Raw genomic sequence first — 57,671 nt, 5'->3', positions numbered from 1 at the left:
TTTTACACGTGCGTTGCTGGCACTTTCGCTTATCTCATCGTCATCGGTGTTTGCTAATGGTTCTGAACAAGCTGAACTTAAAAAGCATACCTTCGGTGGAAAAATCGCAACGGGTAGCGTTGAGTTATATGATTTACCTGATGAAGATTATACAAATGTGTACTCTTACTATAACTATAAATTTGATCAAAACTTTTCACTCGAAGTTGGTTTAAATTTTGGTATGGATGCCAGCGATTGGGAATGCGACGATTTTGATGATGGCTTTACTTGTCGCGACCGCAATGACTCAATGTTTAACATCATTGGCGCCGATGAATTAGAGGTAACTAACTTTGTGATTGCAGGTAAAGCACAATTACCTTTGTCGCAGCGCAATAGTCTTTACGCTAAAGTTGGCGCTAACTTCTATGACTATGAAATTTCACGTAATGATCGTACGTTTATCGATGATTCGGGCACAGGTGTTTACCTTGAAGGTGGTTGGCAGTACGTGTGGGACTTTGGTTTAGGAATGGACGCAGGCGTACAGTATTTTGATATGGGCGATTTAGATTCTGTATCGTTTGCTGTAGGTGTTAGTTATCAGTTTTAATTACTAGTGTTAATTAGTTAACTCTATTTAGGGTTAAAAATTAAATAGGCCGGCGTTTTGCCGGCCTATTATTTAACGGCTTGTGTGCTTTATTAATGCTTTGAGTTTTGCTGGTTTTACAGGCTTACTCAAGTAGTGAATGTTTTGCTCTTTAGTGCTGCGTTTTAGCTCATCATCTCTTACCGCAGTGATTAATACAGCAGGAATACTTTCTTGCCACTGCTCGCGTAATTGCGCAATTAAACTAACGCCATCCATTTCATGACTGAGTTGATAGTCCATTAGAATTAAATCTGGCTTAGCTTGGTTTTTTGCGTAATTTAATACATCGCCCACTTTATTGAAGGCAAAATAACGGCATCCCCATTTGCTCATTAACGTGCCCATCGCATCTAAGTTCTCTTGCTCATCATCAACGATTAATACGTTAAGGGTTTGTTTATTATCAAGCTTAACCTTGTTGGTTGATTTTTCTTGTACCAGTTTGCTGTCGCCATAGGGCACTTCAAGCGCAAAGCAACTGCCTTTGTTTGGTGTTGATTTAAGCTCTAGCGTTAACGACATTAAATCGGCCATACGTTTTACTACGCCTAAACCAAGCCCTAACCCTTTATTGTCGTTACTTTGTACACGGTAGAAGTCGTTAAAGACTTTTGCTTGTTCTACTTCGCTGATACCGGGGCCTGTATCCCATACTTCAATACGCAGGCTGTGTTTTCGCTTTCGACAAGCCACTAATACTTTACCGCTTTCGGTATATTTCACGGCATTTGATACTAGATTCTGAATAATTCGGCGCAGATAAGTGGTGTCGGCATGCACTACAGCATCATTGCTGCGCACTTTGAAATCGAGCCCTTTTTCCTTGCTGAGAATAACGTATTCATTACTCAGTGGCGCTAAAATATCATTAATCGGAAAGTGACGAGGTGTCGGCGTCATTGCGCCTTGTTCTAACTTAGCAATTTCTAATAACCCCGACATTAAATGCACGGTTGAATCAAGGCTATCGCCAAGTTTTTCCATGGTACTGAGGTTGCTGTTAGAAAGTTCCGTTTGGTCAACAGCCGCCAGATAAAGCCTTGCGGCATTGAGTGGCTGTAAAATATCGTGCGACGCGAGCGCTAAAAAGCGGGTTTTACTGTCATTAGCTTTTTCGGCTTCTAGCTTGGCTTGGTTAAGTTGTTTTTCGGTTTCGATTCGTTTTTCAATTTGCGCTTCTAAATCTTCATTGATTGAACGGATTTCTAGGGTACGTGCTTCAATGCGATTCTCTAAATCAATATTCACTTCTTCAAGCGCATTTTGCGTTTCAATGTGTGTGGTAATATCTGAGAAACAGGTAACAAAACCACCATCAGGCAGTGGGTTACCTATCATTTCAATTACTTGGCCGTTGCGTCTGCGGCGAATAAAGTGGTGTGAGCTGCCGTTACGTAAGTGTTGCACACGTTTTTGTACTTGTGCGTCAATTTCGCCCGGTCCGCATTCACCTTTACTCACATTGTGGCGGATCACTTCTTCAATAGGCTGGCCTACTTCTAAGAAGCCTTCGGGGTATTCAAATAGTTCCGTGTAGCGTCTATTCCACGCTACTAACTTAAGGTTTCTGTCTACAACTGAAATGCCATGGCTTAAGTTTTCGAGCGAGGTAAACAGTAAGTTTTGATTAAATTGAATGGCTTGTGTGGTTTCATCGAAAAAGTTAACCACTTCTTCAAACGCCATTTGCTTACCAGAAATTACCGCACCAATTAATACGCGTGCAGACGATGCGCCGAGTACACCGGTAAGAGCTCTTTCACAAAAGTCGACAAAGTCAGTTGTCGGTGTATCGTTATCGTCGGCAAAATCGTGTCGCATGGTATAGCGCACAATTAATTGCTTAGAGCGCTGAATACCTAAAAAGGTTTGTAGCAGTACTTTAAGGTCGTACACCGTGGCGTTAATTTGTTTACTGTGATGTTTAGCAAGCTTTAGCTGCTCTTTTGGCTTCACAAACGCAGCTGCCTGTATTCTATCAACTAAACGCTCGTTGGCACCCAGTGAAAACGCGATATAACACACAACATTGGCAATTAGCGCAATAAACGTACCTTGGGTGATTACACTTTGTTGCATTGCGGTGTTAGTGGTTACGGCACCTTCAAATAGCGGCAGCATTAAAAACAGTAGCCAGCAGGCAAACCCCGCTAGTAAGCCCGCATAAACGCCGTAGGCATGGCCTTTACGCCAATAAAGACCACCGACAACCGCAGGGATTAATTGAGTCACCAACGAAAATGCCACTAGGCCCATACTCGCTAAAGCAGCTTGGTTGCCAAACAATTGTTGATAAAGGTATGAAAGCCCTAAAATAACTGCAATGGTAATACGTCGCGTTAATAAAATTCGGCGTTTATAGCTGGTGGTGATCAGGTTACGTTTAAATTTACGACGTAGCATTAACGGTAGCACAACATCGTTTGAGATCATGGTACTCAGTGTAAGCGTGGCAACTACAATCATGGCGATTGCCGCTGACAGACCGCCAATAAATACAAACGTTGATAATAAGGTGCTTTGTTGAGCAAGGGGCAGTGCTAATACAAAGCTGTCGGCTGCAACATTACCACCAATTTGTGGGTGCATTGCCGCGGTTGCAATTGGAATAATAATGCCCGCCGTAAGCAATAAATACAGTGGAAACGCCCAGCGTGCGGTTTTTAAATGGCTAATATCTTGGTTATCGACAACGGTTACATGGAATTGGCGCGGCAAACAAATAACTGCAGCGGCTGCCATTAATGATTGTGCGACAAAGTTAAAGCTAAAAAAGTCTTCTTTTTGCCATTGGCCAAAAGCGATTTGGGTAACAAAGTAATCCCACATGCCATCTTGGTAATGCGTAAAAACATAATAAGACAGGCCCGCTACCGCACCGAGCGCAAGCAGTTTAACCGCAGATTCAAAGGCGACTGCCAACATTAAACCTGAGCGATATTCGGTTACATCTACTTTACGTGTACCAAAGTAAATGGCGAAAATTGCCATAATCAAGGTGCCCATTAAGGCCATCATACTGCCAGATATTTCGCTGTCGCTTTGCAGCAATACAAAGCTGGTGCTTAGTGCTTTTAGTTGCAGTGCGATGTAAGGAATCGTTGCAAGCAATGCAATAAAGGTCACTAAAATTGCTGTGAGCTGACGTTTTCCGTAGCGGGCAGAAATAAAGTCAGCAATTGTCGTGATATTTTGTTTTTTACTAACCAATATCATCTTGCGCAAAAAACCGTGACCTAAAATAAACAGCAGTGCAGGGCCCAATAGAATGGGCAGGTAACTCCAACCTGAATTAGCGGCTGTGCCTACAGCGCCATAAAAGGTCCAAGAGGTGCAGTAAATACCTAAGGCAAATGAGTAAACAAAGGGGTGGTGACTAATTTTCTTGGCCAGAGGTGTGGTTTTATCACCCCAATTAGCAAGCCAAAATAGAATGCCAACATAGGCCAAAGCGACGAAAATTAGCGCAATTGTCATGGTTACTCTTGTTATTCTTCTTAATTGATACGCTAATTTATCACTTTTTAATGAAACTGTGCATCTCAATCACAATTACTCCAACAGCTTGAATTTACAGGCCGAGTGTCATTATGAGTGGCGATGTTCGACTAATGTCTTAACCTTAGGGAAAAATAGAGTGTTACGTTTACGTAAACGTAATATCTGTGTGCTTTAAAGCCTTATTTTTACTCGCTTTCGTTTAAATTACAGTCAGCTTTTACCTTTAGTAGGTAGTTAAGTTAATAAATTGTTACGACTAAGGTCGCACTTTAATCTTTTATGTGCGTTGCTAGAGTCAATGATGACGATTAATTAACGTGCAACTTTGCATGACTAGGGGATATAAAAATGGCTTTTAAAGATAATGATCAAGCCAAAGCATATTGGAGTGAAAACCTTTCGCTAGTAATAAAGCTACTAGCCGTTTGGTTTGTAGTTTCGTTTGGCTGCGGCATTTTATTTGTCGATGCGCTTAACGAAATCCGTTTCTTTGGTTTTAAATTAGGTTTCTGGTTCTCTCAGCAGGGCGCCATTTACACCTTTGTTGCCCTGATTTTTGTTTACGTATACAAGATGGCTGCGTTAGACAAAAAGTACGGCGTTGACGAGTAAGGAGAATAATAATGGACGTTCAAACGCTAACTTTTATTATCGTAGGTGCAAGCTTTGCAATGTATATCGCCATTGCAATTTGGGCGCGTGCGGGATCAACTAAAGAATTCTATGTTGCTGGTGGTGGTGTACCGCCTGTTGCAAATGGTATGGCTACAGCAGCTGACTGGATGAGTGCTGCGTCATTTATCTCTATGGCGGGTATTATTTCGTTCGTAGGTTACGATGGTGGTGTTTACCTAATGGGTTGGACCGGTGGTTATGTTCTACTTGCCCTTTGTTTAGCACCCTATTTACGTAAGTTTGGTAAGTTCACTGTGCCAGATTTCATTGGTGACCGTTATTACTCGCAAACAGCGCGTACGGTAGCGGTTATCTGTGCAATCTTTATCTGCTTTACTTATATTGCAGGCCAAATGCGCGGTGTAGGTGTTGTATTCTCTCGCTTCTTAGAAGTTGATATCGAAACCGGTGTTTACATTGGTATGGTAATCGTATTCTTCTATGCAGTATTAGGTGGTATGAAAGGTATCACTTATACGCAAGTAGCTCAGTACTGTGTACTGGTTTTTGCATACCTAGTACCAGCTATCTTTATCTCATTGATGATGACAGGTCACGTACTACCACAAACAGGTTTTGGTGCAACATTAACTGATGGCTCAGGAATGTATGTACTTGATAAACTCGATGGACTCAGTGCCGAACTCGGGTTTGCCCAATACACCGAAGGGTCTAAATCGATGATCGATGTATTCGCAATTACTGCTGCACTAATGGTAGGTACTGCGGGTCTTCCTCACGTAATCGTTCGCTTCTTCACTGTGCCTCGCGTAAAAGACACGCGTATTTCAGCGGCTTGGACATTAGTATTTATCGCAATTGTTTACACTACAGCTCCTGCGGTTGCATCGTTCGCCCGTGTAAACCTTATCGATACTATTAATGGTAAAGACGGCAGTGGTACAGAGTACGCAGAGGCACCAGCGTGGGTTAAAAACTGGGAGCGTACTGGCCTAATTACATTCAATGATAAGAATGGCGACGGCAAAATGCAGTACTCTGCAGGTAAAATTGAAGATCCTAGCAGTGCTAATGAAGTTAAGATTGATCGCGACATCATGGTACTAGCGAACCCAGAAATTGCTGACTTACCGGCATGGGTAATTGCATTAGTAGCAGCGGGTGGTATTGCAGCGGCATTATCAACAACAGCAGGTCTGTTATTGGTTATTTCAACTTCGGTATCGCACGATTTACTTAAACGTACCTTTAAGCCAAACATTAGCGATAAACAAGAGTTAATGGCAGCACGTCTTGCTGCGATGGTGGCGATTGCGGTGTCTGCTTACTTTGGTATTAATCCGCCAGGGTTTGTGGCCTCGGTGGTGGCATTTGCCTTTGGCTTAGCGGCGGCGAGTTTCTTCCCAGCAATTATTATGGGTATTTTCTCTAAGCGTATGAATAAAGAAGGTGCGATTGCCGGTATGGTTTGTGGTATTGGTTTTACTGCGGCGTACATTATTTACTTCAAGTTCGTAAGCCCTGACCTTAACTCTGCTGAGCACTGGTTATTTGGTATCTCACCTGAAGGTATCGGTATGATTGGTATGCTAGTTAACTTTGCTGTTGCAATTGCGGTTCAGAAAGTTACCAGCGAAACACCAGAAGAAGTACAGCAAATGGTTGAAGATATTCGTAACCCGAAAGGGTCAAGTGTAGCGCATGCTCACTAAAGTTTGAGCTAAATCAAAAATCAAACTCAATGCCCGACTATAGTCGGGCTTTTTTTTGTTTATTGCTCTGCTAGAGTCAAATGACAGAGGTGAGTTGCCTTAAGGGATGATAAAGCGCACCTTTTTAAGGCTGTACACAGTTAAGGAGAGTAACCATGGCATTAGAGCTTAATGAAGTAGCACGTTTTGTTAAAGCGCAAGCACCGTTTAGTGATCTTGAATCCAGTGCCACTGAGTACTTTATTAAAAGCCTTGAAGCGGTTTATTTAACACCAGAAAATCAAAACCAATGGCTAAACTCAAATGCACCCTGCTTATTTTTAATTCGCTCTGGCTTGTACGATATTTTAGATAGCAGTGGTGAAGTGGTTGCGCGCTTATCTGAAGGCGATTATTTTGGCTACCCATCGCTATTAACAGGCGAGCCAATTAGTAATCGATTAGAAGTGCAAAACGAAGGCATTGTATATCTGCTTAGCCAAACTCATTGGGATTATCTGCGCGAACACTATAAAGCATTTGCCCAGCACTTTGTGCGTGCCCATGCTAACCGCCTACTCAGTGTGAATTATAAAAAGCGCAGCGATGATTGGTCGAGCAAACGCATAAGTGAAATTATGAAGCAAGGTGCCGTTACAGCAGGCCCTGAAACTAAAATTAGCGATGCCGCCAAAACCATGAGTCAATTTGGTGTTTCATCGCTTATGATCACTGAAAATAACAAGCTGGTGGGAGTGATTACCGACCGCGATTTACGTAACCGCGTGCTCGCAGAAGGACGTAGCCCGAACGATGTGGTTGCAACTATTATGACCACAAAGCCAAAGCATGTATTTGAGCACAACCGTGTATTTTCTGCATTTCATTTAATGCTAAAACAAAATATTCATCATTTACCTGTGCTTGATGAATCACATCAACCCTTAGGTATGATCACCGCAACCGATTTATTGCGCCAGCAAAAATCTGACCCAGTGCAACTGATTGGCCGTATTTATAAAGCTGAGAGTGTTGCTGATATTAAGCGCTACGCATTGGAAGTGCCTGAGTTATTGCGAGGATTTTCAGACAGAGTAGAAGATACTAGCTTAATTGGTAAATTACTCAGCGGTATCACCGATGCCATGACAACGCGTTTAATTCAATTATTTCAAACGCAAAATGGTGCAGCGCCAACGCCGTTTAGTTGGATCTGTTTTGGCTCGCAAGCACGTGAAGAGCAAACATTGCATTCAGATCAAGATAACGGTTTGTTGCTGCCAGACAACCTGTCGCAAACGGAGCTAGATTACTTTAAAGCGTTAGGCGAGTTTGTTTGTGACAACCTAATTGCGTGCGGAATTAAAGAATGCCCAGGTGGTATTATGGCAAGTCGTGATGCGTGCCGTATGGGGCTTTCTGCATGGTTAAACCAATTTGGCTCTTGGATTAAAAGCCCATCGCCGCAGGCTATTTTAAACTGCAAAATCTTTTTTGATATTCGTTTTGTTGATGGCTCTGAAAGTTTGTTCGAAGCATTTAGCAAAGGCATATTAGCGATCACTAAAAATCAGATATTTTTTGCCTCAATGGCAACGGATATTAATACTAACTCGGTGCCGATCGGTTTATTTAATCAGTTTAAATTAGAAAAAGATAAGCAAAAACATACGTATATTGATTTAAAAAAGCGGGGTGTGGCAATTATTAACGATATTGTTCGTCTTTATGCGCTGCATCATAATGTTACTGCTGCTAATACCTTAGAGCGCTTAAGTGCGTTGTCTAAACAACAGCAAGTGAGTAAAAAAGATATCTATGATTTAAAAGATTGTTGGCGCTACCTTACACAGCTGCGTTTAAATGTGCAGTTACAGCAAAAAGGGTTACCGGCAAATTGTATCGACCCAGAAGATTTAACCTCACTTGAACGCCACCAATTAAAAGAGGCGTTTTATTTAATTAAACAAGCACAGCAAGCGGCCGCCTTTAAGTTTGCTAGAGGTAGTTTGTGATGGGAATACTTGAATCAATTAAGCGCTTTTTTGTGTTGCCCGAAAAAGACAATGACATATTGAAAAGTAACTGTTTTAAGGTGGACTATTTAGTTATTGATTTAGAGTTAACTGGGCTTAATGCAAAACAAGATGAAATTGTTTCGATTGCGTGGGTGCCAATTAGTCATCAACGCATTCAAATAGGTCAATGTCAGCACTTTATTAATAATCAGGTGAGTAATTTAAATCAAAGCCCTGTGTATCACGGCATTGATAATACAACGCTTGCGGCAGGTGTACCGTTAAATGAGGCACTTAAAGCGTTAAATGAACTACTGGACGATAAAATATTAATATTTCATAACCAACAGCTTGATTGGGGATTTTTACGTATCGCGTTTAACAAAGCGGGTTTATTGCATAAGCCTTTAGCAATACTCGATACTATGAATATCGAACATAAACGCCTTGCTCGCCAAGGGCATGTAATTGCGCAAGATAGCTTAACCTTAAGCAGTTGTCGCGAGCGCTATCGTTTGCCCGAATACAGTTGTCATAATGCACTTACCGACGCCATGGCCACCGCTGAGTTGTTTTTAGCGCAAGCAAATCAAATTAGCCGTGGTAAACCACTATTAGTTAAACACTTAATGTAAAAAAGGAAGTGGTAATCACTTCCCCTGAAAGATAGTTACACGCGCTTAAAAGCTAGCTGTAAAACTTAAACTTAATTGGCGAGGTTGACCAAGGGTTTTATTATTGGTGCGCGCACCACGTGCGTCATACACTTTATCCGTTAGGTTTTTCGCTGATAGTTGAATATCGTAATTTTCCCACTGATAACCAATACGCGCATTTATTAACGTACGCGCGTCATTTTGCGGCACATAGTTTTCGCCCCACAGGTTTTTCATTTCATTACTGTTTTGATACATGGTATCGGCTAACGCGCTGTCTTGGTAGTTTGCATCAGCAGATAGGTATAAACCAAAATCAGTGTGGTAACTTGCAGCTAAATTTGCAGTCCATTCAGGTGAATCCGCAAATGGCTGACCTTTTAAATCAAGGGTCGGTTCACCTGGAATAGCAACTAAAAACTCTTCAAACTCGGTTTTAGCACGGCCAAAACCTGCAGTTAGCGTTAAGTTATTAGTTGGGTAGTAGAATAGTTCAAACTCAAACCCTTGCACCGTCGACTTACCGGCATTCGTGGTTTCTCTGTCGTATTGGTTACCCGACAGTTGCACGCTAACCTGTTGATCTTGCCAATCTAGATAGAACACGTTGGCATTTGTCACTAAGGTGCCGTCTAGCCAAGTTGAGCGCAGTGAAAGCTCGTAGTTATCGGTAAACTCAGGGTCGTAGGTAAAGAGTGTTGCCCGTGCTGAGTTGGTACCGACACCACCTGAGCGGTAACCTTGTTGGTAGGTAAAGCTGGTGGTGATGTTATTGGTTAGGTGGTAACTCGCGCCTAACTTCGGCAGGACTTCGTTAAATGTTTTAGACGTCAGAGGCTCGTTTTGTGACGCTTGACTTGCCATGTTTAGCAGTTTTGCATTGATACCAGCTACAAGTTGGGCAAACATCGGGTTTGCCGCATAATCGCTTGGGTTTGGTAACAAGTGCGCATTGCCAATACCATAAGCTTGCTCAGTCGCATTGGCTTGTTTTTCTTGGTCCCAGCGAATGCCAGCAAACACGTCAAATTGGTCATTGATACTGTAAGTAAAATCAACAAAAACAGCAGTGTTGGTGATTTCACGATATAAATTTGAATAAGTATCTAGCAGTACAGGGTCAACAGGTGCGTACAGCGCTAATACTTGTTCGGCAACAGCCTGTGGTAAACCTAACCCGCCATTTTCTGGCGCAGCGACCAGCAACGTTGGCACGCCAAGTTGATTAAAGCTGGCACTACGATTACCAATCGCTTTATCTTTTACTTCTAAATTTGAATAATACGCGCCAATAATCCCTTTTAAATTATCGTATTCAAATGTCAGTTTTAGCTCTTGCGTTAATGTTTCGTCAGAGCGTTTATCGTGCAGCTGTGCAATCGGTAATGGCGATGCATCACCATCCCATTCGTAACCATACTGCATATCTGAATAAGTTGTGATTGCGGTTGCCGACCAAATATCGTTAATGTAGTAATCTAGATTTAATACCACTAAGTCTGAATCGGTAAATTCCCATGTTGGGTCATTAAAGTTTACTTTTCGGTAATCGTTATCGTAACTTGGGTGTGCGTCTGCCCATACAACGCCCATTTCCGTTTCAGATTTGCTGAAACTTAAAATCGCTGAAAAATCTTCAATCGGTTCAAACAAAAGTTTAAAGCGATACAGGTTTGAGTTTGAAAAATCTGAGTTTTCGTTGTTGCGCGCAATATTTTCAATAACGCCGTCATAGTCTCTGTCTTCGGCGGTAAAGCGAAATGCTAATACATCATCGATTAAGCTTCCTCCAGCGGCGATCGCAAATTCTTGTTGTCCATTTTCACCTAAAATCACGCGCCCTTTAGCGCTGTATTCGTATGCTGGGTCGTAGGTATTTACAACAATTGCACCAGCAAGGGCGTTGCGACCTTGTAATGTCGATTGCGGGCCGCGTAATACTTCCACTTGGCTTACATCCCAAGTAGAAAAGCCGCCTTGTTGAATCTCTCGCATTGGCAGGGGGGCACCGTCAACATAAACGCTGGTTAAAAAGCTGTTACCACCACCTGATACATTAAAAGAGTCAATGCCACGAATTGTAAAGCCACCTACGCCAACTTCGCCAGTCACATTAGGCACAACAGATAGGGCATCGTAAAGGTTATTAAGCTTTTGCTCTTCCAGTACTTTGTTGGTGATTACGGCTACACTGGCAGGTGTTTCTTGCAAAGTGCGGTCAATTTTTTGGCCTGTAACAATAATCTTTTCAATCTCATTGTCGTCTTCAGCCATAGTTAATGGTGAAACAATCAAGCTGGTCGCTAGTGCATATTTTACTGCAGCCGTTACAGCATTGGTTCTACGTTTAACAGTAAACATATCGTCCTTTTTAGTATGTAGTTGTGTGAGTAATTTATTGAGTAGTTAATTCAGTAACACGAGGTTGTGTTTGAGTGCTTTTAATCGCATGTTTTTTCGTCACTTGTTTTGCTGCAAAAAAGCAAATACCACTAAGCAGTAGTAAGATGCTTTGTGTAATCACAACATCAAATTTGTGTTCTGCGAGTTGTTGTGCTGCTGCGCTAGGCAGTAAAACCCAATCCAGTACGATAACAAGGGCAAATATTGCGCCGCTCAGTTGCAATGAGTATTGATTGAATTTCGCGTTGTGTTTGATTAATTGAGCAAGAACTAACACCAGCAAAAATGATGCGAATACGCTGTTTTCGATAATCTCTGCACGCGTTGATATCTCAATAGGTATTATTCGCGCGGAGCAAAAGCCAACTGCAATGGCAAAGATAAAGCCAATAAAGCCACCGCTTGTCATTCGCGTGACAAAATTAAGTGAACGCTGACTTTGATTACGCTGTTTAGCACGTTTTTCTAGCCACATTAAGTTGCCAGTTAAAATTACATAACAGGTTGCTAAGCCGAGCAAAAAGAAGGCTAAGCGTAAACCGTAGCCAGCAAAATCGCCAAAGTGCAAACGGGCAATTACACCTAAACCACTGCGCACGGCATTGTCGTAGTTGTCTTTAGTAAGATAAATTTGTTGTTGATTACTTAGTTGGTAATGTACTGCGGTTTCAGTGGCAAATCTGTCTTGCTTTTGCCCTGTAAAAATCGCAACGGCGCTTTCATCGCCAAAGTGCTCAATCATAATGCGGTCAATGATTGCGTTATCCATGTCTTTTTCTGCTATTGCGCGCAATCTGTCGATGCCGTCCATCGCCATTTTGTTGTCGATGATATCAATATGGGGTTCGTTAAATCCTGCTGCGGCGAGTAGCTTTTGTTGGTCGCCTTGATACAACACAAGGGCATAAGATATTTGGTAGACAATCACTAAGTTAAAAACTAATCCGGTGAAGGCATACATCACATGAAACGGCAGTCCCATTGTGCCAATAATATTATGTGCATCTAACCATTTGTCTTTATTGCCATCTTTACGGTATTGAAAGAAGTTTTTGAAAAGCTTGCGCCAATGAATAAGTAACCCGCTAAGCACCGCAACAAAAAAGAACAGGGTAATGATCCCGACAAAATATAAACCAATGCGGCCAAGGCCTAAGTTGTAATGAAGCTGATAAACAAAGTTACCAAAATCCATGGTATCGGCATTGCCAATAATTTCGCCGCTCTGTGCATCCAGCATAATATGCACATCGCTATGATCTTCCCCTGTTTTTGGGTCGGTACCTTCAATGTTTTTTGCAAAGTACGCTTCTATATACGGTGAGTGTTCTGTTGGCGGTAATAAATAAAACCTGTGGTCGACATATACATCATATTGCTTATTAATGGTTGCGATAGCGTTATCGTAACTAACGTTTTGAGCGTTTGTGGATACAGTTTGATTTGCATGTATTGGTAGTTTTTCCCATGCCACAATGTTTTCGCGAAATAAGCTAATTGAACCGGCAAAAAATACAATAAATAACACGATAGATATAACAAGACCTATCCATGCATGTGCATGAGTTAATGATTTTAGAGTTTTATTATTCATTATTATTGACTCATCAAAAGAATAACGTTGAGTAAGCAAGAGGGGATAAGAACAAGGCTAATGTTTTTGGCGGCTTTGCGTGCTTTTTCGAATGCGTAACTCCACACCAGTACGCCCGCCCAAATAGGGAATGCCAACACTAGCCCTGAAATAAGCCTAACGTCTTCTGCTAATGGCAAAATCAAATTTAAATTGAGCACGATTGAGATGGATAACAAAAGACCAAAAAAGAAGCCAATCAGTGTTTTAGGCCACATAGCTCACCCCCGCTAAAACCAATAACGATGCCACTACGGGTGCATTGAAACGCCAAATGCTTGTTGTATAAGTGCTTAAAATTGTGTGGCTTACCAGCGCAAGCATTAATGTGACAAAGGCCGCCAGTAGCGAAGATGCAAGCGCAAAAGACAGCGAGAAAATGGCAACACCAATAAAGTAACCAATAACTAATAAAAAATTGGCAATAGATTTATTCATTGGTTTACTGATCAGTAGTTGTTTTTCACTGCCTAAGTAACAGGCTAGGCATCCAAGCCAGATTGGGATAATTGCTAGAAAGCTCATTGTAATGTAAATGATATTGATTTTTATTCGATCCTAATGGTGTTTTTTATTTGTCGCAACATTTGTTATTCGAAAAATGTAAAAAATTATTAAAATCAAATGTATTCATCAAAAGTTGGTTTAAACGATGAGGGTGTAATAGTGACTTTTACAAAGTATTTATTATGAAATAAGGGTGGATTTGTCGGTAGGAATACGGCTGGTGTATTTTTCACTTAAAGTTTGAATGGACATCTAAACATCTAGAGCTTGATATTTCCGGCTATCCGTTCATAATTAGCGTCAGGTTAAACCCAATTTACCGTAGTAATAAGGATTAAATGATGCCAATCACAGTGCGCGATCAATTGCCCGCCATTAATACATTAAGGCAAGAAAATGTGTTTGTAATGCCACAAAGCCGTGCGCAAACACAAGAGATCCGCCCAATGCGATTGGCCATTTTAAATTTAATGCCAAACAAGGTGGAGACTGAAGTTCAGTTTATTCGTTTGCTGGCTAATTCGCCGCTTCAGGTAAATGTGGAGTTGCTGCGCTTAGATACTCACCGTAGCAAAAATACCTCTGAGCAACATCTTGATATGTTCTATAAGTATTTTTCAGAAGTTAAAAATGAAAACTACGATGCCATGATTGTGACTGGCGCGCCATTGGCACATCTTGAATATAGCGATGTGGCTTATTGGCAAGAGCTGAAAGATATTTTTGACTGGGCTGAGCAACATGTAACGTCTACCTTATTTTCGTGCTGGGCTGCTCATGCAGGGCTATTTCATCACTATGGATTAAAGCGAAAACTTAAAGCGAAAAAGCTTTGCGGTGTGTTTAAACATCAACGTTACTTTGAACACGCAGCATTAACACGCGGTTTTGACGATGAATTCTTAGTACCACATTCCCGTTATGGCCATATTAATGAAGCTGATATTGCAAACCACAGCCAACTTGAAGTCATTGCAGGTTCGCCAGAGGTTGGTGCGTTTTTAATTAAGAATAAATCCGGTTCGCAGGTGTATTTAACTGGTCACCCAGAATACGATGCAGATACTTTGAAAAAAGAGTATCTACGCGACCTAGAAAAAGCAGAAAATGCACCTAAGCCAAATAATTATTTTCCTAATGATGATGCCAGCGCCAAACCAAGTAAAACTTGGCAGAGCCACGCCTTTTTATTATTTTCAAATTGGTTAAACTACTACGTTTATCAAACCACGCCATATGATATTAATTTAGTCAGCCAAGACGTAAGGACTAACAACTATGCCGAATAAATCACAGCAGCTAAGCGCTGCATTAAAAGCGCGTATTCATATTCTTGATGGTGCAATGGGCACCATGATCCAGAAATACAAACTGGAAGAAGAAGATTACCGCGGTGACCGCTTTGCAAATTGGCATGTGTTAGTTAAGGGTAATAATGACTTACTTAGCTTAACGCAACCGCAAATTATTGAACAAATTCATCGTGAATACCTTGCGGCAGGTGCTGATATTATTGAAACCAATACCTTTAACGCGACCACCATTTCAATGGAAGACTATGAAATGGCCAGCTTAAGCCGTGAAATCAATTTTGAATCGGCAAAACTGGCGCGTAAAGTGTGTGATGAACTTGAAGCACAGGACCCAACAAAACCGCGTTATGTTGCAGGTGTACTTGGTCCAACATCAAAAACCTGTTCTATTTCGCCAGATGTAAACGATCCTGGTTTTAGAAACGTTACCTTTGATGCCCTTGTTGAAGCCTATATTGAATCAACGCTGGCACTTATTGAAGGTGGCGCGGATTTAATTCTGATTGAGACTATTTTCGATACGCTTAATTCAAAAGCAGCGGCTTTTGCAGTAGAAGAAGCGTTTGAGCGCGCAGGTGTTACCTTGCCTGTAATGATTTCAGGCACCATTACTGATGCTTCAGGCCGTACGCTTTCCGGTCAAACAACCGAGGCATTTTACAATTCTATTCGTCACATTAAGCCTATTTCAATTGGCCTTAACTGTGCCCTTGGGCCAGATTTATTACGCCAATATGTAGAAGAGTTATCGCGTGTGTGTGAAACCTTTGTGTCGGTTCACCCTAACGCAGGCCTACCGAACGAATTTGGTGAATACGATTTAGAAGCTGATGAAATGGCAAAAGAGATTATTGATTGGGCAGAGTCGGGCTTTATTAATATTGTCGGTGGCTGTTGTGGCACCACGCCTGAGCATATTAATGCGATGTATCAAGGCACAAAAAATGTAGTACCGCGCCAATTACCTGAACTTGAAGTGCGTATGCGCTTAGCCGGCCTTGAAGCCTGTAATTTAAACTAGGAGCAAACATGACAAGCAGTACAGCAGTATTTACCAATGTTGGTGAACGTACCAATGTTACGGGTTCAGCCCGTTTTAAACGTTTAATCCTAGAAGAAGATTACGAAACCGCACTGGAAGTTGCCCGTGAGCAAGTAGAGAACGGCGCGCAAATTATTGATATCAACATGGATGAAGCCATGTTGGACTCAAAAGCGGCAATGGTACGCTTTTTAAATCTAATTGCGTCAGAGCCAGATATCTCTCGTGTACCAATTATGGTCGACTCATCGAAATGGGATGTCATTGAAGCAGGCTTGAAATGCATTCAAGGTAAGGCAATTGTTAACTCAATTTCACTTAAAGAAGGTGAAGAACCGTTTATTCAGCAAGCTAAAATTATTAAGCGGTTTGGTGCAGCTGCGGTTGTTATGGCGTTTGATGAAACAGGGCAAGCCGAAACGGCCGACCGTAAGTTTGAAATCTGTCAGCGTTCGTACCGTATTTTAGTAGAACAATTAGGTTTTCCACCGGAAGACATTATTTTTGACCCGAATATTTTTGCGGTAGCTACGGGTATTGAAGAGCACGACAACTACGCGGTTGAGTTTATTGAAGGCACACGCCGCATTAAACAAAACTTACCGCACTGTAAAGTGTCGGGCGGTGTCTCAAACGTATCTTTTTCATTCCGTGGTAATAACCCGGTGCGTGAAGCCATTCACTCTGTATTTTTATATCACGCCATTAAAGCGGGAATGGACATGGGTATCGTAAATGCGGGTCAGCTTGCAGTTTATGATGATATTCCAAAAGAGCTGCGCGATACAGTTGAAGACGTAGTATTAAATACCGACCCTGAAGCGGGTGAGCGCTTAGTTGAACTTGCGCCAAAATACTCAGGGCAAGGCGTTGAAGCGAAAAAAGAAGATTTAGAATGGCGCAGCTGGCCTGTTGCAAAGCGTTTAGAGCATGCCCTTGTTAAAGGTATTACCGAATTTATTGACGAAGATACCGAAGAAGCTCGCCAGCAAGCTGATAAACCAATTCAAGTAATTGAAGGTCCATTAATGGACGGTATGAACGTAGTAGGCGACCTGTTTGGTGCTGGTAAAATGTTCTTACCACAGGTTGTTAAATCGGCGCGTGTAATGAAGCGCGCAGTTGCCTACCTTGACCCATATATTGAAGCGGAAAAAGAAGAAGGCGCTACCAACGGTAAAATCCTAATGGCTACCGTGAAAGGTGATGTACACGACATTGGTAAAAACATTGTGGGTGTTGTGCTGCAATGTAATAACTACGAAGTGATCGACCTTGGGGTAATGGTACCTGCGGAAACCATATTGCGCACTGCCATTGAAGAGAAAGTCGATATTATTGGTCTTTCTGGCCTGATTACGCCATCGCTTGATGAAATGGTGCATGTGGCAAAAGAAATGACACGCCAAGGGTTTGATATTCCTTTATTAATTGGCGGTGCAACCACATCAAAAGCGCATACGGCGGTTAAAATTGAGCCTGAATATGACAAAGGCGTGGTGTATGTTAATAACGCTTCGCGTGCGGTTGGTGTGGCGTCAAGCTTGTTAAGCAAAACGCAAAAGCCGGAATTTTTAGCAAAAACCACGGCTGAGTATGAAAAAGTGCGTGAGCAACAAGCGCGTAAACGCCCACGCTCAAAACCAGTTACACTTGCCGCAGCTCGTGCTAATAGCGCACCAATTGATTTTGTAAATTACACGCCGTCTGTGCCAAAGCAGATTGGTGTAACAGAGTTTAAAGATGTTTCGATTGAGACTCTGCGTGAATATATCGATTGGACGCCATTTTTTATGACCTGGTCGCTCGCTGGTAAATACCCGCGCATTTTAGAAGATGAAATTGTGGGTGAAGAGGCAAAGCAACTATTTAAAGATGCTAACGACATGCTCGATGATTTAGCATCATCAAACAAACTGCAACCGTTAGGCGTGATGGGTATCTTCCCTGCTAACCGTGTGGAAGATGATATTGAAATATACACCGATGAATCGCGCACTGAAGTGCTTGTGACAAGTTGTCAACTACGTCAGCAAACCGAGAAAAAAGACTTCCCGAACTATTGTTTAGCTGATTATATCGCGCCAAAAGGCACACCGGATTACTTTGGTGCATTTGCTGTTACTGGCGGGTTAGAAGAAGACGATTTAGCGGATGTATTCGAGCAGCAGCAAGATGACTATAACAAGATTATGGTAAAAGCCGTTGCCGACCGTTTAGCGGAAGCGTTCGCTGAATACCTGCATGAGCGCGTGCGTAAAGAAATTTGGGGTTTTGCCGCTGACGAAAACTTATCGAACGATGAGCTTATTCGCGAAAACTACCAAGGTATTCGTCCAGCTCCAGGTTACCCTGCGTGTCCAGAGCATACTGAAAAACAAAAGATTTGGCAGTTACTTGATGTTGAAAATCGCATCGGTATGAAGTTGACTAGCTCTTATGCGATGTGGCCGGGCGCTGCGGTTTCGGGTTGGTATTTTTCTCACCCAGAGTCTAAGTATTTTGCTGTTGCACAAATTCAGCAAGATCAGCTAGAAGATTATGCCAAGCGTCAAGCAATGAATTTACAAGAAGCCGAACGTTGGCTGGGACCTAACTTGTAAAAGCCAAAGGGAGATTTATATCTCCCTTTTCTTTGGCCAATAATTTACAGCATTTAGTGACATTTATCCGTTGCCTGTACGTTCTGCATCTAGCGACGTGCCAGCAGTATCAACTAACAATTAATTGGTATTAGTTTTTCGCGTTTAAATTCGCTTTTGTAGTGTTCTTTGATAATACTTGAATAATGATCGAATCTGTTTTTGGTGTGATGATAAGACTTTTTAAGTACTTGATGTTCTGCATCATTTTATTTGGTAACTCGGTGCGTGCTGAGTTAAATATTTTATTTGTAAACCCGTCTATTCCCAATGAGCCTTTTTGGCAAAGTGTTGAAGAAATAGCGCAATCAGCAGCGCTGCAACTAGGCACAAAAATGCAAGTGATTTATGGCGGTGGTAATCGTATTGTTCAATTAGAAGCTAGAAGCGCTAAAACAATATTTAGCGAAAAACCCCAAACCAGATTACGCAGTGATTTTAAATTATCCCGGCGGTTCTACCGCGAGCATGTCATTGCTGGAGTCGCAGCAGATTAAGTTTGTTACATTAGAGCAAACAATTTTTGGTGAAGAACGCAAAAAAATAGGGTTGGCAGGGCAAAAATATAAGCATTGGCTTGGTGAAATCTACTTTGATAATCATACGGCAGGGAGTCAACTTGCAAAAGCGCTGCAGCAATTAAAACAGGCACAATTACCCAAGCAAGAAACGCATGTGGTGGCTATTAATGGTCACTATGGCAGTGAATCGCAGGCGCGGTTTAATGGCATGCGAGAGTATTTCGAGGGCAATGAAGGGGTTGTATATCAAGCGGTGCATGCTGGTTGGTCTGAGCAGGTTGCGTTTAATCAAAGCAAGGCGCTATTAGCGCGCTTTCCTAATGTTAATATTATTTGGGCTGCGTCTGATTTGATGGCACTTGGTGCCAGTAAAGCAGCGGTAGAATCGGGTCGTATTCCCAATAAAGATATTTTTATTGGCGGTTTTGATTGGTTACCCCGCGCAATTCAAGCCGTTGAAAAACAGTCAATAAGTGCGTCAATTGGTGGTCATAAAGTTATGGGGGCATGGGCTGTTATTAGCCTAATACTGTACGATAATGGACACGATATTTTTGCCCAGCAAAAAAATAAAAAGCTAACCTTTAACCTTGATGTGATCACTAAGCAAAATGTTGCACATTTTAAATCCCATAAAGTTAAAATTAATTGGGCTGAATACGACTTTAAAGCACTTAAAGAAAAAGTGGCATTGAGCCACTCTATTGCAGGACTTAGCCCATTAAACCCTAACTAGCTAGAAAACTTGAAGTTAAGGTAGTTTGGAGCCCTAAATTAACTTGCTAACTGCTTTTCAGCCAGGTTCAGTTCCATTGTTGCTTTTAATAAACGGTAAAGATTAATTGATGCATCAATTTCTTCTTTACGGTTGGTTAAGCTCTCAATATTTAAACCTAGTGGCACATCTAAATGAGCACAGCTTTGTAAAATAAGGTTTAGATTTTCACGGCAAATGCGCACTGATTCATTAAGTGATTGCTCAGAGTCTAAAATGCGCCATTTAGTTGCTTCTGGCACAGAGATACCAAGCCATTGCATAAACTCTAACGTTTTTTCACTGCCGCATGGCGTAAAGGTTAAGATAATGCGGTTTGGTGTTAAACCTTGCTGTTTGCAACTACGGGCATAGCTAGTAATTAAGTCGATTGTCGCTTGTGCATCATATACCGCTTGCGAAATAAAATACTCACAGCCTTGCGCTGTTTTTTCTAATAAACGTTCATGTTCATTGCGCTTTGATGCGTGACGTTCCGCGATGGTAACACCACCTAAGAAAAACTTATTTTGATGCTCACTTAATGCGTTATAGGCGTTTGGTAAGCTTAATTTAATCTCACCTTCAGACGATGGACTACCCACCAAAACAAGGTTGTTAAGTGCATATTTTTCTTTGGTCTCTGTTAGCCAGTCATTAAATTCCTCGACACCACGCTGCGCGACGCTTTTATAAGTGATAACATCTAATTCTGATAAATCACTTAGCAATAAGCTGTATTCACGCGGGTCAACGGTATGCTTAAACGGAAAAGGGCGTGGTACGCTGGTGCGGCTACTTTCATCTTGAATGTCGTAAATTACTAAACCATCATATTCAATCTCATGTAAACGACCCAGTAATTTATTGGCAATCTCTGTCACTTTATCTTTTTCAGTACCCATTTTTGGTGGCGTAGTACCAATTAAATAAACGCCTTGTGTTGGGTCTTGAATTTTCTGTTGTAAAGATAAAGCCATTGTTCCGTACCATAAATAATTTCGATACAGTAACTATAGCAGCCTTTTAGACGTCTAAATATCTAAAATTTGAAATTGCGACTGAAAAAAATTGAAATAGAACTTGAGGAAAATTCAAGTTCTTGACAGGCTGTTATGAATAATTGATTTATATATATTTTCAAGCATGTCTTTGATAAAATTTCAGGCTTTATTTTAATTAAATGGAATTAATATAGTTCTCATGTCTTATTTAAAAGTCATTTCGTTTCTTTTTTTAACTTTAAGTATCTTAACTGGGTGCGGTGGGGCTGATAAAAAAGATACGACACCTCCAGTTATTTCAGTTCTTGGTGATAACCCATTGAGTGTTGAATTTGGTTCCGAATACACGGATTCGGGAGCAACGGCACATGATGCTGTTGATGGGGCTGTTGCAGTAACGAGTAGTGGTGAAGTAAACACAAGTAAAATTGGTGAATACCGTATTACATATTCGGCACAAGATAAGTCTGGCAATACGTCATTAGCTGAACGCAGTGTAGTCGTCGTTGATACAACTTCACCCGTTATCACATTAGTTGGTAAGGGAGTTGTAACGATAGAATACGCCAGCCAGTATGTTGAATTAGGAGCAAAAGCTCATGATAGTGTCGATGGTCAAATTGAAGTTGAAATTACTGGCATTGTAGATACTAAAAAACTTGATGAATATAGGGTTGTTTACTCTGCTGTCGATAGTTCAGGAAATGCATCTAGTATTGAACGAAAAGTAATTGTGGCAGATAGCTTGTCACCGTTAATTACGTTAAACGGTGAACTAGAGGTAACGATCGAATATGGACATGAATATGTTGAAAGCGGGGCTATAGCTGTTGATAACTATGATGGAGAAATAATTCCAAGTATAAGTGGATATGTTAACCACCTGAAGCAAGGAGAGTATACGGTTGAATACAAAGCCAGTGATAGCTCTGGAAACTCATCGATAAGTCAAAGAACAGTTTATGTTGTAGATACAACACCACCAACTATTGATGTTTTAGGTTCAAACCCGATTACGATCGAGTATGGCACGCAGTACATTGATGAAGGTGCAGTTGGTTCAGATATAATCGATGGTGATTTGTATGTCAGTGTTAGCGGAATTATAAACATCAACAAAGTTGGTGAATATTTTATTGAGTATGCAACGGAGGATAATTCAGGTCTCAAAGCTACAGCAACGAGAACTATTTTTGTAGTAGATAAAAAGCCACCAGAAATCACTTTGAACGGTAAAACTCCATTGATGGTAGCACAGGGCAGTAATTTTGAAGATCCTGGTGCATCAGCTAACGATGAAGTCGATGGTTTAGTTGAAGTTGAAGTTTCGCATAACGTTAATTCAAACGAAGTTGGTGAGTATTTAGTCACTTACGTGGCGACTGATAAGTCTGGAAATGTATCGCAAAAAGAGCGTTTAGTAATCGTTGATGTTGGAATTGCGGATGTGGTTTCAGATTTTAACTTATTACAGTGCTTAAACGAATCAGATTTAATTGTTGTATCTCAAGTAGAAGAGTTAGATTGCCGTCAAAAGAATATTGTTTCTGCAGCGGGAATTGAGTATTTTCAAAACATGAAGGTGCTAAATCTATCCGTTAACTCCCTTACACAAATAGACCTTAGCAACAACCCAAATATTACTGAGTTGTATTTAAATACAAATCAGCTTAGTTATATTGATTTGAGTAAAAATTTAGCATTAAGTAAAGTAAACCTTTCTTATAATAAACTTTTAAATCTTGATTTTAGTAACAATACTAATTTAACCGAAACTCTGGCTACTAATAATTTATTGGAACAAATAGTCACTTCAGGTAGCCCTGAACTTCAAATACTTGAGTTATCAACTAACAATATTATTAATGTTGATGTGACGAATAATAAAAAATTGAGAGATTTAAATGTTTGGGGTAGTGATTTAACTGAGATAGACTTGAGCAATAACGCTGAACTGGTAAGCTTGGTACTAGGTGCGAATAATATCGCACAAATCGAAATTACAAATAATGTAAATTTAGAGAAACTAGACTTAAGCAGCAATAAACTCTCGACACTGAACGTTAGCCGCAACGCTAAGTTAAAACACCTATCACTCGGTACGAATCAAATTAAAACTATCGATCTTCAAGGCAATACAAGTTTAGAGTACTTAAACCTTTCTATGAATCAGTTAACAGAGGTTGATTTAAGCAATAATCACTTATTAACAGATTTGAGTTTGGTTCTCAATTCAATAGCTTCTTTAGACGTTACTCATTTATCTAAGCTGACATACTTAAATATTTGGGCAAATAACATAACATCAATTGATGTAAGCCAAAATACGGAACTAACAAGTTTGGTTTTAGGTGGCAACTCCTTGCTTAATTTAGACATTAGCAACAACCAAAAGCTCACAGACTTAAATTTGTTTTCTACCGGTATTTCAGAAGTTGATTTGAGCAAGCTTATATTACTTGAGCGATTAAATTTAAGCTCAAATAACTTGGTTAGTCTGGATTTATCAAATAATACTGAATTAAGAGTGCTTGAAGCACAACAAAATAACCTAAACGAACTTGCTTTGATTAACAATAGCAATTTACTAAGACTAGATGTTTTGGGTAATGAGTTGCAATATATCGACTTTGCATTTAATAGCAGCATTAGTTATCTACAAGCTGAAGGAAATGCGCTTACTAATATAGATGTGAGTAGTTTTGGGCTGTTAAGAGAATTGTATCTAAGTGGAAATAATCTTACGGAAATTGACTTAAGTTACAACAACAGTTTAAGCATATTGACTCTTGATGACACCGTAGAGTGTAATGGGGATAAATGTGCTCTTCGATAGGTTTTACTGAATTAGAATAGTTAATCTATTATGGCCCAGTACGATTTTGCTCTGGGCCTTTTTAAAATGGCCTTCTCAGAACATATTAATCCCTTTTTTACACCCATTTACCGCAATTACTCGCTTAACATTGCGAACATCGCCATAATTACCCAGTTTAGAAAAATTCTATAGAAAAATAATCCAAACCAAGGGAAACAGTATGAAACTTAAATTGGTTGCAGCAAGTGTAGCAATTGCACTATCACTTGCTGGTTGTAATAGCACAACATCATCAAATAATGCACAAGCGGCTACGTCGGTAAAAGCTGAAAACAAAGTTTTCGCACAAGATTACGTGTTAGAAGAGCTCGATAACGGTCTTCGCGTTATGGTGGTTAAAACAGATTACCCAGATGTAGTCTCACTGCAAATTCCAGTATCAGTAGGTTCACGTAACGAAGTTGAAGCGGGTAAAACCGGTTTTGCACACTTCTTTGAGCACATGATGTTTAAGGGCTCTGAAAAATTCCCACAAGATGTGTACTCAGATATTCTTAAAAATTCAGGTGTAGATAACCGCGCTTACACCACAAATGATTACACCAACTACCACCTTAACTTTTCAAAACAGCATTTAGAAACAGTGCTTGAAATCAAAGGCGATATTTTCCAAAACCTAAAATATTCAGAATCACAATTCAGAACTGAAGCACTGACGGTTAAAGGTGAGTACCTTAAAAATAATGCTAATCCAATTCGCCAGCTATTAAGTGCAGTGCGTAACGAAGCGTTTGAAAAGCATACTTACAAGCACACTACCATGGGCTTTTTTGAAGACATCGAAAAAATGCCAGATCAAATGGCCTACGGTGAAGAGTTCTTTAAAAAGTTTTATAAGCCAGAATATGTATCGCTAATTATTACTGGTGATGTAGACCCGAACGATACCATTGAACTGGTTAAAAAGCATTGGGGTAACTGGCAGCGTGGCGATTATGTTGCTGATATTCCTGTAGAGCCAAAGCAAACAGCGGCAAAATATCTTCATAAAGAAAGCGAAGGTTTACCGGGTCACTGGTTACTTGTTTCTTATAAGGGTCCTGCATGGCAGCCAACGGAAAAAGACCGTGCTGCAGTAGATTTAATCTCGCAACTGTATTTCTCGAATAACTCAGCGCTTTACCAAGAGCTAGTAGTGGAGAAACAGCTTGCTAGTCAAATGTTTACTTACAACCCAGAAACCAAAGATCCCGGTTTATTACATGTATTTGTAAAAGTTGAAAAAGAAGAAGATTTAGCAAAAGCACGCGATGCGATTAATCGTACTTATGCAAAAGCGCGTACCGAGTTAGTTGATGCTGATAAGCTTGCTAACTTAAAGTCTAATTTAAAGTATAGCTTTGTTAATGGTTTAGATTCATCGCAAGCAATTGCGTCAACCCTTGCAAGCTACATGCATTTTGAGCGCGACCCTGAAGTAATTAACCAACTTTACGCTACAGCCGATAGTATTTCTGCAGAAGATATTCGTGAAATTGCGAATAAGTACTTTATTGATTCAGGCCGCACTACTGTGACTATGTCGGCGCTTAAATCGGTTAAAGGTTTTGAGCAAGAAGTTGACTTAAACGGTGTTGTTGCCGAAATGAGCAAACCGCAAGGCGATGCAAAATTTTCTGTACTTGATATGCGTAGCAGCTCACCGCTAGTTGATGTGAATCTATTATTCTACACAGGTGCAGCAGCTGATCCTGAAGGTAAAAAAGGCCTTGCAGCAATTACTGCTAACATGATTGCACGCGGTGGCTCTGAGTCGCGCTCTTACAAAGAAATTCAAAAAGCGCTTTACCCAATTGCTGGTAGCTTTGGTGTACAAATTGATAAAGAAATGGTGTCATTCCGTGGCCGTGTTAATAAAGACAAGGTAGATGAGTGGTACAAAATTGTTAGTGACCAACTACTTAATCCAGGTTGGCGTGAAGATGACTTTAAGCGTTTAAAGAAAGAGCAGCTAGATGGCATTAAAGCAGGCCTAAAAGCCTCTAACGATGAAGAGCTTGGCAAAGAAGTGTTATACAGCAAGCTTTACCAAGGTCACGCTTATGAAAGCTACAACTATGGTGATATTTCTGACTTAGAAACGTTAACACTTGAAGATTTAAAAGCATTTTATAAAGCTGAATTTACGCAAGCTAAATTAAATGTGGGTATCTCAGGTGCCATGTCAGATGCAGCAAAAGCAAAACTGCTTAAAGACTTAAGTACACTTCCTGAAGGCAGTGAAAAGCGCCTAACAATTGCTGATGCGCCTAAGTTGGAAGGTCGACATGCAACCATCGTTGAAAAGCCAGCTAAATCAACAGCGGTGAGCTTTGGTTTCCCGATTGATACGATTCGTAGCGATAAAGATTGGGCGGCACTTTGGTTAATGCGTTCTTATTTTGGTGAGCACCGTAACTCAAACAGCTTCTTGTATCAGCGCATTCGCCAAATTCGTGGTATGAACTATGGTGATTACGCGTATATTGAGTACTTCCCGCGTGGTATGTACCAAACTAAACCAGATGCTAACTTAGGTCGTTCTGAGCAGATTTTCCAAATTTGGTTGCGCCCACTACGCTCTAATAATGATGCACACTTTGCAACACGTGTTGCCCAGTACGAGCTTGATAAGCTAATTGAAAATGGCATGAGCAAAGAAGATTTCGAATCAACTCGTAACTTCTTAACTAACTTTGTGCCGCAAATGGTTGCAAGCCAAGATCGCCAGCTAGGTTATGCGCTTGATAGCAAGTTCTACAATACCGATGAGTTTGTTGCGTATGTGCGTAAGCAGCTTGCGAGCTTAACCGTTGAAGATGTAAATCGTGTTATTCGTGACAACCTGCAAAATAAAAACATTCACTATGTATTTATTACCGGTGATGCAAAAGACATGAAAGCGCGTTTAGCAAACGAAACTGTTTCTCCGCTTAAATATAATGCTGAAAAACCAAAATCACTTACCGATGAAGATAAGGTAATTGAAAGCTACAAGCTAGCTATCGATAAAGCTAACATCGAAGTGATGGACGTAAAAAACGTATTTAAATAAACGTTTTTAGCACGGTAAAAAGCCCGCCAATTGGCGGGCTTTTTTATGCTTAATTTGAAATCTTATAAACATAATCAAGCAATAAAAAATGCAGAGCTCATCTGTTTAACGTTGGCGTAATTACAAAAATGTGCTGGATAATTAAGCACTTCAATGAAATAATCACGTTGCTAAAATGAACACAAAACATAAAGGACTAAACAATGTTAAAAAAAATAGCGCTAATCGCAGTAGTAACCCTTTCACTCGCTGCATGTAAAACCATTCCAGTAACTGACTACAATCAACAAGTAAATGCGTCAAACATGACTAAAGAGTCAGTTGAAAAGGCAATTTTAAGCGGCTGCCAGCAGCGTCAGTGGGCATGTAAAGTTGAAAGCGATGGCGTAATCGCTGGTTTACTTAATTGGCGTGGTAAACAGATTAAAGTAGGTATTCATTACGACGCAAAGACGTACACGATTAAGTACCGCGATTCACTTAACTTGAAATATGATGGTGATAGCATTCACAAAAAATACGGTAAGTGGGTAAACAACCTTATTCGTACAATTGATTCACAGATGTTCACAATGTAATTAGCGTATGCTAGTTCATCAACTAGCATACTAGCGACTGCCAAATTACGAGCACTCTACGGTAATCTCAAAATTTACCGAACACGCTAAAAAGCACGCTTCATGAGCTTGGTGGTGTAACTCTGCCAAGCTTTTTTTATGCGCAATTGATTGCTCTGCCAATATCACCTCAGGCTTTAACGTCACACCGGTAATACATAGTTTGCCATCATCGTTTTTAGCAAGTTCGCCAATTGCGTTATCGGTGTAACGCTCAATCACAATTCCTTTATCGGCAGCAAAATGTAAGAAAAACAACATATGACAACTTGCCAGTGATGCAATAAAGGCTTCTTCAGGGTCAACAAATTCAGGGTTTGAAAAAGGCATCGGTACTATCATAGGAGAGGGTGATGCAGGCATTGAAAAACCACCATCAAAATGCCATTGGTGTGCACGATTATATTTACCATCAATAAACATCTCACCTGGAGCTTTTTGCCATTCAATTATGGCGCTGTGTTGCGACATCTTATTTCCTTATTAATAACCTGTTTAGGTGAATTCTGCTTGTTATGTGTTGTTAAATAAAGTGATAATATTTTTAAGTGATATAAATTTAATTTGAATCATTAATGTTGATTAGCAGCCAATTACCCAATTTACACACCTTCGTAGTCGTCGCTGAGCAGCTTAACTTTAGTCGTGCCAGTGATTTATTACACCTTACGCCAAGCGCCGTAAGCCATCAAATGAAGCAGCTAGAAAACCATTTAGATGTGAAGTTGTTTATTCGCGAATCAAAAGGTGTAGCACTTACCAGCGAGGCTAAACAGCTTTATGGCTCAGTTAAAAAAGCGTTTTCAGAAATAGAGTTTGGTATTGAGAAAGCGCAAGCACCGAAAGTAAAAAAGCTGGTTATAGCGGCGATCCCGAGTGTTGTTTCTTGTATATTGGTGAATAAATTAGCCGAGCTGCAAGCTTTGCTACCTAACTATCAAATACATTTTATTAGCCAGCATCAAATAGCTAATTTTGAGCAGCAAAATATAGACTGTCATATTCATTTTGGTAACGGCAAATATGCGAATGCCATTGCAAAAAAACTGGCAAATGAAGTGGTTTATCCGGTATGTGCGCCTAACGTTTATGAAAAGCGGCATGAGTTGCCTTTGATTCATTATGCTGCAGGAATGAAAGACAAGCCCGGTGGTATAAGCTGGCAACATTGGCAAAAGCATTTTCAACTACCCTCAATGCCAGCCCAATTTGTGTTTGATGAAGTAGGCCTTACATTAAATGCAGCTAAAAATGGTGTAGGTAAAACACTCGCTTGGCATCAACTTGTAAAACCTTTAATTAAAGATAAGAAACTACAACGCGTTGGTGAAGCGCAGATTACATTGCCATTTAGTTATTACTTTGTCACACCTAAATGCCATACCCAGCGAGCAGAACTCTCGATTTTGTATCAATGGTTGCAAACACAATTTACTAGCTAAAAAGGGTATTAGCTCGTCGTTAAATTAACCTTTAGCTGCGCTTTTTGGTTTATTTTATAAATTGTTAGCCACGCGATTGTTAATAATAAAATCGGCAAGGTAACTAGGTTTAATGTTTGCCAACCTACGGTGGCTTCTAACCAACCTGCACTTAATGCAGAGAGGGTTACCATGCTAAACACTAAAAATTCATTGGTGGCTTGGGCTTTTGCGCGTTCTTGCGGTAGGTAAGTTTGGCTGACCATTTGCGTCGCGCTAATAAACATAAAATTCCAACCGACACCCAGTAAAAAGAGCGCAGCTAAAAAGTGCCAATGACTTAAACCAAGTAGGTTTACAAAGCAACAAAGGGCGATTAAAACAATTCCAGCATACATCATGGTGACCTGACCAAATCGCTCTATTAATTTGCCACTAAAAAATGATGGTAAAAACATGCCCAATACGTGCCATTCAATCACCAGTGCTGACTGTGCTAAGTCAAAACCATGACGATGCATCGCCAGTGGCGTTGCTGTCATCAATAAGTTCATTACCGTGTAACTCACCATGGCAATAAACACTGCAGTCATAAACTTAGGCGCGCTAATAATGGCTTTTAATGGTCTGCTTTCACCATTATTTTGGCTATGTGAAACCTCATTAAATTTAACGAGTTGTAATAGCATTAGCGCTATTGAATATAAAAACGCAAGGGCAATAAACGCATTGGCGTAGTTTAATGCTGGGTAGTGATGGTTCACCCATACCGCTAAATTAGGGCCGAGTATCGCGGCCACAACACCACTTGCCATCACTGTAGATATTGCCACAGCAGGTTTGTTACTGGCTTCAATTGCTGCAAAACGGTAAAGCGTAGCAAAGCCAATACCAATCCCAATTAAAAATGTGGCGAAGCTAAATAACCAAAACTGGCTTGCCAATAAACTAAAAAAGCCTAGTACGGCACCGCTAATACCAATGCTATTGCCTAAACTAAAGCCCAGCTTTCGCCCCGTTTTTGCCATAATCAGTGACGCAGGGATCGTAGTGACTAGTAGCCCTAACATTTGCATGGCAACGGGAAAGGTAATAAATGTGGTACTCGGGCTTAGCGCTTTTCCAACAAGGGCTGAAATGGTCACAAGCAAAATATTACCGGTTGTAATAAGTCCTTGGCAAAAGGCTAAAAGTACAACATTTTTGTTCATATTTAGAGGCTGCGTTTGGTTATGAAGGGCACTATTTCTAGCACACATTTATCTAAAGGCAAATAAATCAGTCTAATAACTTATCTTTAATTACTTACTCAAGTTAACAAAAAGCGTTAAACTCGTTTAAAATTAAGCTATACAGCTAAAAGTAGTTAAAGTGATTGGTGTTGTTATGCGTCATACAATTTGGCAAGAATTACGTAAAGAAGCAGAAGCCTTAGTAAGAAAAGAGCCGTTATTGGCAAGTCACGTTTATTCGTGTGTACTTAACCATGAGTGCCTAGGGTCTGCATTAAGCTTTATTGTCGCTAATAAATTATCTGATGCGGTAGTATCAGCTTTCACTTTCCGTGAGTTATTCGATCAAGCATTTGTTAATTGCGACACCATGCTTGATAACGTTGCGCACGATATTAAAGCGGTACGTGATCGCGACCCTGCGGTTGATAACTACTTAACCGTGCTACTAAACCTAAAAGGTTTTCAGTCAATTCAAGTACACCGCTTAGCACACTGCCTATGGCGTCAAAATAGAAAAGAGCTTGCGCAATTTATTCAAAGCCGCAACTCAGAAGTATTTGGTGTCGATATTCACCCTGCATGTAAAGTGGGTAAAGGCATTATGTTTGACCACGCAACCGGTATTGTAGTGGGTGAAACCGCCGTTATTGAAGATAACGTATCGATTCTACAAGGAGTTACGTTAGGTGGTACAGGTAATGAACAAGGCGATCGTCATCCGAAAATCCGTCACGGTGTATTAATAGGTGCGGGAGCAAAAGTACTGGGTAACATTGATGTCGGTGAAGATGCGAAAATTGGCGCGGGTTCAGTTGTAATTGCCGATGTTGATGCGCATACGACTGTCGTCGGTGTGCCAGCTAAAGTGGTTGGCAAAACCACAATAGGTTGCCCTGCAGAAACCATGGATCAATGTTTTGTTGCTGATATGTCCGAAGAAGCAGGTTGTTCACTGTCGAGTGCTGCACTGTAATATTGCTGCTCTAACTGTTTAATTACTCCATTTTTGGCCAGTGCTTTCACCGCGTTAGCGAATGCGCTGGCAACAGTTCCTTCATTTACCAAATAAGGTACGTTGTTGACCGACACAGCTTGCTCTGGCAAGTAGTTTGGGTTGAGCGACGATTCATAGTGCTTCGACTTTCTAGAAAAGCCAAAATGCATTGCTTTTGCTAAATAACAGCAATCGTGAATTTTAATCTGTGCATTTGGCTGCTGTGCTAGGTAGTAATCAATCGACGCTTTATTGTAAATAAAAAAGTCAGCCTGCTTTTTTTCAATTACTTTGATTGCATCAGCAATGCCTAAATCTTGCCCGTACCGCACCAATATATTTCGTTCTTCAATGGCCGATTTTCTGCCACCATAGGGTTTTAGCAGAATTTTGTTTTCCAGTTGTTCTAAATTATCTATTTTGGCAACATCTCGGTGTGTGATCACGACGCTATGACTAGTGAGGCCATTTTCGAAAAAATGAGTAAACTCACTGCGCGCCTGATTAAAGCCATAACCGGGATAAAAGTCGATGGCACCTTCATTAAGCAGTTTGATTATGCGTTTTTTTGGCGCACGCTTTATGACTAACTTGCAGTTAATATTTTGCGCAGCACGCTCAAATATAGCTTTGTATAGCCCTTGATTCGATGGCATTGCAGCGATAAGTGGTAATCTTGCACTGGTACGGTAGCCCATCGTTATCTCACAGCTAAACGCTGGTAGGAAAATAGTCATCAATACAACAAAAAAGGATATGCGATACATCAGGTTACACCAATCGATAACACTTATAGTTTAAATAAAAACACACTTATTAATAAGACTCAAACAACTTCGATAATCTCATACTCAGTTGCTTGCCAGTCAAAGCTAACAATATCCTCAATCGATTGCTTTAGTAGCTTTTTAGCAATCGGCGCACTTGGTGTAACAATTTGAATATCAACATTATTTAAAGTGACTTTGTTACCACCTGCAACGGCTAAAATATAAACCCATAACACACTTTCATCGTCACAGTTTTCGAGCTTAACTAAATTGCCTAGTTGTATTTTCTGGTTGCTAATTGGCTCTATCGATTCTTTAAGTACCTGAATTTCTTGTCTAAGCGCTTCAATGCGTTTACTTTGCCCTTCAGCTAAGTAAGCCATCTCGATGCCGAGGCTGTCGTATTGGGTTTCGGCCTTACTTTGCTCGTGAGTGGCATCTTGATGTGCGTGTTTTGCAGATTGCACTGCAACTGCCAAGCTCGCTTCTAGCTGCTCAATAAGGGCCTGTTTGATGAGTGGTTTATTGATCATTGTTAGCACTCACATGTGAGACTTTACTGGTAACAGTACCATCGGCAAATTGCGTGACAATGTTGTCGCCTTCAGTAATTTGAGAGACAGAGGTGACCACGCTAGAATTTTTTTGCGTCATTGAGTAGCCGCGCGCTAATACCGCAAGTGGGCTGGTAGCATTGAGTTTTGCCGCCAATACCGCAAGTTGTTTTTCTGCACACTCTAATTGCTTTGCTTGACTGGTTTGAAGCCTGCTAACCAGATTGTGCAACTGTTGCTGCGCATGGCTTAAACGCTTTTCGGGCGTGGCTTTTTCGAGTCTATTTTGTAATGTATGTTGTGCATACTTTGCTTGCTCTAATTTTCGTTGAATACTGTTGAGCAAGCGCATTTCAAGCTCATCTCGTAACTGAGATTGCTGATTTAATTGGTTACTAGGGTGGTAACGCAGCAAACGTTGTTCAAGTACTTGGTAGCTGTGTGCTGCACTTTGCAGTCGTTTTGCCATAAAGTGGTGCAATCGATTTTGTAGCACATCGATGTTTTGAGCTAAGTGATTTTTATCTGGACTAACAATTTCGGCCGCTTGCGATGGTGTTGCTGCACGTAAGTCCGCAACATAATCTGAAATAGTCGTATCAATTTCATGACCAACAGCGCTTACTACAGGAAGCTCAGACGCGAAAATAGCACGTGCGAGCATTTCGTGGTTAAAGCACAATAAATCTTCCATTGAGCCGCCGCCGCGGCCCAGAATAATGACATCCACTTCATTGCGCTGATTAGCACGCTGTAATTGTTCAATAAGCTGTAAATGCGCTTCATTTCCTTGCACCAGTGCAGGGTAAATTACCACCTCAAGTTGTGGCGCGCGCTTTTCCAGTACGCTGAGAATATCTTTAATTGCAGCGCCAGTAGGTGAAGTAATAACCCCTAAACGGCGAATATTATTAGGCAGGGGCCTTTTAAATTCACTGGCAAATAAACCTTCGCCAGCAAGTTGCATTTTAAGCGCGTCAAACTGTTGTTTTAACTGACCTTCACCTGCAGGCTCGATGTGCTCCACAATAAGTTGATAATCACCGCGAGGTTCATAAAGTGATACGCGAGCACGCACCAGTACTTGGTCGCCATTTTTTGGTTTAAAAGTGGCACTTCTATTATTACCGCGCCACATGGCTGCGCGAATTTGTGCGTTATCGTCTTTTAAACTGAAATACCAATGGCCAGAACTCGGCGAAATAAAATTAGATATTTCTCCTGTGAGTTGCAATGAAAAGAAATTTTGTTCGAGTAAGTAGCGTATCTCTTTATTGAGCAAGGAAACGGTATAAACTTTTTGTATCTGATTTTGCAACATAACAGTATGATTTAGCGCTGAATGGAAAATATTCTACCACAAAACATTAAATTTTATTTTACTAGAATGAAATTCGCTGATAAAATCCACCCGCAACTCCCTACACCCACAGATATCATGAGAAGTTGCAAATGCTTAGGATCGCTAAAGAAGCTTTAACCTTTGATGACGTACTATTAGTACCAGGCCACTCAACTGTATTACCACATACAGCTAACCTTAAAACTCGTCTAACGAAAACAATTGAACTAAATCTGCCAATCGTTTCTGCATCTATGGATACAGTTACTGAAGCACGTTTAGCGATTGCGTTAGCGCAAGAAGGTGGTCTTGGTTTCATTCACAAGAACATGACAATTGCAGAGCAAGCTGCCAATGTACGTAAAGTTAAAACGTATGAGGCGGGCATTGTTTCTCACCCAGTTACTGTTACTGCAGACCTGACAATTGCCGGTGCACTTCAATTAGCACACGATAAAGGTTTCTCAGGTTTCCCTGTTGTTGATACTGAAAACAACCTAGTTGGTATTGTAACAAGCCGCGATATGCGTTTTGAAACAAAGCTAGACCAACCTGTTTCTACAGTAATGACTAAGAAAGAACAGCTGGTAACAGTAAAAGAAGGCGCAGATCGTGAAACGATTTTAGGCCTAATGCATGAGCACCGTATCGAAAAAATCTTAGTTGTTAATGATGACTTTAAACTTAAAGGCATGATTACTGTTAAGGATTACCAAAAAGCACAAGATAAACCAAATGCATGCAAAGACGAACAAGGTCGTTTACGTGTAGGTGCGGCTGTTGGTGTTGGCGCAGGCACAGATGAGCGCATCGCAGCGTTAGTTGAAGCGGGTGTTGATATTCTGCTTATCGATACTTCGCACGGTCACTCACAAGGTGTTATCGACCGCGTAAAGGCAACGCGCGAAGCTTTCCCTGATTTACAAATCGTTGCAGGTAACGTTGCAACAGCTGAAGGTGCAGTAGCACTTGCTGATGCCGGTGTTAATGCCGTTAAAGTAGGTATTGGCCCAGGTTCAATTTGTACTACACGTATCGTAACAGGTTGTGGTGTTCCGCAAATTACAGCGATTTCAGATGCCGTTGAAGGCTTAAAAGGTCGTGATATTCCGGTTATAGCTGACGGTGGTATTCGTTTCTCTGGTGATATTGCAAAAGCACTTGTTGCGGGCGCATCACTGGTAATGGTTGGTTCAATGCTAGCTGGTACCGAAGAAGCACCAGGTGAAGTTGAGCTTTATCAAGGCCGTTACTACAAATCTTACCGTGGTATGGGTAGCTTAGGTGCAATGAACCAAAAAGAAGGTTCATCTGACCGTTACTTTCAAGATTCGAAATCGGAAGAGAAGCTGGTACCAGAAGGTATTGAAGGTCGCGTAGCGTACAAAGGTCCAATTGCTAACATTATTCACCAACAGGTTGGTGGTATTCGCAGTGCGATGGGTCTTACGGGCTGTGCAACAATTGAAGAGCTTAACACTAAGCCGCAATTTGTACGTGTTACCGCAGCAGGTATGGGTGAATCGCACGTTCACGACGTACAAATCACAAAAGAAGCTCCTAACTACCGTTTAGGTTAATTCGCGCTTTTATTTATCGATAAGGCTAGCTTTTTGCTAGCCTTAGTTAATTGTATCCCGATTGAAATTGCCGTTTTCAATCGAGTTGTTGGATTTTTAGAAAGAGACAACTAATGAGCAAAAATATTCATGATTCTCGCGTACTGATTTTAGATTTTGGTTCGCAATACACTCAGCTTATCGCCCGCCGCATCCGTGAAATCGGTGTTTACTGTGAACTATGGGCATGGGATGTAACCGAAGAGCAAATTCGCGAATTTAACCCGCAAGGTATTATTTTATCGGGTGGCCCTGAGTCAACAACCGAAGAAAATAGCCCGCGCGCTCCAGAGTATGTATTTAATGCTGGCGTACCTGTACTTGGTATTTGTTACGGTATGCAAACAATGGCAACGCAACTTGGTGGTCAAGTGCACAGCTCAGATAAAAAAGAGTTTGGTTACGCGAAAGTTGAAAAAGTAGGTAACTGTGCGCTATTTGATGCAATTGAAGATCATATCGAAGAGGGTATTGGTAAACTTGACGTTTGGATGAGCCACGGCGACAAGGTTATTGAAATTCCAGAAACGTTTGTAACGTCTGCTAAAACAGATACTTGTCCGCACGCAGCAATGTCTTGGGAAGAGAAAAAGTTTTACGGTGTACAATTCCACCCAGAAGTAACACACACGCACCAAGGGTTACGTTTATTAGAGCGTTTCGTAATTGATATTTGTGGTTGTGAAAAGTTATGGACACCAGCATCAATTATTGAAGATGCCGTTGCGCGTATTAAAGAAAAAGTAGGCGATGACGAAGTTATTCTTGGCCTATCGGGTGGTGTTGACTCATCAGTCGTTGCGATGCTAATTAACCGTGCAATCGGTGATAAGCTAACCTGTGTATTTGTTGATAACGGTTTACTTCGCTTAAACGAAGGTCAGCAAGTAATGGATATGTTTGGCGATAAATTTGGCTTAAACATCATTAAAGTAGACGCTGAAGACCGTTTCTTAGCGAATCTTGCAGGTATTGATGAGCCAGAAGCTAAGCGTAAATCAATTGGTCACACTTTCATTGAAGTATTCGATGAAGAAGCGGGCAAACGTCAAAATGCTAAATGGTTAGCGCAAGGTACAATTTATCCAGACGTAATTGAATCTGCTGCATCAGCTACTGGTAAAGCGCACGTGATCAAATCTCACCATAACGTAGGTGGTTTACCTGAAGATATGGAAATGGGCCTTGTTGAGCCACTGCGTGAGCTATTTAAAGACGAAGTACGTAAAATTGGTCTTGAGCTAGGTCTGCCATACGACATGCTTTACCGTCACCCGTTCCCAGGTCCAGGCCTAGGTGTTCGTGTTCTTGGTGAAATTAAGAAAGAATACTGTGACTTACTACGTCGTGCCGATGCCATTTTTATTGAAGAACTACACAAAGCAGATCTTTATCATAAAGTGTCACAAGCATTCACCGTTTTCCTACCAGTTAAGTCTGTAGGTGTAATGGGTGATGCGCGTAAATATGATTGGGTTGTATCACTTCGTTGTGTTGAAACAATCGACTTTATGACAGCGCGTTGGTCACACTTACCGTATGATTTCTTAGGTTTAGTATCAAACCGTATTATCAACGAAATCGATGGTATTTCGCGCGTGGTTTACGATATTTCTGGTAAGCCGCCAGCGACGATTGAGTGGGAATAATCCTACTTAGTTTGAGATGTAAAAATGCCAGCTAGTAGCTGGCATTTTTTATGTTTTAGAATAATTCGACGTCATCGGCGGAAGGGTGTTCTTGGCTATCTTCATCAAGAATATCGCCGTAATAAACACATTGGTTTCGCCCGCTATTTTTTGCTACATAAAGCGCTTTGTCGGCGTTCTCAATCACCGAAATAGGGAAGTCGTAAGGGCTCATTCTCGAAAAGCCAATACTTAATGTTAACTGTTCGACAAATGGAAATTTGTTGTCTCGCACATATTGCTGGAATTCAGCCAGTTTTGACGTGATGTGCTCAAGTGTTGTCGGTTCAAATACGACGACAAACTCTTCGCCACCAAAACGGAAAATTAAATCGCTGGAGCGGAAAAAGAGCTGCATTTTTTGCGCAAGCGTTAACAGTACTTCATCACCGCATACATGTCCGTAGGTATCATTAACGTGTTTAAAGTGGTCAATATCAAGAATGGCTAGCCAAGATGACTCGTCATAACGTTTGTTACGGTTGCCCTGTAATTGTGGCGTATTATGCGAGTGTAACTGGTCTTCCAGCAGTTGTTTTATCTTGCGTTCAAACGTTTGTCTGTTGAGTAAGCCGGTTAATTTATCACGTTCACTCTCGTTAAGAATGGTTAAGTAGTTTTCATAAATACGACAGAGTGCATTCAGTGTAACTTGCTCACTGGAATTAAGGTGTTTAGCGACAATATACACAGCGCCCGATACTTGGTCATCAATCATGACAGGGATCCAACGTGTTTCATTACCCGATTTGTCTTGTAAACTGATTGTGCAGGCAGACTCAAGGCAGCATTGTAGCTCCTTCGTCGGCTCTTTAATAATCTCGCGTGAACGCCAGTGAATTTTTCCCTGTTCGTCGCTTAATAAAGAAGCACTCGACTCTATACCTATGCCATTAAAACGCGAAAGGTCTTTGTAAAGCGCCGCTTCTGTTGGTTGCAGAAACTCACTAATTGTAGACAACAAGCTTAATTCAAGTGAATCTACATCGCGGTGTCGTGTAATTTTTACCACCGAGTTTAAGAGATCTTTTTGCAAAATTACCTCAGCTCCAGACTCCGTTCTGTATATTTTTCATAATTAATTCTTAATTTTCGAACAAATATAATTATTGGTCAATTGTAAAATTTGATTTTGTTGTTATTTTGAGCATCTGAACTGAATTATGTTATTTTTTTCTTTACCTTTAGCAAAGAGTCCTTATAATGCGACGTCATTGCAGGGGCGTAGTTCCAATTGGTAGAACAGCGGTCTCCAAAACCGACGGTTACGGGTTCGAGTCCTGTCGCCCCTGCCACTTCTTTTATCGCTTTCTAACTACTTCAATTTTTAATCTTTTTGTCATTATGGTTACAAACTGGTTAGCTACACTTTTCGATATAGAATTGCTTCAGCTCAAACAAAGCGACGATTTAACCCAGCAATACAATGCGCAGTTACAAATTGACCTGAATTTGATGCTAGAATCAGCCGGCTTTAAGCTAGTTTTTACTGATCTAAATGTGCCTTTTGAAATAAGCGCAGGATTAGTAAAAGTGAACAATTTTGGATTAACCGGCGAACAAAAGAAAGCATTGTGGCACACGTTATGGCAACAGATTTAATCGTAAAATTAGACCAAACCTATTTGCATAATTTAATGGCTATTGAACAGCAGTGCCATGCTTTTCCTATGTCTGAAAAACTAATGGCATCGTGTTTGTCGGGGCGTTACAGTGCGTATGGATGTTTGCAGAGCAATGCTCTACAAGGCTTTTATATTTTAGAGCAAGTAGGCCCTGATTATACCTTGATGGATATCTGTGTTAGCCCTGAAAATCAAGGTAAAGGGCTTGCTAAAGCGATGCTTACCCATTTGTTGGGTGTTGTAAAAGCTGCAAATGGCGAGAATGTATTTTTAGAAGTGCGACAGTCGAATCAAGCTGCGATTCATCTTTACACAACATTTGATTTTGTTGAAACAGGCGTACGTAAAAATTACTATCCGAGCGAATCTGGTCGTGAAGACGCGATATTAATGGCGCTTAGTTTTTAATTCAAAAGAAGTCGCTGCTTCATTAATTCACCTAGATAACGAATCATTATTTTGGGCTGAGCATTATGCGTACAGCGCTATACCTAACCACATATTTGACTTGTCCTAATCTTCCTCTTTTAGATTAAGAATAAATATAATAGCTTGCTCAAGTTTGAGAATATGATAATCAAGGCCATCTTCATTATGGTCGCGAATACATGATTCCAATTCGGCGGCGGCATCACTAATATGGTTAAAGCCAAAACAACCCGCGCTGCCTTTGATACTGTGGGCTAATGCGAGTAATTCATTGAGATCTTGTTGCTCATTTAAATGAGCGATTTGTTCTAATAAATTAGGTAGCTTAGCTTTGTAATTGCTACTGATTTGTTTAAAACGCTCGCCTTGGAATAACTCTTCCCAGTTTTGCTGACTGCTGCGGCCAAGCGCTAAAAATTGCTGCAATGTTTGTTCAAGTTGTGATTTATCAATTGGCTTTGCAAGCGCCTTGTTACACCCAGCCTCGAGGTAGGCGTCAACATCGTTTTTCATTACGTTAGCCGTTAGCGCAACAATTGGCCCGTCAAAGGCGGCATTACGCAGCATTTCTGTCGCTTCTAAGCCACCCATTACCGGCATTTGCATATCCATTAGAATTAAGTCGTAATCGTTGGTTAATGCTTGCTCTACTGCTTCTGCGCCATTATTGGCAAAATCAGGTGAGATGCCCCATTGGCTGAGCAATAAGCGGATCAGGTCTTGGTTATCTTTATTATCTTCAGCGACCAAAATGTTGCCTTCAAACTGCTGAGCATGGGTTGTGTGTTCTTCTTTCAACATTGCCTGAGCTGAATCGGCGCTGTTAATCATGGTGATTTGTTGATTTTGATTGTTTGTTGCCACAATTATTTCAAAGGTACTGCCTTCGCTTAGCTTGCTGCTTACGCTGATATCGCCACCTAATATCTGTGCTAGGTTTTTAGCAATACATAAACCTAGCCCTGTACCACCAAACTTACGAGTAGTGCTAATGTCGGCTTGCTCAAATGGTTTAAAGGCGCGCTCTTGCTCTTGTTGTGACATACCGATACCACTATCAATCACGGTAAAGATCAGCTTTTCAGTTGAAGGTGAATAGCGAACATTTAATGCCACTTCGCCTTTTTCGGTAAACTTAACCGCGTTGCTACAAATATTGAGCAGTATTTGTTTAAGGCGAGTTTCATCGCTGTGAATAATACTTGGCAACGGGTATTCGATATTTAGGCTTAAAGTAAGCTTCTTATCCGTAGCCATCGGCTCAATCACGCTTTTAATATCGTTAATAAACGGAATAAGCTCCAATGCGCGTGTTTCAACTTCGAGTTTATCGGCTTCAATTTTAGAAAGATCGAGAATGTTATTAATAAGCTCAAGTAAGTGCTTTGAGTTGCGCAATACGGTACTTAAATACTTGGCTTTTTTGTTATTTGATTCTTGCGTTAAGATGGTTTCGGTAAAGCCCATAATTGCCGTAAGTGGCGTGCGAATTTCATGGCTCATATTGGCAAGGAAACGGCTTTTCAAATGGTTAGCTTGCTCAGCTTCAATAATTGCTTTTTCGAGCTTTTTGTTGATTTTCGCGATGGCTTGAGTACGCGTAACAACTTTTTCTTCTAAGTGCTCACGGTAGTCGAGTAATTCATTTTGGTATTGCTTAATTTGATTAACCATATGGTTAAAATCTTGAAATAGCATACCTAATTCGTCACTGCGGTCGATTGGTAGTTTTACGTTGAGATTACCGTCTCCCACTTTATGACTGGCTTCGGCAAGTGACTCAATCGGCTTTAACAGCATGCGACGTACAACTAAGAAAATAATGCCAGGTAAAAACACCGCAGTCGCAAGAATTAACAATGCGGTGTACATGGTTATGGTTTTACCTGCTTTATAGAGCGAATCTTTATTTAGCGCGGTAACAAAGTATAAATCGTTGCCCATTGAGTGCGCTAAGATCATACGTTTTTCATCAGCTAACGTACGCAGTGCCACTTGACTAAAAAGGCCAGTATTGGCTGTTTTTTTCAGTAATTGCAGCTCAAATTCAGATACATAGCGGTTATTAATATCAACTTGATTGCAGAACAGGATTTTACCTGAGCTATCCATGATGAAATTAACCGTGTCAGAAAAGTAGTTATTAGCAACACTTTTCGCGATTTCACTGTTATTGATATGAAAAATTAAATATCCCAAGACTTTGGGTGAGTCGAGCGTAAATCGCGAATCAAATAAGCGATAGGTTAGGTAAATCGAGGTGTTATCGTTCTCTGTTACGAAAAATAAATTTTGTTGCTTGCGACTATTTGCTAGCTGTTCGCTAAACGAGTAACTTTCCCGGGTTTCAAGCACCGCTTTGGGATAGTAACTTAGTACTTCACCTTGCGGGTTAATTACACCAATGCTGAGAATGTGAGAAAATGAATCGACGTAGTTACCAAATTCATCCACCAGTGCCGATACTAATTGTGTTCGCTGTTTTGATGGGCGATTGTTCTCATCGTAACTGTAAATTAAGTACTGGCTGAGATCAGGCGAAGCGGAGAGTAATTCAATAATAGAACTGTACAGTTGTGTGTAATTTTGGCTTTTTGATACTTGCTGTTCGACAAAGCGTGTAACAATTGCTTCGGCTTGTTTTTCAGAAGAACTGGTAACGTTGGAAAGGGAGAATACCCCTTGAATTGCCATAGGAATAATCACAAGGGGAGTAATATACCACAGCAGTCTTACACTCAACTTGTTGTTATTCATCGTTTTCCATTTTTCAGCAAAAGTTCTTCTATAATCTAGCATATTTTTGTACTAGTATAAGAATATAATTACAATCAGTACAATAATTTGCATGTATGTTGCATTGTCGTTTTGGAATACGATAGCTTATCGAAAAGGAGTATCAAATAAGCATTATGTGTAAGTGTTACTGCAAGATGATAGTCGAACAGTGTTGCTAAACTCAGTTAAAAAGTTAAAACGGCTATTCGTACTATCGTTAGTGCTTTTCAGCTTATCAACATTCAGCATGGCCAGCGAATTGCCGGCAAATTTGCAGGTTGTATTACTTTCCAAGTTAATGCCATATGAAAAGGCATTGTCAGTTAAGCCTAAGCTTTCTATTTTTGTTATTAATGACCAAGCCGTGTACCAGGCGTTTAATTTACTAAAAGCCAAACAGCGCAACGAGCAGCTAGGTGATATTAAGTTTGGTAACACACTGCCAAACAAAGCGTACGATATTATTTATCTTGATAGCCAAGTAAATTTAAGCGATGCACTTATTTATAGTTTGAAGTTTAATAGCTTACTGGTGACTAATGAAATTGATTTGGTAAAGCAGGGCATTACATTGGGGTTAAGTGTTAAAAATGGCCGCCCAATGTTCTTTCTTAATAAAAAGAGCAGTGATGCAACAGGACTTAGCTGGGATAAGACTGTGCTCGATATTGCAACGCTTTATAACTAGCTTCTATTAGGTTAAACAATTCACCCTTTTACACCAACACGCCTAATAGGCACTAACGTACCTAACTACGCTTTCATTTAAATAGTCGATTAAAAGCTTACCAATACTTGTAACGCTAAGGTGCGTCCCATTTGCGGGTGATAGGCTGGTGTGAAACCCTGAGGATCGGCATTTCGCTCAATATCGTACTCATTAATGTCGCTGGCACCATCTTGCCTACCAACCAAGGTGTATTGTTTATCAAATAGGTTTTTAACAATGAGTTGTGGTGTAAGGTTTATGCCCGAAATTGTTAAATTTGGTGCTGATACCACTAAGTTATATAGCGATAAACTAGGTGAATGCTTATCAAAATAAGCGTTACTGGTTGGTGCATTGCGATTGATTAGGTGATTGGCGCGTAAGTCAATGGTGAGGTTTGGCATAACGCGGTAATTAATGCCCCAATTAATTTTGTGATCTGTGGTGTGATTAAGCGCATTCGTAGCTAAATCTTGGTCGCCATCGGAGTAATGATAATTAAAGTACGCCGATATACTTTGATTATAGGTATAACTCGTATCTAACGTGACGCCCCAATAGTCGCTGTGTTTTGCGTTTTCATAGCTCACTGTTCTGCTAGTGTCGTAGCGGAAATTATTATTCTCATCACTAATATCTAGCCTAATACGGTTATCTTCTTGGCTGTAGTAGAATGCTGTCTTAATATCTAACTGGTGTTTTTGCTGTTCGTAAAAATAATGGCTAACAAGCTCAGTAGTTCTGACTTGTTCTGGTTTTAGGTTTGGATTGCCACGAAACTCATCATTGAGCTCAAAAATACTTGGCTCGCGGAAGGCTTGTCCATAAAGCAGTTTAAACACTAAGCTCTGGCTGGCGTTATAGTTAATTGCAGCTCGTGGGTTAGTTGTTCCACCGTAGGCATCACTGTGATCATAGCGCAATCCTAAGGTGTAATTTAAGCGGTCGTTGAGGTAGCCTTGCGCTTCCACATACACTGCTTGTTCATCAACGTGCTCAAGAGGGGATTCGCTGTATACATTGAGGCCTAATCCAGCCTCTGCCGTTAACCAATCAGATGACGTTGATGCTTGATGACCTATTTGATAATCGCCGAGCGAAACCACTTGGCCCATTTTTTTTGAGCGCATTAAGCGATAACCAATTTGCCAATCTATATCGTATAGCTTTGAGATATTGAGCTGTTGTTCAAATGCACGTTGCTCACTTACGCTATGATAGCTTTTTACTAAATCAACAAAGCGATAGCTATATTTGAAGCCTGTATCTGGTTTTTGTTCGTTTTCTCTTTGCCATATCCGCGTTTGCAATATCAGCTCGGGCGAATATTGATAGTCAAAATCTAAGTAATAGTGCTGTGCGCTTTGGTGTTTCTTATACGATGCATCGCGTGTTTGATACTCAAAACCAGTAACATAGCTACCAAGCCCTTGTTCCTGTTGCCAAGTATTAAAGCCCAATTTAATCAGTTGAATACCGCGTTTATACTGATGCGGGTTTTGCCAAACTAGTTTACCTCTTAATGCTGAATCATCGCTCTGGTTATTAAACCCCGCGCCTTGGTATTGATTAGCAAATGGGTGTGGCGTAATGGTAGTGTAACCGTTGTTGCCGTAACTCTGTAGTTGATAATTTGGAAATAAATGATTGGTAAAGTAGCCAGCAGGATCGTAGCTTTCGAGCCCTGAATCTCCATCGCGTTTAAAGTAACGACCAGCAAGTTGCAAGCGCAATTCTGAAAGTTGATGGTTAATCATAAACTGCGCAGACTGCGTGCCATGTTCTCCGCCAAGTAAGCTCATGCGCTGCCCCGATGTGTTTGCGGCAGTTTTTGTAATAAAGTGAACAACGCCCGAATACGCATTGGCACCATAACTTGCAGAGCCTGGGCCTTGTACTATTTCAATGCGTTCAATATCAGCGAAAATTTGCTGATTGCCCCAAGGCTGCGACCAATTAAATGCGATATGGTTTTGTACAATGCCGTCAATCATAATCAGCAATTGCACATTACCCGGGGTGCCACCGATACCACGATTGATACTGTGGCTAGTATATTCCCCAGCACCATCATAGTGATTGCTAAAATCAAAACCGGGTACATCACGTAAGATATCAATCAGGTTTTGATATCCTCGTTGCTTTATTTGCTCTGCGGTAACTATTTTAATATTTGCGGGGGCGTCACGAAGTGATAGCTTTTTGCGGCTAGCAGTTTGCACTTGCACATTGAGCAAGTCTTTTAAACTAAGTGCTTGTAGAGATTCTAAATCGTAATCAATAGCGTCAGCATGATTTGCTTGAGCTGAAATAGCTAAAAGTATCGCAACACTGAGAAAATTAATTCGGCTAGCCATAGCTGTTACACATTCAATATCGAATATTATTAGATTTATAGGTCAACGATAGCACAGTTTAGTAGCAATAGGTATTTATGCTAAAAGCCTATGACAGTGGTTGTAAACAACTCGACACATAGGCTTTAGATTGGCAGGAATAAAGAAATTAAATAACCTGAACCCAGCTTATTTAATAGCGAGTAGGCGGGCTCTAAGTTCTGTTTCTTGCTTTGCGCAATCACGTAACTGCGCCGCGATATCACTAAGTGGTACAGGAGTTTTACTGCGGCAGTGATTAACCGCGAGCGACGCAAGATTACGCCAGTTATCACCGATTTCAGTTGCCATTTGCGATGCTTCAAACATTGCTTGATTGTTTGTATAGTTTGCAGCTTCATCTAAAAAGCTGGCAAACATAAAGCGAAAACCAGCGCCACCTGTGCCGATTTCTTCTTGCATTCGCACAATATGCGCCAAGAATAAATGACGGTATTTCTTTGGTTTGCGATCAAGTCTTTCAATATCTTTCGCTAACTTTTCCATACCTTGGGTGCCAAACAAGTTAATGCCCGGAACCGGTAAACCAGCCATCATTTTTGCTGTTTTCTTTATGCCAGAATAAATATGTGGTGTTAAATCCACTTCTTTTGGCACATTATCAACCCAATACATTAAGCCTTTTGGTGCAAGTGCACCTTTACTAAAGCGTGCTTTTTCTAAGTCACGTTTAGGGCAGGTTACCGTATGTTCAAATACAGGATCACTAATTTGGTAGTGATCGTTAGCATCGATTCCGTAAACCATTAAATTGTGTGCATTAAAGTGAAAGCGCATTTCATCAGGGAAGTAGGGCAACCAATAAACCGAGGTTTGTAAACCAACTACTTTTCCTTCGCCTAAAACCTCATCTAGTTTGGCCATCCCTTTTTCTGCACTTGAGAATTTTTCTCGGTGCAAGGTAACGCCAAGTTTTTTAGTCACTGAATTAATAATGGTTTTTGGTGGCATGCGATAAGCAATCAGTGGCATACCTGCTACTTTAACGAATGGCAAATAGGCAAAGCTCATGGCCGATGAAATACCAAACGCCATTGGCTCAGAAATATTAAAGCCATTGGTTGATAGCATATTTGATACAACGCCACTTTCGCAATGTGAAGATTGGTTATGCACTAGGTTGTTTAAAACTGGCGTCATGTTGCTCTGGTATTTCCTTTAATTGTTGTTCGGTAATGGCAAGTGCCTCGCAGTAACGGGCGAGGGCTTTGGCTGAAAGTGTGTTAAATACACGCGGCTTAAAATGGCGTTTTATTTGCCACTGAAAAAAGCCCGTCACTTGAGATAGGGATAACACATCGTGACGTGCACACAGCATATGGTATTTAAGTGCTGAGACTTTGCCTTGCTGGACCTCGGCTAAAGTATCTTCGGCTTGTTGATTAAGATCGTCAACAGCATACTGGGTGGCAAATGATTCGACATCCCAGCCAGACGACTTTACACCGGCATAATGACCCGTTTCATCAACGGCATATACCAACTTTGATTGCCCTTGGTAAATTTTTGAATTGTCCTGCGGGACTTGATCTTTTTTCACCGTTATTCAACCGTTAACTGCATAAAGCCACTTGAGAAACGGCCACTTTCAGGAATGTAACAAAGTAATTGCTGACCTTTTTCAAGGGTATTCGAGCGCAGTAGCTCCGATAACATAATGAAAATAGAGGCCGACCCTGTGTTGCCGCGCTCAGTTAAGTTGGTGTACCACTTCTCGTATGGAATCGTAAAATCGATGTTTTCAAGTCCTGCATATAAACGTTCTCTGAAATAACCCGATGAGTAGTGAGGTACAAATAAGGCGTAATCACTGGCAACGAGTTTACGTTTTTCAATTATGCGGCTTAGTGCGTCTTCTACGGTATATTTTACAATGTTTTCGTTCAGTAAACGCACATCTTGCTTGACCGTCATAATAGACTGTTGTGTTACTTCTTCTGCAGAAAAACGGGTCCAGCTTTTAAGTTGACCGTCATCTTGTTTCACTGCACCAGCGTACATACAAGTTTCTAATTCATTGGCATACGAAATAATATCAATCCAATCGATTTTCAGATTGAGTTGTCCCGCCACGGGTTTATTTTGTAAAAATGCGGCACCGGCACCGTCAGACAGCATCCAACGTAGGAAATCTTTTTCAAAGGCCACTTCAGGGTTTTGTTCAAGTGTTTCAACTTTGTGCTGGCATTCTTTATCGAAATTTTTAGCAGTCATCATGCCAGAGGCAATTTCGCTGGCAACCACTACACTGTTTTCAACTTCGTCAGCTTTAATATTCAGGTAGGCATACTTAAGTGCGGTAACACCACATAAGCAAATGCCCGATGTTGAAACCACTTCACACGGCGGATTGTTTAATTCGCCATGCACCATTACGCCATGGTTAGGCAATGTTTGGTCTGCTTGGCTGGTACTGGCAATTAAGCTTTGAATTTGATTGAGTTCAGTTGGGTCAGTAAAAAGGCCTTTTACTGCTTGTGCTGCAAGCGACGCATTTGTATGCGTCATTTCTTTGGTTTCTGGATCGATTGCGTAATAACGTTGCTTAATTTTGTTGCTTCGCAAAATTACAGCGCGCGCTCGTGATGGTTTATTGCCAGCCATTCCGAGCAGATTTTCCATTTCTTTGTTTGATACAGGCTGGTTCGGTAAAGCGTCAGCCATCGCTGTAATATAAACAGGACTTCCCATATGTACTACTCTCCAGATGGTTCAGCGTAATAGGCTTTTTGTTTTGCAATTTTTTTGCGTGTTAACGGCGCTATTAGCTTTTTAATAATTGCGGTAATCGGCACAACAGTGAGGATTAAAGTAACTAAGAATACAACATACACACTTAATCCAACGGCACGGCCAAAGCTTTGCTGTGAGCCGAATTTTTTAAGAATTTTCGACCAAATAGAGAAGCTATGGTTGCCAACGCGTTCACTCGCAATCAATTTTTCATTTATCTTAACTGCCTTCATGCCAAAAAACATTGGGCGGGTAATTGGGGTATCATTCAATAACAAGCGTTGTCTGATAGCATACCCAAAGCGTTTTGCATCAGCGATATCTGTTTGTGATACACCTGCCGCAGGCACCCAACTAAGTGGCTTTTTCTTTCCTGTCATCATCCAAAGTGGTGTCGCTAAAAAGCTGAATGCAGCCCCGCAGTCATCGCTAAGCACGACGTTATCGACCAAGTTCGCATCGGCATCGGACAATAGCTTTTTCATTTTTTCTTGCGCTGATAACCACATGCCGCGACAACCGATCAATGTAACTACAGGGGTGTCTTTAAAAAGCTGCTTTGTTTGCGGTAATTGCAAGAAAGATGAAATTGGTAACGAAGGGGTTAAAAACCACACTTGATAACTAAGGATAATTAAGTCGTATTTTTCAAATTGAGTTTCAAACGGTTCTAGCTCAATTGGATCCATTGCGACGGTTTCAGGAAATACACGAAAGAACTGACCGAACGGCCAAGGAAAGGGGAAATTCACCTTAGGTTTGATCACTAGGTGATCAACTGTAATCTCTTTATTTTCCTTGAGAGGACCAACAACTGAGTCCAAAATGCTTGATAGTTGCCCAGTTTGTGAATAGTTAACAGTTAGAACTTTGCGCATTATTAAGACAGTATTTATTCCATTAAAAAGAAGTTATTATATAAAACATTAATATCTAAGTGAATCTTAATTGGACAATGTTTTGTATGTTAATGTTTAAGCGAAGTATTATTTTGTTGGTTGCCTTATTTAGCGCTGTCTCCAACGCGAACAGCTTATCACTCGAGGTTGAAAATGATGTGGCTGCGTTAGGTACTTTGCATGTTCAGCTTTTTCAGTCAGAGCTTGGTTTTTCGCAAGATTCAAAAGATTGGCAGTCGCTTACGCCTTATCAAGAGCAGCATATTGCGATTAATGGTCAAAATGTCTCGGTTGATTTTAACGATTTACCAACGGCTTGGTACGCAGTTCGTTTATATGTTGACGAAAACGCCAATCAAAAGCTCGATTTATCGCGCGCAGGTATTCCCAAAGAAGCGGTAGGTTTTTCCAATAACCCTATGTTATTTGGCGGCAAACCTAAAATTGCAAAAACCAGCTTTAAATTATCTGAAAATAGTAAAAGCCAAATAAAATTAATGAAAGATAAACGAAAATAATCGTTTATCTTTCAAATAGCGTGACTTAGTTCACCACAAACGGTGTTTTCGCACCGGCATCTAATTGAGCGATTAGTTCGTTCGCATTTACGTCTGTTGCTTGCTGGGGTGCTAATTCAACTAAAAGCGCGTAACAGCGGCGCGTTTTTTCACTTTCTTGCCAAATTACAATAATTGCGGCGTCGGAGTTTTGCTCAGATAAATCCAGTTCAGCCACTAACAACGTTTTACTTAGTTTGTTGTCGGTGCACCCTAAGAACAAATTAGTTGCTGCTAGGTTGAACTGTTTTGCCAAATAGTAATTTGCTGCATTGCCTACGGTTGCAACAAAATCGAGCGGTTTAAGCGGTGTATTTTGTGCTAAATCGAGCAGTAAACTTTGCAATAATTCCAATGAAAAATACTGTGCAGCACTAAACAGTGCGTAACGGTTTTCACTATTTAAGCTCGGTGCAATTTTGGCAACCGCTTTCATTGCGGTTAACGTAAAATTATCGAGTCTACGTCCATTAATCGCAAAATCGTGTTTTAATTCTTGGCGCAGTTGCTTATTGGTTTTGTCGCGTGGTTCGTCAACAATTGCGTAGTTCAGTACGTTTAATGTCATCATACCACCTCAACAATTAATGCCGCGTTATTACCACCAAAACCACAGTGATTAAGTAATATGTGTTGGTAACTTGATAGTGTCTTTGCGTCACTAAATGGCCTTAAAATCGTATCTGTGTTTAGGTATTCTGGCCTTGGAATAACCAGCTGTTGCTGATGCAAGTAGTCCATTAATGCTAATTCTAATACGCCGCACGCCCCTAAGGTGTGACCAGTAAAAGGTTTAAAGGCAAAAATAGGTGCATGCTCAAGCCATTGATTAAATGCGTTGAGCTCAGCTTGATCGTTATTTAAAGTGGCCGTGCCGTGTACTTTTATTAAATCAATTTGCTTAGCATCAAGGTTGGCTTTTTTAAGCGCCATTTCAATAATCGCTTGAATATGTACGCCAGATTCTTGTGTCATGGTTAAACTGTAGTAATCACAGCCTGAACCATAACCAATCAATTTTAACTGCGATGGTGAGCTTGTGTGTTTTGCCATAACTAACGCAGCAATACCTTCACCAAGTACCAACCCAGAGCGAGATTCACTAAAGGTACGCAACCCTTGGCTACTTTGTAAATCGAGTGAATAAAAGCCTTCTACCGTTAGCGGGTTGTAAAACTCACAGCCAACAACAATGACATACTGCGCTTTATTTTGGTTTAGCAACTGGTCGGCTAAAATAACCGCGTTAGTGCCCGCAGTGCATGCTGTGTTGATGGTTAGGTGTAAGTCAGAAGTAGCAAACTGCTGCTTTAAATAACCACTTAAGCGGTCGGTATTTGTGAGCCAAATAGTTTGATCAGGTTTGGCTTCTACCGCACTGACATCTAAGCTGGTTGACCCGAGAATAATCGCTGTATTTGCAAGCTGCTCAGCAGTTAACCCTGCTTTTTTTACAGCATTGCCTACAACACTTGAGAGCGATGAAAGAATACGCTTTTCGCTAGTATCAACAGGTAAATCTTGCATTGCAAAAAACGGCACGTCAATTTGCTCTGCCGTTTTTACTGTTTGAAACTGCGCCGTTGAAAAGTGTAATTCATTGCCGCGACCACAGGCCGACCATGAATCAGAAGCAATAATATAACTAGGCAAGGTCTTTACTTTTTTCGCGTTCAATAAGCGCAACTATGGTATTTATTGAGTAAAGGTCTTTACGACTTTCTTTTGAACTTTCAACACGAATACCAAAGTTTTGTTTGATAATTAAAGCAAGTTGTAGGGCATCAAGTGAATCTAAACCGACTTTAGAGTCATTGCCAAACAGCGGCGCATCGTCTTCGATTTCTTGCCATTCTATCTCATCTTCCTTGTCACACTCTTCAACAATAAGCTGTTTAAGTTTGTTTTTTAATTCTTCTATTTCCATTGTAATTTCCTAACTTTTAACTCGAATAGCCACAGTGCCAATACACCACAAATCACTGAAAAGATTATTAAAGGTAGGGCAGTGGTTAAGCTGAGTACGTCCGAGTCTGAGATAAATAAATTTTTAAGTCCTGATTGCGCCCAGTGCATAGGCGAAAGCTGCGCTATAGTTTGCATCGCCTTTGGCATGATGTCTAGAGGCACCATTAAGCCACTAATCGCCGCAAGTAAAATGTTAGTGCCGCCGCCTATTACAATCGCTTGTTCATGGTTTTTTATTTGGCTTGCGATAACCGCGCCAAAGGTCACGGCCGTGGCACAGGTTACGGCTAATAAAGGAAGGGCGGGCACAAGTTGCAATACATTAAGGCTAGGTGCATCGACCAATTTAGGGATCACCGTAAAGCCAATTATCATCAGCACAATCGCTTGCGTGAAACTGACTAAATAAAATGCCAATAGTTTGGCCGAAAAATATGCGGTATTTGAAATGGGAAAGGTGGTAACACGCAACAGCGTACCGTTTTGGCTTTCACTAATAAGCGTAATTGAAATCGGCAAAACGATAAAAAACACACCAAATACTAGCCAAGATGGAATACTGTGCTGTACGGCTTGGTAGTTTTCTTCGCGCTTGAATGATACCAACTTCAATTGGTTGGTTTGCTCGCTCACTCGTGACATTTGCTCTGCAAGCGGCGTGGACTCAGATAATTGCCCAGCATCGAGTAAGTAAATATGGAGCTTTACTTTCGCCAAAGCAATTTGCAAATGTTGCTTTGCTAAGCTGGTCATCTGAGGCGATAAACTAGTTGCATGGCTAAAGGTGATCACTGAACTTGCCTGATCAGCAAAAAGGGCATTTTCAAAGCCGGTAGCAAGCTCAAGCGTAACATCGGCTGGTTGGTTTATATCTTGGCTAAATCCCACGTCACTTAAATAGGCTTTGAGCAGCGATTCTGCCAAATTACTGTCCTGCTGGGTGATATTTAAATTAATTGATTTAGTTAAATCTTCCGCTTTATTACTCAGCGCAAATGTCATAATCAACATAAAGCTAATCGGCATTAAAAAGAGCACAGCTAGGCTATGTAAGTCGCTAAAAATAAGCCGGAATTCTTTAATGATACTCGCTTTAATCATAGTTCTGTAAACAGCTCTTTATAGTAGTTTTCGAGGTGCAGTGTTGAATAATTGATTTCACTAATAGGCGGTAATGAAATCTGGCTAAGTTGTGCGAGCAAAGCAAGCGGCTCTTTACACGGGCTTATTTCAATTTGGCTTGGTGAGTTTACTTGTGTATTTGGTAATAACGCAGTAATGCCTGCGATGGCGTCGTCGCACAATGCACTTTCAAAGCTAATTTGCAGTGGTGCGTTTTCACTGTGAGCTGTTATATGAATAAGCTCACCGCGTTTTAAACCATAAATCGTATCGCAAATTTGCTCTACTTCGGTAAGTAAATGCGAGGTGTAAATAATGGTTGTGCCTTGTTGTTTTAACGTGGCAAGTAGCTGCATGATCAGCTCACGAGAAACCGGATCAATTCCTACCGTTGGCTCATCTAAAATCAATACGCGAGGCTGTTTTAACAGCGCAATTGCCAAGTTTAAACGGCGTTTATAGCCACCTGATAAATTATCGGCCTTTTTGCTGCTTAAGTGACTAAGTTGGCATTGGGCTAAGGTGTTTTTAACTAATTCATCGCAGTTATTAATTTTGAGTAAACTGGCAAAATACGCTAAATTGTGCTGAACCGTAAGGCGCTCATAAAAAGCGTATTCTTGCGGCACAAGTGCCAGCTGTTGTTTGATAAATTGTCTTGATGTCGCGTTATCGCCATAACAAACTGAGCCTGTTTGCGCACTGAGTAAGCCAGTAATAATCGAGATTAAGGTAGATTTACCTGCACCATTTGGGCCAATTAAACCAACGCATTCACCTGACTTTATCGCAAGAGAAAGATTATTAAGCGTATCGACATCATTACTTTTGTATCGAAAACTGAGTTGCTGCAGTTTAATAATGAAGTCGTGATCTGGCACTTACGTTCTCCCTTGCCATATATGGATATCAATTCAATATGCGTGGTTAAATTTAAAGAAAACCAACATATTAGACATAGTTGAGCATTCTAACATGAGGATTTCTTGCGAAGACAGTAATTTTTTAATGGCACAGTGATGCACGCAAACGAAAAAATCCTACTTATTCACGCTGCTTTAATTGCTATTAAAGTGGTGAAACAGGTATAATTTCGCCCCATTTTTAACCTTGAATTTTAAGCGATTGGCGGGTATTCATGTCCAGTATTTCAACTGAAGTTGGCAAACGTCGCACCTTTGCGATTATCTCCCACCCGGATGCGGGTAAAACAACCATTACTGAAAAGGTACTTCTTTTCGGACAAGCTCTGCAAAAGGCAGGTACAGTAAAAGGTCGTGGTTCGAATCAACATGCTAAATCAGACTGGATGGAAATGGAAAAAGAGCGTGGTATCTCGGTTACTACCTCTGTAATGCAATTCCCGTACAATGACTGTTTGGTAAACCTACTGGATACCCCAGGACACGAAGACTTCTCGGAAGATACGTACCGTACACTCACCGCGGTTGACTCGTGCCTAATGGTAATTGACGCTGCGAAAGGTGTAGAAGACCGTACCCGTAAGCTAATGGAAGTAACGCGTCTACGTGATACGCCAATTGTTACCTTTATGAACAAACTCGACCGTGATATCCGTGACCCAATGGAAGTAATGGACGAAGTTGAAAGCGAGCTAAACATTGCGTGTGCTCCGGTTACCTGGCCAATTGGCTGTGGTAAAGAGTTTAAAGGTGTTTACCATATTCATCGCGATGAAACGATTTTGTACCAAACAGGTCAAGGCCACACAATTCAAGACGTACGTATTGTTAAAGGGTTAGATAACCCAGAGCTTGACGCAGCAGTAGGTGAAGAGTTAGCAGAATTACTACGTGAAGAGCTTGAACTAGTAGTAGGTGCATCGCACGAATTTGACCAAGAGCTTTTCCTTGCAGGTGAATTAACACCGGTATTTTTTGGTACTGCACTTGGTAACTTTGGTGTTGACCATATGCTTGACGGTTTAACAAAGTGGGCACCAGCGCCACAGCCGCGTCAAACTGATGACCGCCTCGTTACTGCTGACGAAGAAAAGTTCTCAGGCTTTGTTTTTAAAATTCAAGCAAACATGGACCCGAAACACCGTGACCGTATTGCCTTTATGCGCATTGTATCAGGCAAGTATGAGCAAGGTATGAAAATGGACCATGTGCGTATTGGTAAAAAGGTCAGCATTTCAGATGCGGTAACCTTTATGGCCGGTGACCGTGAGCGTGCAGCAGAAGCGTACGCTGGTGACATTATTGGTCTTCATAACCACGGTACGATTCAAATCGGTGACACCTTCACGCAAGGCGAAAAAATTAAGTTCAGCGGTATTCCAAACTTTGCGCCAGAATTATTCCGACGTATTCGCTTACGCGATCCGCTTAAGCAAAAGCAGCTACTTAAAGGCCTTATCCAGCTTTCAGAAGAAGGTGCGGTACAGGTGTTTAGACCGCTACAAAATAACGACCTTATCGTAGGTGCGGTAGGTGTACTTCAGTTTGACGTAGTTGTAGCGCGCTTAAAAGCCGAATACAACGTAGATGCCATGTACGAAAGCGTAAGTGTTGCAACAGCGCGCTGGGTAACCTGTGATGATGTTAAAAAGCTAGAAGAGTTCCGCCGTAAGTGCGAAGTAAACCTAGCACTGGATGGTGGTGATAACCTAACGTACATCGCGCCAACCCGTGTTAACTTAAACTTGTCGCAAGAGCGTTATCCGGAAGTTGAGTTCCACCAGACGCGTGAACACTAATTTTTACGTCATAAATTTGCGATAGCGTCATTGCTATCGTATTTTTCGTTAGTCATTTAGCGGACTAAACTCCTAGCGAAAAATACTCCGCGGCTTCGCTCTCGCGGCATTTGTTTAGTAAAAAGTGAAGATGTTATGGGTGATTGATAAATTGCCGATGGAAAGATGAGTGATAGCGTCATTGCTATCGCATTTTTCGTTAGTTATTTAGCGGACTAAACTGCTAGCGAAAAATACTCTGCGGCTTCGCTCTCGTAGCATTTATTTAGTAAAAAAGTTAAGTTACATTGATAAGCTGATGTGTGGTGTTATCAGTTTTAAAACGAATAAAATGACATGGCTTGGTTGAGATTACTCCCAAGCGGTGTGTAACAGGAAATAAACAATGAATATTCGTCAGATATTAGTAGAAAAGGCCGTTGCAGCCATGGTTGCAGCAGGCTTACCAGAAGATACCAACCCTGCGGTAACGCAAAGTACGCGCCCGCAGTTTGGAGATTACCAAATTAATGGTGCAATGGGCGCTGCGAAAAAGTTAAAAACCAATCCGCGTGAACTGGCACAAAAAATCATCGACAATCTAGACGTCAGCGATATTGCTTCGCAAACTGAAATTGCGGGCCCAGGCTTTATTAATATTCACTTAAAGCCAGAGTTTTTAGCCGACACACTTGCATCTGCAAACCAAGATGAAAAACTGGGTGTAGTCGAGCATGCTAACGCACAAAACGTGGTAGTAGACTACTCATCACCAAACCTTGCAAAAGAAATGCACGTTGGTCATTTACGCTCAACCATTATTGGTGATGCAGTTGTACGTGCACTTGAGTTCCGTGGCGACTCCGTTACCCGTCAAAACCACGTAGGTGACTGGGGTACACAATTTGGTATGTTGATTGCGCACTTAGAAGACTTACTTAACCAAGGTGTTGACCTTGAATCAGTTGCTTTAGCTGATTTAGAAACCTTCTACCGCGATGCGAAAAAACGTTTTGACGATGAAGACGGTTTTGCTGATAAAGCACGTGACTACGTAGTAAAACTTCAAGGTGGCGATGCACACTGTGAAAAGCTGTGGAAACTGTTTATTGATACCTCAGTAAAACACTCTGAAGAAGTGTACGCAAAGCTAAACGTTACCCTTAAGCCTGAAGATATTAAAGCTGAAAGTGCTTATAACGATGCACTGCAAGGTGTTATTTCTTTACTTAAAGAAAAAGGCATTGCTGTTGAAGACCAAGGTGCACAAGTAGTATTCCTTGATGAATTGGCAAATAAAGATGGTGAACCTTCTGTATTTATCGTACAAAAATCAGGTGGCGGCTTCTTGTATGCAACTACCGACTTAGCAGCGTGTGATTACCGTTCGAACAAACTAGGCGCAGACCGTATTTTAATCTTTGTAGATGCGCGTCAAAGTCTTCACTTCAGTCAAGTTGAATTAACAGCGCGTAAAGCAGGCCTATTGCGTGATGAAACAACGTACGAGTTTTGCCCATTCGGCACCATGATGGGTGAAGATGGTAAACCATTTAAAACCCGTACTGGTGGCACAGTTAAACTAGCTGAGTTACTAGAAGAAGCCGTTAGCCGCGCAACTGATAAGCTAGCAGAGCGCGAGTCAGACCTAAGCGCTGAAGAACGCGCTGAAATAGCTCGTAAAGTGGGTATTGGCGCTGTGAAATACGCGGATCTTTCTAAAAACCGTACCAGCGATTATATCTTCAACTGGGATACCATGCTGAGCTTTGAAGGTGCAACAGCGCCTTACTTACAGTATGCCTACACGCGTGTGCGTAGTATCTTCCGAAAAGCAGGTATTGACGCTGCAAGCTTAAATGCACCAATTTCAATTGTTGAAGCACAAGAAAAAGCGTTAGCAATCAAACTAATCCAGTTTGAAGAAGTGCTAGACCAAATGATTGGTGATGCAACGCCACACGTTTTATGTAGCTACTTATATGAACTAGCAAGCCTATATATGAGCTTCTACGAAGCATGTCCGGTACTAAAAGACGGTGTAGAGCCAGCAACTAAAGAAAGCCGCTTAATGCTGTGTAATTTAGTAGCGAAGACGCTAGCGAAGGGTTTGGATTTACTCGGCATCGAAGTCATGGAGCAAATGTAATTTGCTTCCTATTTCACATTAATACTGCGTCAGGTTTTTAATCTACCTCAATCACATAGCTGGTGGTTGTCGCGCTGGCGACAGCAGCCAAAAGGGGGCTAACGCCGGCCCCCCTTTGGATTCCCCCGGCGCCCCAGAAATCAAACAGTTCTTCATCTATCACTTAAATGTGAACATAAACGCCATGAATCGGCATCCATGCCTCAGCATGGCTTACTCGACTCGCTACGCTTCCTGTCTCGTATTATTCATTTAAGTGATTGCTTCAGGTTTGATTAAAGGGGGTGATCAATCTTAGCAACGCTTTTCAATATCAGCTTTGAGCGAACAACGGACGTTTAGATTTTTTAAACCTTTTCTTTTCAGCCTCTGAATTTAAACCTTTCCCCCATATTCAAGAAAATGAGCAAATTGCGCACTTTTATCTTTCTCAAAAAATTAACCACATGTATTTTTAATAATACTGGCAACTAGTTATCAACTTTGTTAAAACTA

Annotated in this window: 46 protein-coding genes and 1 tRNA gene (1 of these 47 running past the window's edge); 24 read left to right on the top strand and 23 right to left on the bottom strand. The window is 41.0% G+C overall.

Annotated features, from left to right (window positions below):
- Nucleotides 1-595, top strand: partial view of an outer membrane beta-barrel protein gene (locus AN214_RS14530; RefSeq protein ID WP_054980385.1) — the 3' portion only. 14 nt of this gene lie to the left of the window's left edge; 595 of the gene's 609 nt are visible here — the last part of the coding sequence; its start codon lies off the left edge, out of view; its stop codon occupies nt 593-595.
- Between the two features lie 72 nt (nt 596-667).
- Here the strand turns inward: AN214_RS14530 and AN214_RS14525 are convergent, their stop codons facing one another.
- The gene (locus AN214_RS14525) at nt 668-4,114 is read right to left on the bottom strand and encodes a PAS-domain containing protein (protein WP_054980384.1); all 3,447 of its coding nucleotides are present in this window, start codon (nt 4,112-4,114) and stop codon (nt 668-670) included.
- A 372-nt stretch (nt 4,115-4,486) separates the two neighbouring features.
- Between AN214_RS14525 and AN214_RS14520 the strand changes: the two genes are divergently transcribed.
- From AN214_RS14520 to AN214_RS14505, 4 genes are all read left to right on the top strand, one after another.
- Nucleotides 4,487-4,750, top strand: coding sequence for a DUF4212 domain-containing protein (locus tag AN214_RS14520; protein WP_010561876.1), 264 nt, complete (start codon nt 4,487-4,489; stop codon nt 4,748-4,750).
- Between the two features lie 11 nt (nt 4,751-4,761).
- Complete coding sequence (locus AN214_RS14515; protein ID WP_054980383.1) at nt 4,762-6,486, top strand: sodium:solute symporter family protein; 1,725 nt, start codon at nt 4,762-4,764, stop codon at nt 6,484-6,486.
- Between the two features lie 155 nt (nt 6,487-6,641).
- Entirely contained in the window at nt 6,642-8,480 is a 1,839-nt protein-coding gene (locus AN214_RS14510; protein WP_054980382.1) for a putative nucleotidyltransferase substrate binding domain-containing protein, read from the top strand.
- Entirely contained in the window at nt 8,480-9,118 is a 639-nt protein-coding gene (locus AN214_RS14505; protein WP_054980381.1) for a 3'-5' exonuclease, read from the top strand. The genes AN214_RS14510 and AN214_RS14505 overlap by 1 nt, the downstream gene beginning before the upstream one ends.
- Nucleotides 9,119-9,163: 45 nt before the next feature.
- Here the strand turns inward: AN214_RS14505 and AN214_RS14500 are convergent, their stop codons facing one another.
- Genes AN214_RS14500 through AN214_RS14485 form a run of 4 tightly spaced genes read right to left on the bottom strand, consistent with a single transcriptional unit; the run spans nt 9,164 to nt 13,613 of the window.
- Complete coding sequence (locus tag AN214_RS14500; RefSeq protein ID WP_054980380.1) at nt 9,164-11,500, bottom strand: TonB-dependent receptor; 2,337 nt, start codon at nt 11,498-11,500, stop codon at nt 9,164-9,166.
- 34 nt (nt 11,501-11,534) lie between these two features.
- Complete coding sequence (locus AN214_RS14495) at nt 11,535-13,136, bottom strand: PepSY domain-containing protein (RefSeq protein ID WP_054980379.1); 1,602 nt, start codon at nt 13,134-13,136, stop codon at nt 11,535-11,537.
- A gap of 2 nt (nt 13,137-13,138) precedes the next feature.
- The gene (locus AN214_RS14490; RefSeq protein ID WP_054980378.1) at nt 13,139-13,393 is read right to left on the bottom strand and encodes a hypothetical protein; all 255 of its coding nucleotides are present in this window, start codon (nt 13,391-13,393) and stop codon (nt 13,139-13,141) included.
- A complete protein-coding gene (locus AN214_RS14485; RefSeq protein ID WP_152960776.1) occupies nt 13,383-13,613 on the bottom strand; it encodes a hypothetical protein in 231 nt (76 codons plus the stop codon). Before AN214_RS14485 ends, AN214_RS14490 begins: the two co-directional genes overlap by 11 nt.
- A gap of 410 nt (nt 13,614-14,023) precedes the next feature.
- On the opposite strand from AN214_RS14485, the gene metA reads away from it, so the two are divergent.
- The 5 genes from metA (at nt 14,024) to AN214_RS14460 (ending at nt 19,936) form a co-directional block, all read left to right on the top strand.
- Nucleotides 14,024-14,971 carry a homoserine O-succinyltransferase gene (gene metA, locus AN214_RS14480; protein WP_054980376.1) on the top strand — a complete coding sequence of 316 codons (948 nt, stop codon included), beginning with the start codon at nt 14,024-14,026 and terminating at the stop codon, nt 14,969-14,971.
- On the top strand, nt 14,961-16,016 hold the full coding sequence (locus AN214_RS14475; protein WP_054980375.1) for a homocysteine S-methyltransferase family protein: 1,056 nt from the start codon (nt 14,961-14,963) through the stop codon (nt 16,014-16,016). The genes metA and AN214_RS14475 overlap by 11 nt, the downstream gene beginning before the upstream one ends.
- 8 nt (nt 16,017-16,024) lie before the next feature.
- Complete coding sequence (gene metH / locus AN214_RS14470; RefSeq protein ID WP_054980374.1) at nt 16,025-18,640, top strand: methionine synthase; 2,616 nt, start codon at nt 16,025-16,027, stop codon at nt 18,638-18,640.
- Between the two features lie 185 nt (nt 18,641-18,825).
- The gene (locus AN214_RS14465) at nt 18,826-19,176 is read left to right on the top strand and encodes a hypothetical protein (RefSeq protein WP_082428589.1); all 351 of its coding nucleotides are present in this window, start codon (nt 18,826-18,828) and stop codon (nt 19,174-19,176) included.
- Entirely contained in the window at nt 19,148-19,936 is a 789-nt protein-coding gene (locus AN214_RS14460; RefSeq protein ID WP_054980372.1) for an ABC transporter substrate-binding protein, read from the top strand. The genes AN214_RS14465 and AN214_RS14460 overlap by 29 nt, the downstream gene beginning before the upstream one ends.
- A gap of 38 nt (nt 19,937-19,974) precedes the next feature.
- Here AN214_RS14460 and AN214_RS14455 read toward each other — a convergent pair whose 3' ends face one another.
- Nucleotides 19,975-20,934 (bottom strand): hypothetical protein, encoded by a 960-nt coding sequence (locus AN214_RS14455; RefSeq protein WP_054980371.1) that lies wholly within the window; start codon nt 20,932-20,934, stop codon nt 19,975-19,977.
- 223 nt (nt 20,935-21,157) lie between these two features.
- On the opposite strand from AN214_RS14455, the gene AN214_RS14450 reads away from it, so the two are divergent.
- The 3 genes from AN214_RS14450 to AN214_RS14440 all read left to right on the top strand — a co-directional run bounded on the left by AN214_RS14450 (nt 21,158) and on the right by AN214_RS14440 (nt 27,448).
- Entirely contained in the window at nt 21,158-23,794 is a 2,637-nt protein-coding gene (locus AN214_RS14450; protein ID WP_054980370.1) for an immunoglobulin-like domain-containing protein, read from the top strand.
- A gap of 202 nt (nt 23,795-23,996) precedes the next feature.
- Nucleotides 23,997-26,870, top strand: a complete 2,874-nt coding sequence (locus tag AN214_RS14445) for a pitrilysin family protein (protein ID WP_054980369.1) — start codon at nt 23,997-23,999, stop codon at nt 26,868-26,870.
- Nucleotides 26,871-27,073: 203 nt separating this feature from the next.
- Nucleotides 27,074-27,448 (top strand): hypothetical protein, encoded by a 375-nt coding sequence (locus AN214_RS14440; RefSeq protein ID WP_054980368.1) that lies wholly within the window; start codon nt 27,074-27,076, stop codon nt 27,446-27,448.
- 45 nt (nt 27,449-27,493) lie between these two features.
- On the opposite strand, the gene AN214_RS14435 is transcribed toward AN214_RS14440, so the two are convergent.
- Nucleotides 27,494-27,958: an OsmC family protein gene (locus tag AN214_RS14435; protein ID WP_054980367.1), complete on the bottom strand. Its 465-nt coding sequence runs from the start codon at nt 27,956-27,958 to the stop codon at nt 27,494-27,496.
- A gap of 104 nt (nt 27,959-28,062) precedes the next feature.
- Here AN214_RS14435 and AN214_RS14430 point away from each other — a divergent pair, with 104 nt between their 5' ends.
- Nucleotides 28,063-28,929 carry a LysR family transcriptional regulator gene (locus AN214_RS14430; protein WP_054980366.1) on the top strand — a complete coding sequence of 289 codons (867 nt, stop codon included), beginning with the start codon at nt 28,063-28,065 and terminating at the stop codon, nt 28,927-28,929.
- An 8-nt stretch (nt 28,930-28,937) separates the two neighbouring features.
- Here the strand turns inward: AN214_RS14430 and AN214_RS14425 are convergent, their stop codons facing one another.
- Entirely contained in the window at nt 28,938-30,119 is a 1,182-nt protein-coding gene (locus tag AN214_RS14425) for an MFS transporter (protein WP_054980365.1), read from the bottom strand.
- A gap of 175 nt (nt 30,120-30,294) precedes the next feature.
- Here AN214_RS14425 and cysE point away from each other — a divergent pair, with 175 nt between their 5' ends.
- Nucleotides 30,295-31,116: a serine O-acetyltransferase gene (gene cysE / locus AN214_RS14420; protein WP_054980399.1), complete on the top strand. Its 822-nt coding sequence runs from the start codon at nt 30,295-30,297 to the stop codon at nt 31,114-31,116.
- Here cysE and AN214_RS14415 read toward each other — a convergent pair.
- Genes AN214_RS14415 through xseA form a run of 3 tightly spaced genes read right to left on the bottom strand, consistent with a single transcriptional unit; the run spans nt 31,053 to nt 33,782 of the window.
- Nucleotides 31,053-31,904, bottom strand: a complete 852-nt coding sequence (locus AN214_RS14415; protein WP_082428587.1) for an ABC transporter substrate-binding protein — start codon at nt 31,902-31,904, stop codon at nt 31,053-31,055. The genes cysE and AN214_RS14415 overlap by 64 nt on opposite strands.
- Nucleotides 31,905-31,963: 59 nt before the next feature.
- On the bottom strand, nt 31,964-32,440 hold the full coding sequence (locus AN214_RS14410; RefSeq protein ID WP_054980363.1) for a hypothetical protein: 477 nt from the start codon (nt 32,438-32,440) through the stop codon (nt 31,964-31,966).
- Nucleotides 32,430-33,782: an exodeoxyribonuclease VII large subunit gene (gene xseA / locus AN214_RS14405; RefSeq protein WP_054980362.1), complete on the bottom strand. Its 1,353-nt coding sequence runs from the start codon at nt 33,780-33,782 to the stop codon at nt 32,430-32,432. The genes AN214_RS14410 and xseA overlap by 11 nt, the downstream gene beginning before the upstream one ends.
- Nucleotides 33,783-33,913: 131 nt before the next feature.
- Between xseA and guaB the strand changes: the two genes are divergently transcribed.
- Together guaB and guaA are read left to right on the top strand one after the other, a co-directional pair.
- On the top strand, nt 33,914-35,383 hold the full coding sequence (guaB, locus tag AN214_RS14400) for an IMP dehydrogenase (protein WP_054980361.1): 1,470 nt from the start codon (nt 33,914-33,916) through the stop codon (nt 35,381-35,383).
- Between the two features lie 113 nt (nt 35,384-35,496).
- Nucleotides 35,497-37,071 carry a glutamine-hydrolyzing GMP synthase gene (gene guaA / locus AN214_RS14395; protein ID WP_054980360.1) on the top strand — a complete coding sequence of 525 codons (1,575 nt, stop codon included), beginning with the start codon at nt 35,497-35,499 and terminating at the stop codon, nt 37,069-37,071.
- Nucleotides 37,072-37,126: 55 nt separating this feature from the next.
- Here the strand turns inward: guaA and AN214_RS14390 are convergent, their stop codons facing one another.
- Nucleotides 37,127-38,146 (bottom strand): GGDEF domain-containing protein, encoded by a 1,020-nt coding sequence (locus AN214_RS14390; protein WP_054980359.1) that lies wholly within the window; start codon nt 38,144-38,146, stop codon nt 37,127-37,129.
- A gap of 182 nt (nt 38,147-38,328) precedes the next feature.
- On the opposite strand from AN214_RS14390, the gene AN214_RS14385 reads away from it, so the two are divergent.
- The 3 genes from AN214_RS14385 to rimI all read left to right on the top strand — a co-directional run bounded on the left by AN214_RS14385 (nt 38,329) and on the right by rimI (nt 39,143).
- A tRNA-Trp gene (locus tag AN214_RS14385) sits at nt 38,329-38,405 on the top strand.
- Between the two features lie 88 nt (nt 38,406-38,493).
- Nucleotides 38,494-38,712 carry a hypothetical protein gene (locus tag AN214_RS22745; protein ID WP_161805692.1) on the top strand — a complete coding sequence of 73 codons (219 nt, stop codon included), beginning with the start codon at nt 38,494-38,496 and terminating at the stop codon, nt 38,710-38,712.
- A complete protein-coding gene (gene rimI, locus AN214_RS14375) occupies nt 38,697-39,143 on the top strand; it encodes a ribosomal protein S18-alanine N-acetyltransferase (RefSeq protein WP_054980357.1) in 447 nt (148 codons plus the stop codon). Before AN214_RS22745 ends, rimI begins: the two co-directional genes overlap by 16 nt.
- A gap of 105 nt (nt 39,144-39,248) precedes the next feature.
- On the opposite strand, the gene AN214_RS14370 is transcribed toward rimI, so the two are convergent.
- Nucleotides 39,249-41,921, bottom strand: a complete 2,673-nt coding sequence (locus tag AN214_RS14370) for a hybrid sensor histidine kinase/response regulator (RefSeq protein WP_054980356.1) — start codon at nt 41,919-41,921, stop codon at nt 39,249-39,251.
- A gap of 163 nt (nt 41,922-42,084) precedes the next feature.
- On the opposite strand from AN214_RS14370, the gene AN214_RS14365 reads away from it, so the two are divergent.
- The gene (locus AN214_RS14365; RefSeq protein WP_054980355.1) at nt 42,085-42,630 is read left to right on the top strand and encodes a YfiR/HmsC family protein; all 546 of its coding nucleotides are present in this window, start codon (nt 42,085-42,087) and stop codon (nt 42,628-42,630) included.
- An 89-nt stretch (nt 42,631-42,719) separates the two neighbouring features.
- On the opposite strand, the gene AN214_RS14360 is transcribed toward AN214_RS14365, so the two are convergent.
- From AN214_RS14360 to AN214_RS14340, 5 genes are all read right to left on the bottom strand, one after another.
- Complete coding sequence (locus AN214_RS14360; RefSeq protein ID WP_054980354.1) at nt 42,720-45,008, bottom strand: TonB-dependent siderophore receptor; 2,289 nt, start codon at nt 45,006-45,008, stop codon at nt 42,720-42,722.
- A gap of 168 nt (nt 45,009-45,176) precedes the next feature.
- A complete protein-coding gene (locus AN214_RS14355) occupies nt 45,177-46,187 on the bottom strand; it encodes a BtrH N-terminal domain-containing protein (protein ID WP_054980353.1) in 1,011 nt (336 codons plus the stop codon).
- Nucleotides 46,156-46,587 carry a hypothetical protein gene (locus tag AN214_RS14350; RefSeq protein WP_010561845.1) on the bottom strand — a complete coding sequence of 144 codons (432 nt, stop codon included), beginning with the start codon at nt 46,585-46,587 and terminating at the stop codon, nt 46,156-46,158. Before AN214_RS14350 ends, AN214_RS14355 begins: the two co-directional genes overlap by 32 nt.
- 2 nt (nt 46,588-46,589) lie before the next feature.
- Nucleotides 46,590-47,738, bottom strand: a complete 1,149-nt coding sequence (locus AN214_RS14345) for a beta-ketoacyl-ACP synthase III (RefSeq protein ID WP_054980352.1) — start codon at nt 47,736-47,738, stop codon at nt 46,590-46,592.
- Nucleotides 47,739-47,743: 5 nt separating this feature from the next.
- On the bottom strand, nt 47,744-48,658 hold the full coding sequence (locus tag AN214_RS14340) for a hypothetical protein (RefSeq protein WP_054980351.1): 915 nt from the start codon (nt 48,656-48,658) through the stop codon (nt 47,744-47,746).
- Between the two features lie 92 nt (nt 48,659-48,750).
- Between AN214_RS14340 and AN214_RS14335 the strand changes: the two genes are divergently transcribed.
- Nucleotides 48,751-49,197 (top strand): DUF2141 domain-containing protein, encoded by a 447-nt coding sequence (locus tag AN214_RS14335; protein WP_161805691.1) that lies wholly within the window; start codon nt 48,751-48,753, stop codon nt 49,195-49,197.
- 25 nt (nt 49,198-49,222) lie between these two features.
- Here the strand turns inward: AN214_RS14335 and AN214_RS14330 are convergent, their stop codons facing one another.
- The 5 genes from AN214_RS14330 to AN214_RS14310 are packed head-to-tail and all read right to left on the bottom strand — an operon-like array spanning nt 49,223 to nt 53,207.
- Nucleotides 49,223-49,807 carry a hypothetical protein gene (locus tag AN214_RS14330; protein ID WP_152960775.1) on the bottom strand — a complete coding sequence of 195 codons (585 nt, stop codon included), beginning with the start codon at nt 49,805-49,807 and terminating at the stop codon, nt 49,223-49,225.
- Nucleotides 49,804-50,889, bottom strand: coding sequence for a beta-ketoacyl synthase N-terminal-like domain-containing protein (locus tag AN214_RS14325; protein ID WP_054980348.1), 1,086 nt, complete (start codon nt 50,887-50,889; stop codon nt 49,804-49,806). The genes AN214_RS14330 and AN214_RS14325 overlap by 4 nt, the downstream gene beginning before the upstream one ends.
- A complete protein-coding gene (locus AN214_RS14320; protein WP_054980347.1) occupies nt 50,882-51,163 on the bottom strand; it encodes a phosphopantetheine-binding protein in 282 nt (93 codons plus the stop codon). The genes AN214_RS14325 and AN214_RS14320 overlap by 8 nt, the downstream gene beginning before the upstream one ends.
- Complete coding sequence (locus tag AN214_RS14315) at nt 51,154-52,305, bottom strand: ABC transporter permease (protein WP_054980346.1); 1,152 nt, start codon at nt 52,303-52,305, stop codon at nt 51,154-51,156. The genes AN214_RS14320 and AN214_RS14315 overlap by 10 nt, the downstream gene beginning before the upstream one ends.
- The gene (locus tag AN214_RS14310) at nt 52,302-53,207 is read right to left on the bottom strand and encodes an ABC transporter ATP-binding protein (protein WP_054980345.1); all 906 of its coding nucleotides are present in this window, start codon (nt 53,205-53,207) and stop codon (nt 52,302-52,304) included. The genes AN214_RS14315 and AN214_RS14310 overlap by 4 nt, the downstream gene beginning before the upstream one ends.
- A gap of 257 nt (nt 53,208-53,464) precedes the next feature.
- Here AN214_RS14310 and prfC point away from each other — a divergent pair, with 257 nt between their 5' ends.
- Together prfC and argS are read left to right on the top strand one after the other, a co-directional pair.
- The gene (prfC, locus tag AN214_RS14305; protein WP_054980344.1) at nt 53,465-55,048 is read left to right on the top strand and encodes a peptide chain release factor 3; all 1,584 of its coding nucleotides are present in this window, start codon (nt 53,465-53,467) and stop codon (nt 55,046-55,048) included.
- Between the two features lie 385 nt (nt 55,049-55,433).
- Nucleotides 55,434-57,176, top strand: coding sequence for an arginine--tRNA ligase (gene argS, locus AN214_RS14300; protein ID WP_054980343.1), 1,743 nt, complete (start codon nt 55,434-55,436; stop codon nt 57,174-57,176).
- The last annotated feature ends 495 nt before the right edge of the window (nt 57,177-57,671 follow it).

The organism is Pseudoalteromonas sp. P1-9, from assembly GCF_001399975.1.
In the GTDB taxonomy this organism is placed as follows: Bacteria; Pseudomonadota; Gammaproteobacteria; order Enterobacterales; family Alteromonadaceae; genus Pseudoalteromonas.
Note: the sequence above shows the minus strand (reverse complement) of the source record. Positions and strands in the feature narration are given on the sequence as shown.

Excerpts from the sequence above, each read along its gene's own strand:
- AN214_RS14525 (WP_054980384.1), bottom strand. The coding sequence starts at position 4,114 with ATGACAATTGCGCTAATTTTCGTCGCTTTGGCCTATGTTGGCATTCTA.
- AN214_RS14520 (WP_010561876.1), top strand. The coding sequence starts at position 4,487 with ATGGCTTTTAAAGATAATGATCAAGCCAAAGCATATTGGAGTGAAAAC.
- AN214_RS14515 (WP_054980383.1), top strand. The coding sequence starts at position 4,762 with ATGGACGTTCAAACGCTAACTTTTATTATCGTAGGTGCAAGCTTTGCA.
- AN214_RS14510 (WP_054980382.1), top strand. The coding sequence starts at position 6,642 with ATGGCATTAGAGCTTAATGAAGTAGCACGTTTTGTTAAAGCGCAAGCA.
- AN214_RS14505 (WP_054980381.1), top strand. The coding sequence starts at position 8,480 with ATGGGAATACTTGAATCAATTAAGCGCTTTTTTGTGTTGCCCGAAAAA.
- AN214_RS14500 (WP_054980380.1), bottom strand. The coding sequence starts at position 11,500 with ATGTTTACTGTTAAACGTAGAACCAATGCTGTAACGGCTGCAGTAAAA.
- AN214_RS14495 (WP_054980379.1), bottom strand. The coding sequence starts at position 13,136 with ATGAATAATAAAACTCTAAAATCATTAACTCATGCACATGCATGGATA.
- AN214_RS14490 (WP_054980378.1), bottom strand. The coding sequence starts at position 13,393 with ATGTGGCCTAAAACACTGATTGGCTTCTTTTTTGGTCTTTTGTTATCC.
- AN214_RS14485 (WP_152960776.1), bottom strand. The coding sequence starts at position 13,613 with ATGAATAAATCTATTGCCAATTTTTTATTAGTTATTGGTTACTTTATT.
- metA (WP_054980376.1), top strand. The coding sequence starts at position 14,024 with ATGCCAATCACAGTGCGCGATCAATTGCCCGCCATTAATACATTAAGG.
- AN214_RS14475 (WP_054980375.1), top strand. The coding sequence starts at position 14,961 with ATGCCGAATAAATCACAGCAGCTAAGCGCTGCATTAAAAGCGCGTATT.
- metH (WP_054980374.1), top strand. The coding sequence starts at position 16,025 with ATGACAAGCAGTACAGCAGTATTTACCAATGTTGGTGAACGTACCAAT.
- AN214_RS14465 (WP_082428589.1), top strand. The coding sequence starts at position 18,826 with ATGATCGAATCTGTTTTTGGTGTGATGATAAGACTTTTTAAGTACTTG.
- AN214_RS14460 (WP_054980372.1), top strand. The coding sequence starts at position 19,148 with ATGTCATTGCTGGAGTCGCAGCAGATTAAGTTTGTTACATTAGAGCAA.
- AN214_RS14455 (WP_054980371.1), bottom strand. The coding sequence starts at position 20,934 with ATGGCTTTATCTTTACAACAGAAAATTCAAGACCCAACACAAGGCGTT.
- AN214_RS14450 (WP_054980370.1), top strand. The coding sequence starts at position 21,158 with ATGTCTTATTTAAAAGTCATTTCGTTTCTTTTTTTAACTTTAAGTATC.
- AN214_RS14445 (WP_054980369.1), top strand. The coding sequence starts at position 23,997 with ATGAAACTTAAATTGGTTGCAGCAAGTGTAGCAATTGCACTATCACTT.
- AN214_RS14440 (WP_054980368.1), top strand. The coding sequence starts at position 27,074 with ATGTTAAAAAAAATAGCGCTAATCGCAGTAGTAACCCTTTCACTCGCT.
- AN214_RS14435 (WP_054980367.1), bottom strand. The coding sequence starts at position 27,958 with ATGTCGCAACACAGCGCCATAATTGAATGGCAAAAAGCTCCAGGTGAG.
- AN214_RS14430 (WP_054980366.1), top strand. The coding sequence starts at position 28,063 with ATGTTGATTAGCAGCCAATTACCCAATTTACACACCTTCGTAGTCGTC.
- AN214_RS14425 (WP_054980365.1), bottom strand. The coding sequence starts at position 30,119 with ATGAACAAAAATGTTGTACTTTTAGCCTTTTGCCAAGGACTTATTACA.
- cysE (WP_054980399.1), top strand. The coding sequence starts at position 30,295 with ATGCGTCATACAATTTGGCAAGAATTACGTAAAGAAGCAGAAGCCTTA.
- AN214_RS14415 (WP_082428587.1), bottom strand. The coding sequence starts at position 31,904 with ATGTATCGCATATCCTTTTTTGTTGTATTGATGACTATTTTCCTACCA.
- AN214_RS14410 (WP_054980363.1), bottom strand. The coding sequence starts at position 32,440 with ATGATCAATAAACCACTCATCAAACAGGCCCTTATTGAGCAGCTAGAA.
- xseA (WP_054980362.1), bottom strand. The coding sequence starts at position 33,782 with ATGTTGCAAAATCAGATACAAAAAGTTTATACCGTTTCCTTGCTCAAT.
- guaB (WP_054980361.1), top strand. The coding sequence starts at position 33,914 with ATGCTTAGGATCGCTAAAGAAGCTTTAACCTTTGATGACGTACTATTA.
- guaA (WP_054980360.1), top strand. The coding sequence starts at position 35,497 with ATGAGCAAAAATATTCATGATTCTCGCGTACTGATTTTAGATTTTGGT.
- rimI (WP_054980357.1), top strand. The coding sequence starts at position 38,697 with ATGGCAACAGATTTAATCGTAAAATTAGACCAAACCTATTTGCATAAT.
- AN214_RS14370 (WP_054980356.1), bottom strand. The coding sequence starts at position 41,921 with ATGAATAACAACAAGTTGAGTGTAAGACTGCTGTGGTATATTACTCCC.
- AN214_RS14360 (WP_054980354.1), bottom strand. The coding sequence starts at position 45,008 with ATGGCTAGCCGAATTAATTTTCTCAGTGTTGCGATACTTTTAGCTATT.
- AN214_RS14355 (WP_054980353.1), bottom strand. The coding sequence starts at position 46,187 with ATGACGCCAGTTTTAAACAACCTAGTGCATAACCAATCTTCACATTGC.
- AN214_RS14345 (WP_054980352.1), bottom strand. The coding sequence starts at position 47,738 with ATGGGAAGTCCTGTTTATATTACAGCGATGGCTGACGCTTTACCGAAC.
- AN214_RS14340 (WP_054980351.1), bottom strand. The coding sequence starts at position 48,658 with ATGCGCAAAGTTCTAACTGTTAACTATTCACAAACTGGGCAACTATCA.
- AN214_RS14335 (WP_161805691.1), top strand. The coding sequence starts at position 48,751 with ATGTTTAAGCGAAGTATTATTTTGTTGGTTGCCTTATTTAGCGCTGTC.
- AN214_RS14330 (WP_152960775.1), bottom strand. The coding sequence starts at position 49,807 with ATGATGACATTAAACGTACTGAACTACGCAATTGTTGACGAACCACGC.
- AN214_RS14320 (WP_054980347.1), bottom strand. The coding sequence starts at position 51,163 with ATGGAAATAGAAGAATTAAAAAACAAACTTAAACAGCTTATTGTTGAA.
- AN214_RS14315 (WP_054980346.1), bottom strand. The coding sequence starts at position 52,305 with ATGATTAAAGCGAGTATCATTAAAGAATTCCGGCTTATTTTTAGCGAC.
- prfC (WP_054980344.1), top strand. The coding sequence starts at position 53,465 with ATGTCCAGTATTTCAACTGAAGTTGGCAAACGTCGCACCTTTGCGATT.
- argS (WP_054980343.1), top strand. The coding sequence starts at position 55,434 with ATGAATATTCGTCAGATATTAGTAGAAAAGGCCGTTGCAGCCATGGTT.